Origin of the sequence: Streptomyces sp. NPDC101191, assembly GCF_044767915.1 — a bacterium.
GTDB lineage: Bacteria > Actinomycetota > Actinomycetes > Streptomycetales > Streptomycetaceae > Streptomyces.
The window spans coordinates 151,545-208,918 of sequence record NZ_JBIWOU010000010.1; the positions used below are offsets into that span (position 1 = coordinate 151,545).

Below are 57,374 nucleotides of genomic sequence, written 5' to 3' on the forward strand. Positions count from 1 at the left end.
CCGGTGGTGCCGCGCTGGCTGGAGAAGTAGAGCCGGGTGCCGTCGGGGGAGAAGGCCGGTCCGGTGATCTCGGAGCCCGACTGGCCGTTGATCCGCAGGAACGGCGTGACGACGTCGTCCGGTGTGATGATGCAGATCTCCATGTTGCCGCCGTCCTCGGCGACGAACAGGTCGCCCGAGGACGAGCCGGTGACGTTGTCGACACCGGTGAGCGGCGCGCCCCCGCCGGTCACCAGCGAGTCGTCGTAGGCCAGCTCGTAGGTGCCGGCGGCCAGGTTCACCTGCCAGACCCGGTTGTCGCCCTTGGTGGTGAACCAGACGGTGTCGTTCGCGTAGTGGCAGCCCTCGCCGCCGTTGAAGCGCTTGGCGCCGGAGACCTGGTTGCGGGTGGTGGTCGGCGAGCCGTCCGGGTCCGGCACGGTCTGCCAGGTGAAGGTGCCGGAGGTGGCGGTGCCGGCCTTGAGGACCTGCAGGGTGCCGGAGGAGAGGTTGCCCCAGGTGGTGGGCAGGAAGCGGTAGAAGCAGCCGTCCGTCTCGTCCTCGGTGAGGTAGATCGCCCGGCGCACCGGGTCGGCGGCGGCGGCCTCGTGCTTGAACCTGCCCAGGGCGTCACGGCGGACGGCCGCGTTCACGCCGTACGGGTCGGTCTCGTACACGTACCCGAGGCTGACCTCCTCGCAGGACAGCCAGGTGTTCCACGGCGTCCTGCCGCCGGCGCAGTTCTGCCGGGTGCCGGACAGGATCCGGTAGGCGCCCGTGATCGTGCCGGACGCGTCGAACCGCACCGCGCTCGCGCCGCCGCTCGGGTTGATCTCCGAGTTCGACACGTAGATCCACCCCGTGCCGTCGGCGAAGCAGGCCCCGCCGTCGGGGGCGCTGTGCCAGGTGTACGAGGTGCCCGTGACCGTCTGAGAGGACCGGGCGATCACCCGGCTGCTGAACCCGGCCGGCAGCTGGATGCCGTTCGCGTCCGCCGCGCCGAGCGCCCCGTAGGGGCCGGCGCCGGGCTGGGCGGGCGCGGCGAGTGCCGTCCCGCCCCAGAGGCTGCCGCCGAAGGCGGCGGCCGACGTACCGATGACCGCTCCACGCAGGAAACTGCGTCGCTCCACGTCTCACTCCCGTTAAAGGTGTGACTGGCCCCGCCGCACCTTCGGCGACGGGGTCGCGCGGTCCTGGAATCTAGGAGTCCGGAGTTGACCTGGCGTCAACGGACGGTGACGGGAGTGCGGCGGACGGTGGGCGGGGGCGGGTGGCCGCGCCCCCGCTGACGGGCGACGGGTTCCGGCCATGACGATGCGACGCCGGCGTGCTGGAGGCGCGCGGCCGCGTCCGCTACCCCTCGGGACCGGCCGAGGGCCCGGTCCGTCCGCTCGGCGACGGCACCTGGCTCACGTACGACCGCGCAGCCGGGCCCTGCACCGCCGGCGGTCCGCTCCCCGGGCCCTTCGGCACTGGGCGGACCGGGCTCCTGTGCGCGACCCTGGGGGCATGTCCGCTCCCCGTGCCCTCCGTGACATCGGCTCCCGCGACGACCTCGACGTCCTGCTGCGGCGCTTCTACGAGGCGGCCTTCGCCGATCGGCTCATCGGGCCCTTCTTCACCGAGGTCGCCGGCACCGACCTGGAGGTCCACCTGCCGAGGATCACCGACTTCTGGGAGCGAGCGCTGCTCCGCGGTGCGGAGTACCGGCGGGACGCCTTCGCGCCGCACGCCGCGCTGCACTCCGTGCGGCCCCTCACCGCCGCCCACTTCGGACGCTGGACGCAGCTGTGGCGGGCGGCTGTCGACGGGCTCCACCAGGGGCCGGTGGCCGAGCGGGCCAAGGAGCAGGGGGAGCGGATCGCCGTGGCCCTGCTGCGGCGCCTCGAAGGGCGCGACGCGTCCACCGACGCCCCCGAGGGGCAGGGCGGCTTCGTGCCGCTGGCGGCGCTCAGGCTGCGGTCGGCGGCCTGAGCGGAAAAGATTTCCGGGGAAAGCGCCGCGACGCCGATGAGTTCCGGCGGGCCCGCCCGTCTTACCTCTCGAAAGCGCCGACACGGCTCCTACGGAAGAGAGAGTGACACCATGGCCCCGCAGATGATCTTCGTGAACCTGCCGGTGACGGACCTGGACGCCAGCAAGGCCTTCTACGAGAAGCTCGGCTACGCGATCAACCCGCAGTTCACGGACGAGACCGCCGCGTGCGTGGTCATCAGCGACACGATCTACGCGATGCTGCTGACCGAGGAGAAGTTCAGGAGCTTCCTCGCGCCCGGCAAGGAGGTCTCCGACGCCACCAAGAGCACCGAGGTGCTCGTCACGCTGAGCGCCGAGAGCCGCGAGAAGGTCGACGAGCTCGCCGACCGGGCGCTGGCCGCCGGCGGCAGCCCGGCGAAGGAGCCGATGGACATGGGCTTCATGTACGGGCGCTCCTTCGCCGACCCGGACGGCCACCACTGGGAGGTCTTCTGGATGGACGTGGCGGCCGCCCAGGGCGCCCAGGGCTGATCGCCCGCGGCCCCTCGCAAGGACCCGCGAGGACCTCACGAGGGCCACGAGGACCACGAGGTCCGTCGGGGCCCGTCGGGTCAGGAGCCGGGGCCCGTCAGGCCGAGACGCCGCCGTCGATCACCAGATCCGTGCCGACGGCGGAGCCGGCCGCGTCCGAGGCGAGGTAGAGCACCGCGGCCGCGATCTCGGCCGCCGAGGAGATCCGCCCGAGCGGCGACTGCTCCTTCATCCGCACCGCACGCTCGGCCTCCGTCTCGCCCGGCAGCAGCGACATCGCGGACTCCGAGGCCCCGGGGCTGACCGCGTTGATCCGGATACCGTCGGCGACGTGGTCGAGCGCGGCGGCCCGGGTGATCGCCGAGACGGCGGCCTTGGAGACCTGGTAGCCGAAGACCCCGGGGACGCGCACGTGGGGGCCCAGGTTGGACGAGATGTTCACGATGGCCCCGCCGCCGTGCGCGCGCATGTGGGCGATCTCCGCCTGGAGCGCGTGCAGGACGCCGGTGACGTTGATGTCGAGCAGCGTCCGCCAGTCCTCCAGCGGGAAGTCGCCGGCGCGGTGACCGCCGCGGAACACCCCGGCGTTGTTGACGGCGACGTCGAGCCCCCCGAAGGCCTCGACCGTGTCCCGCACGAGGCGGTGCATGTCCTCGGAGACGGCGACGTCGGCGGTGAACGCGCGGGCGGTGCCGCCCGCGGCCTCGATCAGCTCCACCGTCCCGTCGAGCGGGGCGGCGCCGCGGCCCGCGACGGCCACCTTCGCGCCCTCGGCGGCGAAGGCGAGCGCGATGGCCCGGCCGAGCCCGGAGCCGGCGCCGGTGACGAGGACGGTGCGCTCGGTGAATCGGTTCATTTCTCCCCCTGTATTTGACCGTACGTTCTCGTATCAGGGCCTAAGAAAGGGGCGCCCGAAGGCGCCCCTGCGCGGAGCCCGTCAGTCGAGCAGGGCCAGGGCCTGCTCCGCCGCGTCGCGCACGCGGGAGGGGTCGCCGGACGCCTTGCCCACCACCCGCAGCCCCTGCATCAGGACGAGCAGCATCCGGGCGAGGGCCCGCGGATCACGCCCCGCCGGCAGCTCGCCCTGGGCCCTGGCCCGGCTGAGCGCGCTGTGCAGCAGCGTCTCGACCTGCTCCCAGCTGAGCTCCACCCGGCGGGCCACCGCTCCGTCGTGCGGGGCCAGTTCCGTCGCCGAGTTGGTGACCAGGCAGCCGTTCTGGCGGACCCCGTCGGTCCCGGCCTCCGCCGCGAACCGGCGCACCAGGGCCCGGACGGCCGGCAGGGCCGGGCCGGGCGCGGACAACTCCTCCGTGATCCGCGGGTCGCGGCTCTCCAGATAGCGGTCCAGGGCCTTCATGTACAGCTCGTGCTTGCTGCCGAAGGTCGCGTAGACGCTGGCCCGGCCGATGCCGAGGTGCTCGACGAGGTCCGCCATCGACGTCGCCTCGTAGCCGCGCGCCCAGAACAGCTCGAGAGCGGCCTGGAGCGCGGCGTCGGGATCGAATTCCTTGGTCCTGGCCACGGCGTGACCGTACGTCTTTCTGGACCGAACGGTCAAGTATGGGCCTCATGGGGGAAGGGGCGGGTCAGACCGTCCGTACCGGGTAGACCGCCACCGCCACCTCGTCGTCGTCCAGGCACCGTCCCGTCTCCAGGTCGAAGCGCTGCTTGAGGAGCGGCGAGGCCACGAACACCCGCCCGCCCGCCGAGCCGAGCAGGCCCCGGGAGAGCACCTGGGCCCCCGTGAACGGGTCACGGTTGTCGATCGCGTAGGTCCGGCCGGAGCGGTCCCTGAAGACCGCGGCCTGCCGGCCGTCCGGCAGCAGCGCCGCCATGCCCCGGCCCGGGGTGAGTCGCGTCTCCTCGCAGACCGTCATCCAGGCGTCTTCTGCGGGGGAGAGTTCGAGGGTCGTCATCGGGAGGCTCCTTCCAGGGTGCCGATCGTGAGGATCTGGAGGTCGGGCTTGATCTGGTCGCGCTCCGGCACGAACTTCACCGAAGGGTCCGGCGTCTCCGGCGCGTTGACGAAGGACACGAAGCGGCGCAGCCGGTCCGGGTCGTCCAGGGTCGCGGCCCACTCGTCCCGGTAGTCCGCGACGTGCGCCGCCATCAGCGCCTCCAGCTCGTCGCACAGGCCGAGCGAGTCGTTCACCACCACGTCCCGCAGGTGGTCGAGGCCGCCTTCCAGGCGCTCCAGCCACACCGAGGTGCGCTCCAGGCGGTCGGCGGTACGGATGTAGAACATCAGGAACCGGTCGATCAGGCGCACCAGTTCGGCGTCCGACAGGTCCTGGGCGAGCAGGTCGGCGTGGCGCGGGGTCGCGCCGCCGTTGCCGCCGACGTACAGGTTCCAGCCGTTGGCGGTGGCGATGACGCCGAAGTCCTTCGACTGGGCCTCCGCGCACTCACGGGCGCAGCCCGAGACCGCCGACTTCAGCTTGTGCGGGGCGCGCAGACCGCGGTAGCGGAGCTCCAGCTGGATCGCCATCTTCACGGAGTCCTGCACGCCGTAGCGGCACCAGGTCTGGCCCACGCAGGACTTCACCGTGCGCAGCGCCTTGCCGTACGCGTGCCCCGACTCGAAGCCGGCGTCGACGAGCCGCGTCCAGATCGAGGGGAGCTGGTCCACCCGCGCGCCGAAGAGGTCGATCCGCTGACCGCCGGTGATCTTCGTGTAGAGGCCGAAGTCGCGGGCCACCTCGCCGATCACGATCAGCTTCTCGGGGGTGATCTCGCCGCCCGGGATGCGCGGCACCACGGAGTAGGAGCCGTTGCGCTGGAGGTTGGCCAGGTGGTGGTCGTTGGTGTCCTGCAGCGAGGCCTGCTCGCCGTCCAGGATGTAGCCGCCCAGCCCGATCGCCGGCGCGAGGCTGGCCAGCACGGAGCCGACGGTCGGCTTGCAGACCTCGCAGCCGTCGCCGCCCTTGGCCTCCTCCCGGCCGTGCGAGTCGAGCAGGGCGGCGAAGGAGGTCACGCGGAGAGCGCGGGCGATCTCGTAGAGCTCGCTGCGGCTGTACGCGAAGCAGCCGCAGAGTCCCTTGTCGGCGGCGGCCGGCAGCAGCTTCTCGATCACCTTCACACAACTGCCGCAGCCCGTGCCGGCCTTGGTGCACTTCTTCACCTCGGGCAGCGAGGCGCACTGTGTGATCGCGTGCTTGGTGACGTTGTGGCAGGAGCAGATCACCGCGTCGTCCGGCAGCGCGGACGGGCCGAGCGCGACGGGCGCGCCGACCCCCGCCGGGAGCACCAGCTGTTCGGGGGAGACCGGCGGCCTGGAGCCGGTCAGCGGGCGAAGCAGACCGTAGGACTCGGCGTCGCCGACCAGGACGCCGCCGAGCAGCGTGCCCTCGCCGTCCACGACCAGCTTCTTGTAGACGCCGGAGCGCGAGTCGGAGTAGACGACGTCCAGGCAGCCCTCGGTGGTGCCGTGCGCGTCGCCGAAGGAGGCCACGTCCACGCCGAGCAGCTTCAGCTTGGTCGACAGGTCGGCGCCGGTGAAGCCCTTGGTGCTCTCCTCGGCGATCGTCGCCGCCGCGGTCTGCGCCATCTCGTAGCCCGGGGCCACCAGGCCGTACACCCGCCCGTCGGAGGCGAGCGCGCACTCGCCGATCGCGAACACCGCCGGGTCGGAGGTCCGGCACAGCTCGTCCACGGCGATGCCGCCGCGCTCGCCGACCTCCAGACCGCAGTCGCGGGCCAGCTGGTCGCGGGGGCGGACGCCCGCCGAGAACACCACCATCTCCGTCGCCAGTTCGGAGCCGTCCGACAGGCGCATGCCCGTGACCGCGCCGTCCTCGGTGACGACCTCCTGGGTGCCCGTCCCGGTGTGGACGGTCAGGCCCATCTGCTCGATCGTGCGCAGCAGGGCCGCGCCGCCGCCCTCGTCCACCTGCACCGGCATCAGCCGGGGCGCGAACTCCACGATGTGCGTGTCGAGTCCGAGGCCCTTGAGCGCGCCGGCCGCCTCCAGGCCGAGCAGGCCGCCGCCGACGACCGCGCCGGTCGTCCGGCCCTTCGCGTACTCCTCGATCGCGAGCAGGTCCTCGATCGTCCGGTAGACGAAGCAGCCGTGGGCGTCCTTGCCGGGCACCGGCGGCACGAAGGGGAAGGAGCCGGTGGCCAGGACGAGCATGTCGTACGCGAAGACCCGGCCGGACCGGGCGGTCACCGTGCGGGCCGCGCGGTCGACGGCGACGGCCGGGTCGTCCGTGTACAGCTCGATGCCGTGCCGCTCCATGAAGCCGTCCTCGACCAGGGACAGGTCGTCGGGGGTCTTCCCGGAGAAGTACGAGGTCAGCTGGACGCGGTCGTAGGCGGGGCGGGGCTCCTCGCAGAGCACCACGATCCGGGCCCGCGCGGCGACGCCCCGGTCCGCGAGCGCCTCCAGGAACCGCTGGCCGACCATGCCGTGGCCGACCAGGACGATGGTGGGGGTGGGAGGGGTCGTCATGTCAGGAGCCTCCGTCGTGGGTGAGCAGGTGAAGCAGGGGGGCGTCTGACAGGGCCTCGTCGCCCTCCCAGGCCCGGGCGAGCGTGCCGACCGCGGCGAGATCGCCGAGGAGCACGCCGCCGACGAGCCGGTCGCCACGGACGACGACCTTCCGGTAGGCCCGCCGCGTCGCGTCCGTGAGTCGCACGACGTCGTCGCCGGGGGCGGGGGTGGTCTCACCGAACGCCGCCAGGTCCAGCGACTCGGGGCCGCCGAGGGTGAGCCGGGTGAGCGCGCGGGTGCCGGTGTAGCGGGGGCGGACCACGGGGGCCGGTCCGTCGGCCCGCTCCGCGAGGAGCAGCTCCGCCAGCACGTCGGCCTGGTCGAGCGCGGGGCCGGCCAGGCCGTACACGCGCCCGCCGTGCTCGGCGCAGTCGCCGATCGCGTGGACGGCCGGGTCCGAGGTGCGCAGCTCGTCGTCGACCACGACGCCCGTGCGGACGTCGAGACCGGCTTCGCGGGCCAGCGCCACCCGGGGGCGGACCCCGCAGGCGAGGACGACGACCTGCGCGTCGAGGACGAACCCGTCGGCGAGCTCGACCGCGGTGACCGCGCCGTCCCGCTGCCGCAGCCCGCTCACCCGGCACTCGGTGTGCACCTCGACGCCGAGCTCCTCCATGTGCGCGCGGAGCAGGGCCGAGGACTCCTCGTCCAGCTGCCGCTCCATGAGGCGCTCGCCCTGCTGGGTGAGCATCACCTCGGCGCCGAGCGCCGTGAGCGCCCGGGCCGCCGAGACACCGAGCAGGCCGCCGCCGACGACGACCGCACGCACCCCGGGCCGGACGAGCTCGCGCAGCGCCAGGCAGTCGTCGAGCGTGCGGAACGCGTGGACCCCGGAGGGGAGCGCCGCCCCGCGCAGTCCGCGCAGCGGCGGCAGCACCGGCGCCGAACCGGTCGCGAGGACCAGCCGGTCGTACGGCACGAGGGCACCGTCCGCACACTCCACCGTGCGGGCCGCGCGGTCGATCCGCACCGCCCGCGCACCGAGCCGGGCCGGCTCGCGCGCCTCGGGCAGCGTGATCACCTCGGGGCCGTAGCGGCCGGCGAGGACGTCGGCGAGCAGCAGGCGGTTGTACGGCGTGTGCGGCTCCTCGCCGAGGAGCGTGACCGGCAGCCGCTGGGCGAGCCGGGCGCCCGCCGTTCCGCCCCCGACCACCACGATCCGTGTACTCATGACCGGAAGCCTGCGCGGTGGGTGTTACCCGACGGGATCCCGGCTGTTTCCCGTACGGAACGCCGGCCTCACCGCGGGCCCGGCGTGCTGTGAGGGCCCCGACCGGCGTATACGGCCCGCCGGGACGGCCGCAAGCTCAGACGTAGCTCAAGACTCCCGAGATCGATGGATGACGCACACATCCGGGCTCTAGGCTCACGGCATGCCTGACATATCCCTGACCACTCTCGCTCTGCTCTGCGTCGCGGCGCTGGCCGCCGGCTGGATCGACGCCGTGGTCGGGGGCGGCGGTCTGCTTCTGCTGCCCGCGCTGCTGCTCGGTCTGCCGCACCTGCCGGCCGCGCAGATCCTGGGCACCAACAAGGCCGTGGCGATCGTCGGCACCTCCGGCGCTGCCGTCACCTACGCCCGCAAGGCACCCGTGCAGGTCGGCACGGCCGTGCGCATCGGGCTCGCGGCCCTCGCCGGCTCGATGGGCGGCGCCTTTTTCGCGGCCGGGATCAGCAGCGAGGTGCTGCGGCCGGTGATCATGGTGGTCCTGCTCGCCGTCGCCGGCTTCGTGATGTTCCGCCCGTCCTTCGGCACCCGCCCCGAGGGCGCCGAGCGGCCGCCGCTCACGCGGGCCCGGATCGTCACGGCGATCGTCGTGGTCGGCGGCGGGATCGGCTTCTACGACGGCCTCTTCGGGCCCGGTACCGGCACCTTCCTGGTGCTGTCCCTGACCGCCGTGCTCCACCTGGACCTGGTCACGGCCTCCGCCACGGCCAAGATCGTCAACGTCTGCACCAACGCGGGCGCGCTCGCCATGTTCGCCTACCAGGGGCACGTGATGTGGCTGCTGGCGGGCGTCATGGCGGTCTTCAACCTGGCGGGCGGCATGATCGGCGCGCGGATGGCGCTGCGGAAGGGCTCGGAGTTCGTCCGCGGGGTGCTGCTCGTGGTCGTCTTCTCGCTGGTCGCGAAGCTCGCCTTCGACCAGTGGGCCTGAGGGGCGCGGGGGTCCGGCCTGCGTGCGGAGCGTGACCGGCGCGGGGCGTGCGGGGCCTGACCGGCGGGGGGCGTGCGGGGCCTGACCGGTGCGGGAACCCGGCCGGTGGGAAGGGCCCGGCCGGTGGGAAGGGCCCGGCCGGTGGGAGGGGGCCGGGCGGCGTGCGGAACCCGGCCGGCGTGCGGAACCCGGCCGGCGTGCGGAACCCGGCCGGTGGGAGGGGCCCGACCGTCGAGCGGGCCCGGCCGCCGCGGTGGACCTGACCGCCGGGGCGCGCGGCCGCCCGGGCCGGGAGCGAGGGGGCGACCTCCGCCGCTACTTCACGCCGATGAGGTGCCCGAAAGCGACGACGTTGCCCTGGTAGCCGCCGGACTTCCGGGAGAAGCCGCCGCCGCAGGTGATCACCCGGATCTCGGCCCGGTCGGCCTCCCCGTACACCTTGGCGTCGGGGAAGCGGTCCTTCTCGTAGACCTCGATCGCGTCGATCGTGAACACGGCGGTACGGCCGTCCTGGCGGTCCACCTCGATCCGGTGGCCCTTCTTCAGGGCGCCCAGGGCGTAGAAGACGGCCGGTCCCTGCGCGTTGTCGACGTGGCCCGCGACGATCGCGGTGCCCTTCGCGCCGGGCGTGGTGCCGTTCTCGTACCACCCGGCCAGATTGCGGTCGGCGGCCGGCGGCACCTCCAGCGAGCCGTCGGCGCCGAGCCCGAGCCCCGTCAGGGGCGCGTCCACGTCGATCTCGGGGACGCGCAGCCGCAGCGGGGCGGAGGGCGGCAGCGGGTCGGCGGCGGCGTCGGTGTGGACGCTCGGCCCGGCGGCGAAGGCCTGGGCGGCCGAGGGGACGGGTGGGGTCACCTCGCCGGAGCCGTTCTGGATCATCCAGAGGCCCACGCAGGCCGCGAGGGCTATGCCCCAGCCCTTGCTGCGGATGCTCACGGGCGTTCCTCCCTCCGGGTGTGGTCCTGCCCCCGCCGGGCCGTCAGCGGGCACGCGGCGGGGGCAGGAGCTGGCGGTACGGTCAGCCGTCCTGCGCGCCGCTCGCCCGGCGGCGCAGGAGCCAGGTACCGCCCACGGCGGCCGCGGCCAGCACCGCCACGCCCGCCGTGATCTGGGCGGTGTCGGCGCCCACACTGCCGCCGACACCGGTCTGCACATGGCCGCTGGGGCTCTTGTGCTTGACGACGACGTCGCCGCGGGCCGTCTTGCCGTTGTCGCAGGCGACGCTGATGCCGTAGGTCCCCGCCTTGGCGTGGTGCGGCACGGTGAACTGGCCGACCACGACCTCCTTGTGGGTGCTGGGGTTGAGCTGGAACTCGCCCGCGCCGAGCGAGTTCGCGTCGCCGACGCCGTGACCGTGGGAGCCGCAGGCGAGGGTGTTCACGGTGACGGTGGAGCCCGGGTCGGCCGAGGAGGGGAAGATCTCCAGGGCCTCGGAGCCGTGTCCGTCGTTGTTGCCGTGTCCGTCGTTCGCGAGCGCCGCGGGGGCGGCGAAGGCGCCCAGGGCGACGATCGTGAGCGCGGTACCGGTGAGCAGTCGGGCGGGGTTGCGGCGCATGGGGTCCTCCGGGGCGCGCGAACATGTGTGCCGGAAGCGGGACGTTCTTCCGTAGGACCGAGATAAACGGGTGGCCGGTCCCACCGCCTGCTGAGGGAGGATCAGAATTGCTCCGTCCGGGACGGCGCGGCGCCTGGATTTCCGGGATCTCCGCAGGTCAGAGCCGACTTCTCGGCGTCACCTGACGGTCCGTGCCGAACGGGTGACCGAGCGCCCGGCGGCTCCGTCGGAGAACCTCGACCGCCCCCGGAGGGGCCACGTCAGAGGACGTCGACCGCCCCGGAGGTGTCACGTCAGAGGACCTCCCAGGGCACCTCCTCCTGCGCCGCGTACACCCGCGCCATCAGCTCCTCGTCGACCCCGAACTCGACGTCGTCGATCAGGGAGACCGGCGAGATGCCGCGCGAGTTCGTCACGAAGGCCGCACGGAAGGAGGGCACGTCCGCCAGGGTCACCCGGCGGGTCACGGACGGCAGCCGCGGGGCGAGCAGCTGCATGGTGATGCCGGCGAGGTGGGGTGCAGACGGCCAGATCACCGAAGAGCCGTCCCAGAAGGCGATGTTGGTGACCGCGCCCTCGGCGATCTCGGCGTCCGGGCCGCCGGTGAGCAGGGCCTCGTCGAAGCCCGCCCGGCGGGCCGCGTCCCCGTGGAAGGCCTGCCCGAAGCCGCCCAGGTGCTTGATGTGCGCGGCCGGCCGCCAGTAGGCGACGGACTTCAGCGACCAGGGCTGCCGGTCGTCCGGGAACGGGGCCCGTACGGTCACGACGGCGTGGGCGCCCTCGTACACGTACACCCGCGCCGACGCGTCCCGCCGGTTCGCCGCCGCGAGCGCCCCGGCGAGCCGCGTCCGTACGAGGCCGACGTCCAGGGCGCGGCCGAACAGCTCCCGGGTGGAGCGGTCGAGCCGGTCCAGGTGCAGACCGAGGCCCCGCACCCGCCCGTCGCGCACCTGCATCGCGGTGAAGTGGCCGTAGCCGCTCATCAGCGTCGCGAGGAGTTCCGGGTCGGCGGCGGGCGCGCCGTCGACCTCGATGTGCAGGGCGGGGGTCTCGGCGGGTTCTTCGGCCGTCTTCTCGGGCTTCCGGTGAGGCGTGGTCATGGGGTCCACCGTATGCCCGGGAATTCCCGCTTGACCTCAACCAAACTTGAGGTACCACGATCCTCGGCATGGACATCACGAACCCGCTCCGTCTCGCCGTCATCGTCGCCAGCAACCGCGAGGGCCGCTTCGGTCCCGTCGTCGCCGACTGGTTCGCCGGACGCACCGCCGAGCGCGACGACTTCACCACCCGGGTCGTCGACCTCGCCGACGTCGACCTGCCCACCGCCCTCTCCCACAGCCCCGGCCCCGCCGTCCGGGCCGAGCTCGCCAAGGTGAGCCCCGTCCTGGCCGAGGCCGACGCCTTCGTCGTGATCACCCCCGAGTACAACCACTCCTTCCCGGCCGCCCTCAAGTCCCTGATCGACTGGCACTTCACCGAATGGCAGGCCAAGCCCGTCGGCTTCGTCTCCTACGGCGGCATCTCCGGCGGCCTGCGCGCCGTCGAGCAACTCCGCCAGGTCTTCGCCGAGATGCACGCCGTCACCGTCCGCGACACCGTCTCCTTCCACCTGGCCCACGGGCAGTTCGACGAGGACGGCGCTCCCAAGGACCCCACCGGGCCCGACACGGCGGCCAAGACCATGCTCGACCAGCTCGGCTGGTGGGCCCGCGCACTGAAGGACGCCAAGTCCACGCGCCCGTACGCCGGTTGACGGGCGGGGCCGCCATGCCGCTCGAGCTCGTCGCGAGCCGGCCCGGGCCCCCTCGGCGGTCGGCGTGGCCGCGGTGATGTGCTGGATCTCGCCGCTGCTCGCCCTGATCGTCCTCGGCACGGTGCCCGTCCCGGTCGGTGCCGCCGCACGCGCCGGGCGCCCGCCCCGGCCGCGGTCCGTCACGCGGTGGGGGCTCGACCGCCGACTCCACGAGGAACTCCTCACCGCCGGAGGGGCGTACGCCCGGCTGCACGCGGCCCCGTCCGCCCGTACGGTGGAGGCGTGATCGTCACCGTCCGCACCACCATCGACGCGCGCGCCAAGGCCGAGGCCCTGGGGCGCGGCGCCGTCGAGGCCCGGCTGGCCGCCTGCGCGCAGGTCTCGGGGCCGCTCACCTCCGTCTACCACTGGCGGGGCGCGATCGAGACCGCCGAGGAGTGGCAGGTCGAGTTCAAGACCACGGAGGCACGCTTCCCGGCCCTGGAGGCGTACCTCCTCGCCTCCCACGACTACGAGACGCCCGAGGTCCTCGCCACCCGGGTGACCCGGGCCGGCGCGGACTACGCCCGCTGGGTCGAGCAGGAGACCGCGGCGGTCCCGGCGATCGAGGGCCCGGTGGACGACGAGCGCCCGTTCTTCGTCTACGGGACGCTGCGCCCGGGCGCGTACAACCACGACCGGTTCCTCGCGGGCCGGATCGGCACCGAGGCGGACGCCGTGCTGTCGGGCGCGGTGCTGCACGACGGGCCCGGCTATCCGTACGTCGTCCCGGCGGAGGGGGGCCGGGTGGTGGGCACCCTGCTGACGCCCGCACCCGGCGCGTACGGCGAGCTGTTCGCCCTGCTGGACCGGCTGGAGCTGCCCGCCGGGTACGAGCGGGTGGCGATGGACGTCGTCCGCGACCGGGACGGGGCGCGGGTGTCCGCCTGGGTGTTCCTGGCGGCGCCGGACGCGCCCCTCGGCCCGGTCATCGAGAGCGGCGACTGGTTCAGCCGGCCTTAGCCCGCGTCTTTCCGGTCGGGCCTGATCCGGAAGTCGCGTCTTTCCGCATCCGGCCTGATCCGGGAGCCGCGTCTTTTCGCGTGCGGCCTGATCCGGGAGCGGACACCGGGGCCCCGGCCTGACCCGGGATCGGACACCGAGGCCCGGCCTGCCCCGGAGGCGCACACCGCGGGCCCGGCCTGACCTGGAGGCGGACACCGGGGCCCGGCCTGACCCGGCAGCCGAGTCTTTTCGCGTGCGGCCTGATCCGGGAGCGGACACCGGGGCCCGGCCTGCCCCGGAGGCGCACACCGCGGGCCCGGCCTGACCCGGGATCGGACACCGCGGACCCGGCCTGGTCCCGACCCCGCCACCTGGGGCCCGGCCCGGTGGATCAGAGCCGGCCGGACCCTGCCGCCGCGTTCCCGGCGCGCTCCAGGCGCACCGCGCACACCTTGAACTCCGGCATCCGCGAGACCGGGTCGAGCGCCGCGTTCGTCAGGGTGTTGGCCCGGCCCTCGCCCGGCCAGTGGAAGGGCATGAAGACCGTGTCGGGGCGGATCGCGGACGTCACCCGGGCCGGCGCCACCGCCCGGCCGCGCCGCGACACCACCGCGACGGGCTCGCCGTCCGCGACCCCGATCCGCTCGGCGAGCCGGGGGTGCAGCTCCACGAAGGGGCCCGGCGCGGCCGCGTTCAGCTCGGCCACCCGCCGGGTCTGCGCGCCCGACTGGTACTGCGAGACGACCCGCCCGGTCGTCAGGACCACCGGGTACTCGGTGTCGGTCTCCTCCGCCGCCGCCCGGTGCACGACCGGCACGAACCTGGCCCGCCCGTCGGGTGTCGCGAACCGGTCGAGGAAGAGCCGCGGCGTACCGGCGTCGGCCTCGTCGGCGCAGGGCCAGAACACGCCCTGCTCCTCCTCGATCCGGCGGTAGCTGATCCCCGCGTAGTCGGCCGGGCCGCCCGCCGAGGCGCGCCGCAGCTCCTCGAAGACCTCCTCGGGGTCGGTCGGGAAGCCCTTCTCCCGGCCGAGCAGGGCCGCGAGCCCGTGCAGCACCTCCAGGTCGCTGCGGACGCCGGGCGGCGGGGTGAGGGCCCTGCGGCGCAGCAGCACCCTGCCCTCCAGGTTGGTGGTGGTGCCGGTCTCCTCGGCCCACTGGGTCACCGGCAGGACCACGTCGGCGAGTTCGGCGGTCTCGGAGAGGACGACGTCGGCGACGGCCAGGAAGTCCAGGGAGCGGATCCGCTCCTCGACGTGCGCGGCGCGCGGGGCCGACACGACCGGGTTGGAGCCCATGAGGAGCAGGGCCCGCACCTCGCCGCCCAGGGCGTCGAGGAGCTCGTACGCGCTGCGCCCCGGGCCGGGCAGGGTGTCGGGGTCGACGCCCCACACGCCGGCGACGTGCGCGCGGGCGGCGGGGTCGTCGAGCTTGCGGTAGCCGGGCAGCTGGTCGGCCTTCTGGCCGTGCTCGCGGCCGCCCTGCCCGTTGCCCTGGCCGGTGAGGCAGCCGTAGCCGCTGAGCGGCCGGCCGGCCTTGCCGGTGGCGAGGCACAGGTTGATCCAGGCGCCGACGGTGTCGGTGCCCTTGGACTGCTGCTCGGGGCCGCGGGCCGTGAGCACCATGCCGGTCGCGGCCTCGCCGAACATCCGCACCGCCTCGCGCAGCTGCGGCACGGCGACGCCGGTGATCCGCTCGACGTGCTCGGGCCAGTGGGCCATCGCCGCGGCCCGGGCGCCCTCCCAGCCCGAGGTCCGCTCGCGGACGAAGTCCTCGTCGACCCGGCCTTCGGCGACGACGAGGTGGAGCATGCCGAGGGCGAGCGCCAGGTCGGTGCCGGGGCGCGGGGCGAGGTGGAGGTCGGCCTGCTCGGCGGTGCGGGTGCGGCGCGGGTCGACGACGATCAGCCTGCCGCCGTTCTCCTTCAGCTCGGTCAGGTAGCGCAGGGCGGGCGGCATGGTCTCGGCGAGGTTGGAGCCGACCAGGATCACGCACCCGGTCCTCGGGATGTCCTCCAGGGGGAAGGGGAGCCCCCGGTCGAGCCCGAAGGCCCGCTGGTGGGCGGCCGCGGCGGAGGACATGCAGAAGCGCCCGTTGTAGTCGATCTGCGAGGTGCCGAGCACGAGCCGGGCGAACTTGCCCAGCGCGTACGCCTTCTCGTTGGTGAGGCCGCCGCCGCCGAAGACCCCCACGGCATCGGATCCGTGGTCGGCGCGGGTCCGGCGCAGCCCGTCGGCGACGGCGGCGAGTGCCTCCTCCCAGGCGGCGGGCCGCAGCGCCCCGGTGTCAGGGCAACGGACCAGGGGCTGGGTGAGCCTGACCCGGGAGGAGAGTACGGCCGGGGCGGTGCGGCCCTTGCCGCACAGCGCGCCCCGGTTGACGGGGAAGTCGGGCCGGTCGACCACCTCGACGGGGAGTTCCCCGGTCTCCCCGGCGCGCAGGTTCATGCCGCACTGGAGGGCGCAGTAGGGACAGTGCGTGGGAACGGTGGTGACCTCTGACATGACCCGAGGATGCGACGGGCGTGTTACGGGCGGGGTCGCGCCGGATTACGGGCGCGGTGCCATGCGCTCAGGTCACCGGGCCGCGACGGGTGAGGCCAGGGCCTTCGTGACGCCGTCCTCACGGGAGCCGAGGAAGTGCGGGTCGGGGCGCAGGGCGGCGTCGAGCGCCGCCTTCCCGGCGGCCGCGAGCTCGCGGGTGGTGCCGTAGTACCAGGTGGCGTCGTGGGGTTCGCCGACCCCCACGCCGTACGACTCCACGCCCGCCGCCCCGCACAGGGCGACGGCGCGCTTGATGTGGAAGTCCTGGGTGACGAGGACGGCCCGGTCCACGCCGAAGATCTTCTTGGCGCGGACGCAGGAGTCCCAGGTGTCGAAGCCCGCGTAGTCGCTGACGACCCTTCCGTCGGGCACCCCGCGCTGGGCGAGGTACTTCCGCATGGCGCTGGGCTCGTCGTACTCGGTGCGGCTGTTGTCGCCGGTGACGAGCAGGACCTTCACCTTGCCGGTGCGGTAGAGCTCGGCGGCGGCGTCGAGGCGGTGCGCCAGGTACGGGGTGGGGCGGCCCTTCCAGAGGCCGGCCCCGAACACGACGGCGACGTCCTGGGCGGGCACGTCGGCCGTGGTGCGGAGCCGGTCCGCGGTGCCCAGGTGCATCCAGGTGGCGGGCGTGAGGGCGAGCACGCCGCCCAGCACGAGGGCCTGGACGGCGCGGCGGCGGCCCCGGGTGGTGCGGGGGAGGCGGGGCAGGCGGACGCCGCGCATCGGGTGGACCTCCGTTGGTCGGGAAGGAGTGGTCACTCCGTCCGACGCTATTCGGCGGGCTTCGGTTCGCCCGGGGCCTGATCCGCTCCGTACAGCAGTGCGGAGAGGCCCATGCCGAGCAGCATGCCGAGGAGCTGCGCGGCGGCGAAGGCGGGCACCGAGCCCGGGGCGATTCCGGTGAACGAGTCCGAGAAGGCGCGGCCGAGGGTGGCCGCCGGATTGGCGAAGGAGCCGGAGGAGGTGAACCAGATGGCCGCGCCGATGTACCCGGCGACGGCGACCGGGGCGAGCGTGGGACGCCCGATGCGGCGCAGGCCCTGGACGACGAGGACGAGTCCGGCGGTGGCGACGGCCTCGCCCAGTAGCAGGTGCAGCTCGGCCCGCCGCTCGGTGGCGAGGGCGGCGCCGGGCGCGCGCCCGAACATCGCCTCGGCCAGCAGCGCGCCCGCGACGGCGCCGCCGAGCTGGGCGCCGATGTAGGCGACGGCGTCGCGTCCGCTCTCCCGGGAGCGGCGGGACCACCACTCGGAGAGGGTGACGACGGGGTTGAAGTGGGCGCCGGACAGCGGGCCGATGAGGGCGATGAGCAGGCCGAGCCCGATGGCGGAGGCGGCGGCGTTGGCGAGCAGCCGGACTCCGATGTCCTGACTGAGGGAGTCGGCGCGGATTCCGGAACCGACGATGACGGCGACGAGGGCGGCGGTGCCGGTGAACTCGGCGAGGACGCGCCGGGGGAGCGGCGCGGGGGACATTCTCATAGTGGAAAAGATATTCCGTGATTCGGAACGAAAAAAGAGGGGAGGGAACGGGTGGGACATCCGTACGATCCCTCGGTGATCACCGACGCCTCCCCCCTCGCGGCCGCCGTCCGCAACAACGCCGACTGGTGCGACACCATGTGCCGCGCTCACGGCCTCCCCGGCTCCTTCGGCCCCCGCGCCTGGACCAACGCGCGGCGCACCCCGCTCTACTACCCGGACGCCGTCAGCCTCACCGAGGACGCCGGGACGCGGGACGTCCTCGCCGGCGTCGACCGGTCGGCCCCCGGCGCCTCCGTCAAGGACAGCCACGCCCGCCTCGACCTGGCCGCCGAGGGCTTCCGGCTGCTCTTCGAGGCCCGCTGGATCCATCGCCCGGCCGGCCTCCCCACCCCTCCGGTCACCGCAGGCCACCGCGTGGTCCGCACGCCCGCAGAACTCGCCGCCTGGGCCCTCGCCTGGAGTGGCGGCGACGCCGACGAGGCGGAGCTCTTCCGTCCCGGACTCCTCGCCGACCCGTCGACCACGATCGTCGCCGGGCACGCGGTCGACGGCCGGATCCTCGGCGGTGCCGTCCTCACCGAGTCCGCCGGCGTCACCGGCGTCTCCAACCTGTTCACGGCCGACGGCGTCCCCGCCGCCTACGCCTGGGCCGGCGCCCTCGCCGCGGCCGATCCCGGCCTCCCCGTCGTCGGCTACGAGTCGGGCGACGACCTCGACGCGGCCCTGGCCGAGGGCTTCGAGGCGATCGGGGCGCTGCGGGTCTGGCTGGACGCCTGACACCCGCCGCTCCGACCGCCGTGAGGCCACGGCAAACACCCGTGACCCGTGCGAAACGGGGCGGCAACCTGGCCCCGGCAGGATCGGCGCATGACGACGCAGGAGCCGGACCTCACGTGTGACAGCAGCGCCGCGGACCTGCTCGGCCGCATCGGGAGCCGGGCAGGCCTGCGGCTGAGCCGGCTGCATCCGCCGACCTGCCACGAGGCGAAGCACGGCGAAGGAACCGACGAAACCGGCACCGCCTTCGCGCCGCCCCCGGAGCCCTCTGCGATGAACCGCCCCCGCACCACGCCGACGCTCGTGGCCGTCGGCCACGGCAGCCGCGACCCGCGCGCCGCCGCCGCCCTCCGGCGGCTGCTCGACCGGGTGCGCGAACTGCGCCCCGGACTCGACGTGCGCCTCGCCCACATCGAACTGAACGGCCCGCTCCTCACCGACACCCTCGCCGAACTCGCCGCCGCGGCCGACCTCGCGGACGGGGGCGGCGGCGCCGTTCTCGTGCCCCTCCTCTTCGCCCCCGGCCACCACGTCAAGCACGACCTGCCCGCGGCCGTCGCCGCCGCCCCGGCCGCGCGGGCCCGGATCGCCGCACCCCTCGGCCCGCACCCGCTCCTCGTCGAGGCCCTCGCCGACCGGCTCGCCGAGGCCGGCTGGACCCCCGAGGACGGACGCTCGCCCGCCACCGGCGTGGTCCTCGCCTCCGCCGGCTCCCGCGACCCCGAGTCCGCCGCCGGCATCCGCCGGGTCGCCGCCCAGCTCGGCGAACGCCTCGGGGGAGTGCCCGTCGTCCCCGCGTACACCTCGGCCGCCGCACCCACCGTCCCCGAGGCCGTCCGCGCCCTCGCCGCCCGCGGCCGGCACCGCGTCGCCGTCGCCTCCTGCTTCACCGCCCCCGGCCTCTTCGCCGCCCGGGCCGCGGCCCACGCCCCCTGGCTGGCCGCCGCCCCCCTCGGCGCCCACCCGGCCCTGGCCCGCCTGGTCCTGCACCGTTACGACGAGGCGCTGACCCGCACCGCCACGCCGAGGGAACTCGCCGCCGTCTGCTGACACTTCCGGTGACGCGGGCCACGCCTGGCCGAAACACCCTTCCCGCCGCCCGGCCCCTGGTTATCGTCGGGCCGTCGGTGCGGCCGGGACGGGGGGTGACTCATGCGCGGTGCCGTAAGGGGCGCGTCGCTCGCCGGGCTCGCGGCCGCCGTGGCCGTCCTGGCCTCGCTCGCGGCCAACGCCGCGACGTCCGACAGCCGTTGGCCCGGAGTCCTCGACCGGATCCGGCAGCAGCCCTGGTGGTGGGTGGCCGGGCTGGCGGCGGCCGGCGTCCTCGTCGCCGTCGTCATGGCCTGGCGGCAGGAGCGGGGCGGCACGGCCGTGGACGACCCGGCCCCGCCACCTCCCGAGACCGTCCCCGACTGGGTGGTCGACCGTGCCGAACGGGCCCGTACGGTCAAGGCCGTGTGCCGCACCCGGGGCCGCGGCCGGGCGGTGGCCATCACCACGTCGCTGGAGGGGGCGGGAGGCTTCGGCAAGACGGTCCTCGCCCGGGCCGTGGCGGCGAGTCCCCGGGTACGCCGCCACTTCCGCGGCCGGATCTACGTCGTCACGATCGGCCGGGACGTCCGCGGCCGGGCCGCGGTCGCCGCGAAGGTCGCCGCGGCCACCGCCTTCGTCACCGGCGACACGACCGCCTTCGACGACCCCGGCCTCGCCGGGGACCACCTCGGCCGGCTGCTGGAGCGCAGGCCCCGCACCCTGCTCGTCCTCGACGACGTCTGGGACGCCGAACAGCTCGACCCGTTCCTGCGCGGCGGCGACCGGTGCGTCCGGCTCGTCACCACCCGCGTTCCCGGCGCGCTGCCGCGCGGCACCGAGCGGGTCCGCGTCGACCAGATGTCCCCCGCCCAGGCCCGCGCCGTCCTCACCCGGGAACTGCCCGCGCTCCCCGAGGCGCTGGTCCGTGACCTCCTGGAGGCCACCGGCCGCTGGGCGCTCCTGCTGCGCCTCACCAACCGGCTCATCATCCGCCGGATCGCCACCGGCGCCGATCCGGCGGACACGGCGGCCGAGGCGCTCCGCGCGCTCGCCGCGCACGGACCCGCCGCCGTCGACGCGGACCCGGCCGCACTCGATTTGGACGATCCCGCACGACGCGCCCAGGCCGTCCGGGCGACCGTGGAGGCGGCCAGGTCCCTGCTGCCGCGGGACGGCGCCCAACGGCTCGCCGAACTCGCCGTCTTCGCCGAGGACGAGTCGATCCCCGTACCGCTGATCGCCCGTCTCTGGGCGACGACCGGCGGCCTCACCGAGGACGGGACGCGCGCCCTGTGCGGCGAGCTCGACCGGCTGTCCCTGGTCTCGCTCACCCCCGACCACGGCGGCCGGATCACGATCCACGACGTGCTGCGCGACTACCTCTACGCGGAGTTGGGCGAGCAGGCCGCGACGACGCTGCACGGCAGCCTTGCCGACTCCATGGGCTCCCGGCCCTGGGACGTCCACGAGGACTTGCGGGGCTACGTCCTCGACCACGCCGTCGAGCACCTGCTCGCCGCCGGGCGGACCGCCGAGGCCGAGCGCGTGGCGGGCGACCTGCGCTGGATCGAGGCGCGACTGCACCAGCGCGGACCGCTGGCACCGTGGGCCGACCTGTCCGGCGTCCCCACCGGCACGGCGGCACGCCTGGCCGACGACCTCACCCGCACCGCCCACCTCCTCACGCCCACCGACCCGCCCGAGCTCCTGACGCACGTGTTGCACGGGCGGCTGGAGTCCCTGCCGCAGTGGCGTGACCGGGTCGCCGAACGCCGCGCGGTGGCCGCGGCGACGGTCGGCCCGCATCTGCGGAACCGCAACACCCCGCCCGACCTGCCGGAACCGGCGCTGCTGCGTACCTTCCACGGTCACACCGCCCCCGTCTCGTCCGTGGCGGTCGCGGCTGACGGTTCCCTCGTCACCATCGGCGCGGACGGGATGGCGCGGGGCCTGGACCCGGACAGCGGCGGGCGGCTCACCGTCGACGTGCGCGGACCCGGCCGCTTCAGGGCCCTCGCGACGACCCCGGACGGCAGGCTGATCGCCACCGGTGCGGGCCGCACCGTCCACTTCTGGACGCCGGACCGGGCCACGCCGCCGACGAGGAGGCTCGGGCCGGTCGGCGACGAGGGGGCCTCGCTGTGCGCCCTCGCGCTCTCCCCGGACGGTACCCGGCTGGTGACGGTCGCCGACGACGGCGTCGTGGAAACGTGGGACGCCGCGACGGGGGAGTGGCTGGACGAGCTCCGTCGTGGTTTCGATCCCGTCCGGTACACCTCCGTCGCGTTCTCCCCGGACGGCGCGTGGCTCGTGATCGGCGGGCCGTACGGCGCCGAGCGGCTCCTCATGGACCACGCTTCCGGGGCGCTGACCGTCGCCCGGGGGCCCGGGGCTCATGCGAACGCCGTCGTCGTCGCACCGGACGGCAGACGCCTGGCGTACGTCGACTCGACCGGGCATCTGGAGATCTGGGACCCGGACGAGGCGGACAGCTTCGGGAGCCGTCACTGGGTCAGGGCTCATGGCAGCCCGGGCACCGCCGTCGCGATGTCCCCCGACGGAAGGTGGCTGGCCAGCGGGTGCGAGCAGGGGACGATCGCGGTCTGGGACGCCGGGACCCTCGACTGCCGGGCGCGCTTCACCGGGCACCCCGGCCGGGTCCACGCCCTCGCGTTCATGCCCGACGGCGACCGGCTGATCAGCGCGGGACAGGACGGCACGGTCCGGGTCTGGGACACGCGGGGTTCCGGACGGCCCGAGGAGGACGACGGCGGGATCATGCGGACCGTCACGGTCGTCGAAGGCGGCCGGCGGCTCGCCGTCGGGCACGGTGACGGGCGTACCCGGCTCTGCGACCCGGCCGGTGACACCTGGAGCTCCCCGCTGGGGTCCCCTCACGGCGACCACCGCGGGCCGGTCGCCTTCGCTCCGGACGGCCGGTGGTACGCCGTCTGCGACGGCTTCGACTCGGTGCGGATCACGCTCCGGGAGACGCCCCAGGACCTCCCCTTCACCGAACTCCGCCCGGAGCGTCCGGCTCTGGCGCGGGCTCTCGCGATCGCACCGGACGGCACCTGGCTCGCCGTCGCCGACTCCGCCAACAGGATCGAGCTGTGGGACTGGTGGGACAGCCGGCGGATCACCTCCCTGCCGGGTCCGGGAGAGGACGCCGGCCGGGCCGGTGCCCTCGTGATCGCGCCCGACGGCACCTGGCTCGCCGTCCTGTGCCACCGCGCGCTGCCCGAGGGGGACGGCGAGGAGTCCCGGGTGTGGGCGACCGGTCTCGGGCCCGGTCGACGCGTCACCTCCCGCCCGGTCGACATCCGCACCGGCGACAAGCTCACCGCCCTCACCGTCACCCCCGACGGCACCGGCCTCCTCACCGCCTCCACCACCGGAACCGTCACCCTCTGGGACCCCCGCACCGGCGCCGAGCTCTCCTCCTTCACCGATCCCGACGGCCCCGTCCACGGCTTGTCCGTCTCCCCGGACGGCACGTGGATCGCCACCGCCGGCGCCATGCTCCGGGTCTGGGACGCCGCCACCGCACGGACCGTCGCCGGTGTGCGGGCCGAGGCACCGCTAACCGACTGCGCCTGGCTGCCCGACGGCCGGGGCCTCGTCGCGGTGGGCGAACGCGGCCTGTACGCACACGAGTTCCGGCCCTGAGGCGGCGGGTCCGGGGCGTGCCGGACCGCGTCCTCGCCTCACTTGTCCGTCCCGCCCGTTACCTTCGGTGCATGGAAGGCATCAGCGAACCCACGGACAACGGCACCCCCGGCTACGACACGACCGCCACCGAGCGCTGGGCCGCCGAGCCCGACAAACGCCCCGGACGCACCGCCTTCCAGCGCGACCGGGCCCGCGTCCTGCACTCCGCCGCGCTGCGCAGACTCGCCGGCAAGACCCAGGTCGTCACGCCCGGCACCCGCAGCCACGCCTGGGACGCCAGCCCCCGCACCCGGCTCACCCACTCCCTCGAATGCGCCCAGGTCGGCCGGGAGCTCGGCGCCGCCCTCGGCTGCGACCCCGACCTGGTCGAGGCCGCGTGCCTCGCCCACGACATGGGACACCCGCCCTTCGGGCACAACGGCGAGCAGGCGCTCAACGACTTCGCCAAGGACTGCGGCGGCTTCGAGGGCAACGCCCAGTCGCTGCGCCTGCTCACCCGGATCGAGCCCAAGCGCTTCACCGCCGACCCCGCCACCGGCGAACCGGTCAGCGTCGGCCTCAACCTCACCCGCGCCACCCTCGACGCCGCCACCAAGTACCCCTGGACCCGTGGCGGCCACCCCACCGACCCCGGCTCGCCCAAGTTCGGCGTGTACGAGGACGACCTGCCCGTCTTCGCGTGGATCCGGCAGGGCGCCCCCGCCCACCGCAAGTGCTTCGAGGCCCAGGTCATGGACTGGTCCGACGACGTGGCCTACTCGGTGCACGACTTCGAGGACGGCCTGCACGCCGGGCACATCGACCCCAACATGCTGCTCGCCGAGCCCGAGCGCGCCGACATCTGGGCCGTCGCCCTCGGCCGCTACGTACCGGAGGACACCGACCCGCAGGAGCTCGCCGACGCCCTCGACCGGCTGCTCGGGGCGGAGTGGTGGCCGCACGGCTACGACGGCTCCGCCGGCGCCCAGGCCCGCCTCAAGGACGCCACCAGCCAGCTCATCGGACGCTTCTGCCTCGCCGCCGAGGGCGCCACCCGCCAGGCCTTCGGCTCCGGCCGGCTCACCCGCTACGACGCCGAGCTGGTCGTCCCCCGCGAGACCCGCAACGAGTGCGCCGTCCTCAAGGCCGTCGCCGACCGATACGTGATGCAGCGCGCCGAGCAGGAGGCGCTCCGCGCCGACCAGCGCATCGTCCTCGCCGAGCTCGCCGAGGCGCTGACCGCCCGCGCCCCCGAGGGCCTCGAACCCCAGTTCCGCGCCCAGTTCGCCGGTGCGCCCGACGACCGTTCCCGCAAGCGGGTGATCGTCGACCAGATCGCCTCGTTCACCGACGCCTCCGCCCGCGCCCTGCACGCCCGGCTCCGCACCCCGCGCGTCTAGGCTCTCTTCCGGATCTTGCCGGGCTCGCGGGGCGGGGTCCCCGCGGGCGTTCCGGACCCGTCCCGGGACGTTCGCCCCCTTTCGCCGGCCCGGCCGGTGCGGGACCCTCGCATGCACGCCCCGAGGCGGTACGGCCCGGGCGGGGCCAGGGGGCGTAGCGTAGGGAACCGGTCGCAACGAGGAGGAATCAACGTGGTCGACGCAGATCAGACCTTTGTCATCGTCGGCGGGGGCCTGGCCGGCGCCAAGGCGGCGGAGACGCTCCGCTCCGAGGGGTTCAACGGGCGGGTGATCCTCATCTGCGACGAGCGCGAACACCCCTACGAGCGGCCGCCCTTGTCGAAGGGCTATCTGCTCGGGAAGGAGGACCGGGACTCCGTCTTCGTCCACGAGGCCTCCTGGTACGCGCAGAACGACGTCGAGCTGCACCTCGGCCAGCCCGTCACCGCCGTCGACCGCGAGGCCCGCACCGTCCGCCTCGGCGACGGCACCGTCATCCGCTACGACAAGCTGCTCCTCGCCACCGGCGCCGAGCCCCGCCGCCTCGACATCCCCGGCATCGACCTCGCCGGCATCCACCACCTGCGCCGGCTCGCCCACTCGGAGCGGCTGCGCGACGAGCTCAAGACCCTCGGCCGCGACAACGGGCACCTGGTGATCGCCGGAGCCGGCTGGATCGGCCTGGAGGTCGCCGCGGCCGCCCGCTCGTACGGCGCCGAGGTCACCGTCGTCGAGGCCGACCCCACCCCCCTGTACCGGGTCCTCGGCCCCGAACTCGGGCAGCTCTTCTCCGACCTGCACAGCGAGCACGGCGTCCGCTTCCACTTCGGCGCCCGGCTCACCGAGATCACCGGCCAGGACGGCATGGTCCTCGCCGCCCGCACCGACGACGGCGAGGAGCACCCCGCGCACGCCGTCCTCGTCGCCATCGGCGCCGCCCCGCGCACCGCCCTGGCCGAGAACTCCGGCCTCGCCCTCGTCGACCGCGCCGACGGCGGCGGCATCGCCGTCGACGAGGCGCTGCGCACCTCCGACCCGGACATCTTCGCCGCGGGCGACGTCGCGGCCCCCCACCACCCCTCCCTGCGCCGGCGCATCCGCGTCGAGCACTGGGCCAACGCGCTCAACGGCGGCCCGGCGGCCGCCCGCGCCATGCTCGGCAAGCACGTGTCCTACGACCGGATCCCGTACTTCTTCTCCGACCAGTACGACCTGGGCATGGAGTACTCGGGCTGGGCGCCGGCCGGCTCGTACGACCAGGTCATCTGCCGCGGTGACGTCGGCAAGCGCGAGTTCATCGCCTTCTGGCTGCAGGAGGGCCGGGTCGTCGCCGGCATGAACGTGAATGTGTGGGACGTCACAGATCCCATCCAGAAGCTGATCCGCTCCCGGGCCCAGGTGGACCCCGAGGCCCTGGCGGACCCGTCCGTCGCCCTGGAGAGCCTGATTCCCTAGCCTGGACCGCTTCCCGACCCCCGTAGAATTCATGCGTGGCAGGCAGGATCAACGACGATGACGTGAAGGCGGTACGGGACGCGGTCCCGATCGACGCCGTCGTGTCCGAGTACCTCCAGCTCCGCAACGCGGGCGGCGGCAACCTGAAGGGCCTCTGTCCCTTCCACGACGAGAAGTCGCCCTCCTTCCAGGTCAGCCCGAGCAAGGGACTCTTCCACTGCTTCGGCTGCCAGGAGGGCGGTGACACCATCGCCTTCGTGATGAAGATCGACCACCTCTCCTTCTCGGAGACGGTCGAGCGCCTCGCCGCCAAGGCGGGCATCACCCTGCGCTACGAGGAAGGCGGCTACAACCCCGGCCACCAGCGCGGCGAACGCACCCGCCTGGTCGAGGCGCACAAGATCGCCGCCCAGTTCTACGCCGACCAACTCGGCTCCGCCGAGGCCGAGATCGGCCGCACCTTCCTCGCCGAGCGAGGCTTCGACCAGGCGGCCGCCGAGCACTTCGGCGTCGGCTACTCCCCGGTCGGCTGGGACCACCTCACCCGCTTCCTGCGCGGCAAGGGCTTCTCCGACCGCGAACTGATCCTCTCCGGCCTCTCCCAGGACGGGCGCCGCGGCCCCATCGACCGCTTCCGCGGCCGGCTCATGTGGCCGATCAAGGACGTCGGCGGCGACGTCGTCGGCTTCGGCGCGCGCAGGCTCCGCGAGGACGACAACGGACCCAAGTACCTCAACACGCCCGAGACGCCGATCTACAAGAAGTCCCAGGTGCTCTACGGCATCGACCTGGCCAAGAAGGACATCGCCAAGGTCAGCCGCGCCGTCGTCGTCGAGGGCTACACCGACGTCATGGCCTGCCACCTGGCCGGTGTCACCACCGCCATCGCCACGTGCGGCACCGCCTTCGGCGGCGACCACATCAAGATCCTGCGCCGCCTCCTCATGGACAACGGCTCGGCCCGGGTGATCTTCACCTTCGACGGCGACGCCGCCGGCCAGAAGGCCGCCCTGCGTGCCTTCGAGGACGACCAGAAGTTCGCCGCCGAGACCTACATCGCCATCGCCCCCGACGGCATGGACCCCTGCGAGCTGCGCCTCGCCAAGGGCGACGAGGCCGTCGCCGACCTGGTCGAGCCCCGCACCCCGCTCTTCGAGTTCGCGCTGCGCCAGATCGTCGCCCGCTACGACCTGGAGACCCCGGCCGGCCGCGCCGCCGCCCTCGACGAGGCCGCCCCGATCGTCGCGAAGATCAAGAACCTGGCCTCGCAGCACGAGGTCGCCGTCCAGCTCGCGGGCATGGTCGGCATCCTCGACGAGCGCTTCGTCGTCCAGCGCGTCGGCCAGATCGCCCGCTGGCAGCGCGACCGCGGCGGCCGCGGCCAGGCCTCCGGCGGCCCCGAGCGGCGCCGCCACGACGTCGGCCAGATCCAGGCGCCCACCGTCCCCGCCGGGCCCGCGCTCAATCTGCGCAGCCCCGCCCACCGCACCGAGCGCGAGCTCCTCAAACTCGCCCTCCAGCGCCCCGAACTGGTCTCCCCGGCCTTCGACGCCTACGGGGTCGACGAGTTCACCGCCCCGCCCTACGCGGCCGTCCGCCAGTGCGTCCAGGACGCCGGCGGCGCAACCGGTGCCCCCGCCGACTACCTCGACGCGGTCCGCGAGGCCGCGCCCGACGACACCGTGCGCGCCCTTGTCACCGAACTCGCCGTCGAGACGATCTTCGCCAAGAACGTCGACGAGGCCTACGCGGGCGACCAGCTCGTCACCGTCCGCCTCCGTGCCGTCGACCGCCGTATCCGCGACGTCCAGGGCACCCTGGCCCGCCTCGGCGCCCACGGCGACCCGGCCCAGCTCTCGGCCGTCCAGAACGAGCTGTGGGTGCTCACCCAGTACGGCCAGTCGCTGCGCAACCACGGGGCCGCGGCCCTCTGACGTCGGGCCGGCATACGTTCGGTCACGCGGCGGACTCAAAAAGTCACCGCACGCCCCTCGTAGCGGTGATGTGTCGTACCCCACACTGGGTCACGGTGCCGTCCCGCTGCCCGTACGCCCCCGAACCGGCAGCGATCACCCACCCTGGAGGTCGCCCCCCGTGCAGACCCAGACCCAGACCCTCGCCCTGTCCGAGCCCTCGCCGGTGGAGCTGGTGGTAGTGGAGGAACAAGCGGAGCCGGAGCACGAGCCGGAGCCCGGAGCACCGCAGGTACCCGACCGGCGCCGGCGCGCCGACCTCGGCGGCAACGGGCCCTCGTCCGATCTGTTCCGCCAGTACCTGCGCGAGATAGGCCGGGTCCCGCTGCTCACCGCGGAGGAGGAGGTCGACCTCGCCCGGCGGGTCGAGGCAGGTCTCTTCGCCGAGGAGAAACTCGCCAACACCCCCGGCCTGGACACCCGGCTGGCGCTCGACCTGGACCGGATCGTGGTGCTCGGCCGGATCGCCAAGCGCAAGCTGATCGAGGCGAACCTGAGGCTCGTCGTCTCCGTCGCCAAACGCTACGTGGGCCGCGGCCTGACCATGCTCGACCTCGTCCAGGAGGGCAACCTCGGCCTCATCAGGGCCGTGGAGAAGTTCGACTACGCGCGCGGCTACAAGTTCTCCACCTACGCGACCTGGTGGATCCGCCAGGCCATGTCCCGGGCCCTCGCCGACCAGGCCCGGACCATCCGCGTCCCCGTGCACGTCGTCGAACTCATCAACCGCGTCATCCGCGTCCAGCGCCGGATGCTCCAGGAACGCGGCTGCGAACCCACCGCCGACGAGGTCGCCGCCCAGCTCGACCTCCCGCCCGAGCGGGTCGGCGAGGTGCTGCGGCTCGCCCAGGAGCCGGTCTCGCTGCACGCCCCCGTCGGCGAGGAGGAGGACGTCGCCCTCGGCGACCTCATCGAGGACGGCGACGCCGCGTCACCCGTCGAGTCCGCCGCCTTCCTGCTGCTCCGCGAACACCTGGAGGCCGTGCTCTCCACCCTCGGCGAACGCGAACGCAAGGTCGTCCAGCTGCGCTACGGCCTCGACGACGGCCGGCCCCGCACCCTGGAGGAGATCGGACAGCTCTTCGGCGTGACACGCGAACGCATCCGCCAGATCGAGTCCAAGACCCTCAACAAGCTGCGGGACCACGCCTACGCGGACCAGCTGCGCGGCTACCTCGACTAGCCGGGCTTCTCGGCGTACTCCGGCAGGCCCCCCGTGACCCCCGCTCAGCGGAAGACCCATGCCGCACATCCTGCGGCATGGGTCCGTCGGTGTCCGATCGGCGACGAGGCCGCCTGTCAGTCCACTTCGGCCACGGCCTGCGCGAACTGCGCCGCGTACAGCCGGGCGTAGGCGCCGCCGGAGGCCAACAGCTCCTCGTGCGTGCCCTGTTCGACGATCGAGCCGTTCTCCATCACCAGGATCACGTCCGCGTCCCGGATGGTGGACAGCCGGTGCGCGATCACGAACGAGGTTCGCCCGTGGGCGAGCCGTGCCATCGCCTTCTGGATCAGCACCTCGGTGCGGGTGTCGACCGAGCTGGTCGCCTCGTCGAGGACCAGGATCACCGGGTCGGACAGGAACGCCCGCGCGATGGTGATCAGCTGCTTCTCGCCGGCGCTGACGCCCGCGCCCTCGTCGTCGATGACCGTGTCGTAGCCCTCGGGAAGGGTGCGGATGAAGCGGTCCGCGTGCGCGGCCTTCGCCGCGTCCTCGACCTCCGCCCGGCTCACCTCGCGCGTCGCGCCGTAGGCGATGTTGTCGGCGATGGTGCCGCCGAACAGCCAGGTGTCCTGCAGCACCATGCCGATACGGGAGCGCAGCTCCTCGCGGGGCATCCTGGCGATGTCGACCCCGTCGAGGGTGATCCGCCCGCCGGTCACCTCGTAGAAGCGCATGAGCAGGTTCACCAAGGTGGTCTTGCCGGCGCCCGTCGGGCCCACGATCGCGACCGTGTGCCCCGGCTCCACGGCGAGCGACAGGTTCTCGATGAGCGGCTTGTCCTCCTCGTAGCGGAAGGCCACCCCCTCCAGCGCGACCCGGCCCTTCGGCTCGCTCGTCGCCCAGGCCTCGGCCGGGGACACCCCCAGCTCGCCGGCCGGTGCGTCCGGCTCCTGCTCCTCCGCGTCGAGCAGCTCGAAGATCCGCTCGGCGGAGGCGACACCCGACTGCACCAGGTTCGCCATCGAGGCGACCTGGGTCAGCGGCATCGAGAACTGGCGGGAGTACTGGATGAACGCCTGCACGTCACCGATCGACAGGCTGCCGGTCGCCACCCGCAGACCGCCGACCACGGCCACGAGGACGTAGTTCAGGTTCGAGACGAAGAACATCACCGGCTGCATCACGCCGCTGTTGAACTGGGCCTTGAACCCGGCCTCGTACAGCGCCTCGTTCTGCTCGTGGAAGTCCTTCGCGGACTCCTCCTGCCGGCCGAAGACCTTCACCAGCGTGTGCCCGGAGTACATCTCCTCGACGTGGGCGTTGAGCCGGCCCGTCGACTTCCACTGCTGCACGAAGTGCGGCTGCGAACGCTTGCCGATCCTCGTCGCCACGACCACCGACAGCGGCACCGTGACCAGCGCCACCAGGGCGAGCAGCGGGGAGATCCAGAACATCATCGCGAGCACGCCGACGATCGTGAGCAGCGAGTTGATCAGCTGCCCCATCGACTGCTGGAGGGTCTGCGAGATGTTGTCGATGTCGTTGGTCGCCCGCGACAGCACCTCGCCGCGCTTGGCCTTGTCGAAGTACGACAGGGGCAGGCGCGCCAGCTTCGCCTGGACGTCCTCGCGCATCCGGTAGACGGTCCGGTTGATCACCTTGATGGACATGCGCGTCGAGACCAGCATGAGCAGGCCCGCGAGCACGTACACGATCAGCACCAGGCCGAGGACCTCGCCGACCGCCGTGAAGTCGATGCCCCGGCCCGGGATGAAGTCCACCCCGGCCAGCATGTCCGCCATCCCGCCGTCGCCCTTGGCCCGCAGCGCGTCCAGGGCCTGCTGCTTCGTGGCGCCCTCGGGCATCTGGCGCCCCACCACACCGGCGAAGACCAGGTCGGTCGCCCGGCCGAGGATCTTCGGCCCGACCACCGAGGCCGCCACCGACAGCACACCGGCGACCAGCATCAGCCAGAGCGAGCTCCGCTCCGGTGCCAGCTGCTTCAGCAGCCGCTTGCCGGAGCCCTTGAAGTCCATCGACTTCGAGTCCGGGCCGCCTCCGGCCATCGGCATACGTGGACCGGCCATCAGGCTGCCTCCGCCTCGGTCAGCTGGGAGAGCACGATCTCCCGGTACGTCTCGTTCTCCGCCATCAGCTCGTGATGGCGCCCGGTGCCGACGACCCGGCCCTCGTCGAGGACCACGATCCGGTCGGCGTCGCGGATGGTCGACACCCGCTGGGCGACGATCACCACCGTCGAGTCGGCCGTCTCGTCGGAGAGGGCGGCCCGTAGCAGGGCATCCGTCTCGTAGTCGAGCGCGGAGAAGGAGTCGTCGAAGAGGTAGATCTCCGGCTGCTGCACCAGCGTGCGGGCGATCGCGAGCCGCTGCCGCTGACCGCCGGACACGTTCGTGCCGCCCTGGGCGATGGGGGCGTTCAGCCCGCCCTCCAGCTTCGCGACGAAGTCCTTGGCCTGCGCCACCTCCAGGGCGTGCCACAGCTCCTCGTCGGTCGCGTCCGGGTTCCCGTACCGCAGGTTGGTCGCGACCGTCCCCGAGAACAGGTACGGCTTCTGCGGGACGAGCCCGACCGTCCGCGCCATCAGGGCGGGCTCCAGGCTGCGCACGTCCACCCCGTCGACGAGCACCTGGCCGTCGGTCACGTCGAACAGCCGCGGCACCAGGCCGAGCAGCGTCGACTTGCCGCTGCCGGTCGAGCCGATGATCGCGGTGGTCTCGCCCGGCCGGGCGACCAGCTCGATGTCCCGCAGGACCGACTCCTCCGCGCCCGGGTACCGGAAGTCCGCGCTCCTGACCTCCAGATGCCCGCGCCGGCCCAGCTCGCGCACCGGCTCGGCCGGCGGCACCACGCTGGACTCCGTCGCCAGGACCTCCTCGATGCGCTCGGCGCACACCTCGGCCCGCGGCACCATCATGAACATGAAGGTGGCCATCATCACGGCCATCACGATCTGCATCAGGTACGCCAGGAAGGCCGTCAGCGCGCCGATCTCCATGGCACCGCTGTCGATGCGGTGCGCGCCGAACCAGACGACGGCGACCGACGACACGTTCACGACCGTCATGACGGTCGGGAACATCAGCGCCATCAGCCGGCCCGTCGCCATCGAGACGTCGGTCAGCTCGGTGTTGGACCCCTTGAAGCGCTCGCGCTCGTAGTCGTCCCGGACGAAGGCGCGGATGACCCGGTTGCCGGTGATCTGCTCGCGCAGCACCCGGTTCACCGTGTCGAGCCGCGTCTGCATGGTCCGGAACAGCGGCCGCATCCGCCGCACGATCAGCGAGACCGCGATGCCGAGCACCGGCACCACCGCGATCAGCACCGCCGACAGCGGCACGTCCAGGCTGAGCGCCATGACGATGCCGCCGACGCACATGATCGGCGCCGAGACCATCAGCGTGAACGCCATCAGGACCAGCATCTGGACCTGCTGCACGTCGTTGGTCGTCCGGGTGATCAGCGACGGAGCGCCGAAGTGCCCGACCTCCCGGGCCGAGAAGGACTGCACCCGCTCGAAGACCGCGGCCCGGACGTCCCGCCCGAGCGCGGAGGCGGTCCGCGCCCCGAAGTACACGGCCCCGATGTTGCAGACGACCTGGATCACGGACACGCCGATCATCAGCGCGCCGAACCGCAGGATGTAGCCGGTGTCCCCGTTCACGACACCGTTGTCGATGATGTCCGCGTTCAGGGTCGGCAGATAGAGGGTGGCGCTGGTCTGCAGCAGCTGCAGCAGCACCAGCAGTCCGATGGGTTTCCTGTAGGGCCTGAGGTGGGTCCGGAGAAGTCTTATGAGCACGGGTCCTACTATCGCCCGCGTTCCCGAGACGTTACGACTCGTTTTGTGGGCGGGCCGCCGGCCCTGGGGAAGTCTTTACGAACCCCGGCCCGGACGCCGCGGGCCGGGGCCGGACCGGGCCTCAGGAAGTGAACGCTCCGGGATGGATCTGGTCCCGGGTGGCCGCGTACTGCTGCCGTACGGCCTGGCCGACGGCCAGCTCCTCGCCCGGCTCGAACACCTGGGCGGCGGCCCCCTGCCAGGCCGGGGGGGCGGACGGGGAGAGCGTGCCCTGCGAGACCCCGAGCGCCCAGGCGGCCTGGCGGGCGGCGCCGAGCGCCGCGTAGTCGGCCGGCTGCGGGACGACGACCTGCGCGCCGAAGACGGTGGGTGCGATGGCCTGGACCGCCGGCAGCCCGGCGGCGGCTCCGAGCAGGAAGACCCGCCGCACCTCGACGCCCCGCCGGCGCAGCACCTCCATGGCGTCGGCGAGGGAGCAGAGCATGCCCTCGAAGGAGGCCCGGGCGAGGTGCTCGGGCCTCATCGACTCGCGGCGCAGGCCGGAGAGGGTGCCGGCGGTGTGCGGCAGGTGCGGGGTGCGCTCGCCTTCGAGGTACGGCAGCAGGACGAGCCCGGAGGAGCCGGGCGTCGACTTGAGGGCGAGTGCGGAGAGTTCCTCCAGGGACTCGACGCCGAGCATCTCGGCGGTCCCGCGCAGGGCCCGGACGGCGTTCGCGGTGTGGACGACCGGGAGGTGCATCCCGGCGGCGTCGGCGAAGGCGGTGATCATGCCGGCGGGGTCGGCGAGCGCCTCGTGGTGGACGGCCATGACCGAGCCGGAGGCGCCCAGGGAGACCACGGCGTCGCCGACGCCGAGGCCGAGTCCGAGGGCGGCCGCCATCGTCTCTCCCGTACCGGCGGAGATCAGCAGTCCCTCGGGGGTGGTGCCGGCCGCCTCGGCGGGCCCGAGCACCTCGGGGAGCACGGCCTGGTGGCCCAGGGCGAGGTCGACGAGATCGGGCCGGTAGGAGCCGTTGCGCGCGGACCAGTAGCCGGTGCCGGAGGCGGCGCCGCGGTCGGTGGTGCGGCGCGCGGGACGGCCGAGCAGTTGCCAGACCAGCCAGTCGTGCGGCTGGAGGATCATCGCGACGCGCTGGGCGTGCTCGGGTTCGGTCCGGGCGAGCCAGCGGAGCTTCGCGACGGGCAGACCGGCGGCCGGCACGGTCCCGACCGCCTCGGCCCACGCCTGCCGCCCGCCGAGGGCCTCGACGAGGTCGGCCGCGGCGACCTGGGCGCGCTTGTCGTTGCCGACGAGCGCGGGCCGGACGAGACCGCCCTGGGCGTCGAGCGGCACGAGCGCGTGTCCCTGCGCCGACACGCCGATGGCCTGCACGCCTTCGAGCAGCCCGCCGGTCGCGGCCTCCCCGAGGGAGAGCAGCCAGGCCTGCGGGTCGACGTCCGTGGACTTGGGCTCGATCGGGTGCGGGGCATGGCCCTGCCGCAGTACGGCACCCGTGTCGGCATCACAGACGACGATGCGAGTGGAGTCCGAAGAGCTGTCCAGACCGGCGACTATCCCCATGGCACATGATTCTGCCGTACTTCGGGCCGTGGCGGGTCAGGTGTTGCTGGTGCCCCAGTCCTCCTCGTACCGGCCGGCGGGGCCGTACTGCCCGTTGTGGTCGCGCCGGGCCTTGATCCGGGTCGCCTGTTCCCCGACGGCGTGCATCGCCTTGCCGGCCGCCTGCCGTCCGGACTGGGCGGCGGACTCGGCCGCGTTGCGCACGGCGGGGTTCTCGGCGACCCGCTGGGCCCCCTTCTTCATCCGCTCGTACCACTCTCGACCGGCCCGCGTCCCGATGACGAAACCGAGGGCAAGGCCGCCGATGAAGATCAGCTTGCGCACGCTTCGATCCTTCCGTGGAGCGCTCTGGGGATACCGATTGGCGGAGCACCCCCCTGCTTGCGCTAATCTATGTCTCGCAGCGAGCGATCGCCCCCCGGCAAGGCCGGAGGGAGGACCGTTCGTCGCAACGCAGCAATCCCCTGTAGCTCAATTGGCAGAGCAGCCGGCTGTTAACCGGCAGGTTACTGGTTCGAGTCCAGTCGGGGGAGCGCGATCCCCTGTAGCTCAATTGGCAGAGCATTCGGCTGTTAACCGGAGGGTTACTGGTTCGAGTCCAGTCGGGGGAGCCATACGGAAGAGGACCCTTCGGGGTCCTTTTTCGTTTCCGGTGGAACCGGCCGCGCGCTCCCGGAGTCTTCTTGATCGAGCGTGGCCGACCATCCGGAGCAGGAGATCGTATGAGCGGCTATGCTGCGGCAGACGGCGCGCACACTTGTACGCGCCGTGGTGTTCGGGGCGGTAGCTCAGCCGGTTAGAGCAGCGGACTCATAATCCGTCGGCCGTGGGTTCGAGTCCCACCCGCCCCACCACAGCACTGGTGTAGCAGAATCGATCTGACCAGGGGCTTTTCCTGGTCGGACGATTCGCGCCGCGAGCGCGAAGGACCCTGGCGATCCGTCCCCGACAGGAAATCACACCTGTTCGGACAAAGGCCGGACGCGGGTCACGCGGCGCGTTCGATTCCCCCGTCCGGCCCATCGGCGGCCGTGGCCCGCGCGTCACATGCCGCGCTCCAGCCGCGCCCCCAGCCCCCTGGCGACCGGTCCGGGCCGGCTCGCGCCGGGCGGAGACGCGGAACGAGGATCCGGCGAAGCGGGGCGGGGAAGCAACACCTTCCCCGCCCCGCCATGCCGCCTGTGAGGGTCAGCCTCGTGGAATGGCGTCCAGAACGCGCTGGGGAACGACCCACACGGCCCCGGCCGGATCGGTGATCTCGGCCTTCCTGCCGTCGAGCATCCGCCAAACCGTCGACGAGCCAGGCGCCTTGAGCAGGGTGCCGTCCGCGAACCGGGCCGGAAGCGCGTCTCAGGCCCGGTCGGGGACGGTCCACATCGGCTTGTCCCCGAACCCGGACGCGATCAGTTCGTCCGTCGACGCGAACGGCACCTTCGCGCCCCCCGATGATCCCGGCCTGCGACGTGGCACCGGCCTTCTTCACCCGCGTGCCGTCCCCGATCCGGTCGGGGATCAGGCTGAACGCCCGGGCCGGGAGCGCGCGGACCTTCGAGGCCCAGTCCGGCTCCCACGGCCGCGGCCGGCCGCCAACCTGGCCGTCCGTCCCCGGGCCCCGGTCCTCTTGACCTGGGGTTGTGGGCGGAACGTGGGTGTGAAGCCAGACCGCACCCAAAACCGAGCCCGTTCATCGGCCGAGCGGGCTCAGGAAGGTGAGCACGGACTCCCTCTCCTCGATCAGCGGCTGGAGCGCCGCGTTGAACGGCAGGCCGTAGGGTGCCGCCAAGTGGGCCTGGAAGGCCTCCTCGTCGGCGTACACCTCGAAGATCCGGTACGCCAGGGCGCTGGATTCCTTGGTGTACGCCTCGAACACCAGGTTCCCGGGCTCTTCGCGGACGCGGGCGGAGTACTCCCTGACCAGCTCGGCGACGCGTTCCTCGCTTCCGGGGCGCGCGGTGAACTCGGCCAGCAGCGTCTTCCTCATGTCCTGTCTCCTGTATGTCACCGGCGATGCCGGCATGGCGGAACGGTGCGGAGGCGGGCCTCCGGGGAGCGGTACCCCCGCCTCCGCACCGTCGGCGGACCGACGCAGGTCAGTCGCGGTACGACCGCACCTGCCAGACCTTGGCGTCGTCCAGGCGGGCGGTGCCGCCTTCGGCGAAGAGCCGGACGCCGTCGCTGTCCGGGCTGGGGAAGATCTGGTCCGTGATCACGGCCTCGCCCTCGCCGCCGAACACCTCGACCGAGGACCAGTCGACCAGGATCCTGAGCTCGACCTTGCCGTCCCTGGCCGTCAGCGGTGCGCGCTGGACGCCGGGGAAGTCGCTGTGGAAGTCCACCGCCCCCGAACGCGTTCGGTCGACGTACAGCTCCCGGGTCCGGGTGTCGTAGCCGACGACGGTCTCCTGGCCTTCGCCCGTGCGCACCTTGAAGCCGAAGCGCCTGGCATCACCGAGGGTGAACGTGGCCCGGATGTCGAGCGCCTTGCCGTCGGCCCGGCCCGCTGCCAGCGGTACGGAGCCGTCCGCGACGCTGATGCCGCGCACGCTGACCGAGGGGCCGCGGAGCGACTCCACGCCGGCGACGGGCTGCTGAGTGAGCCGGAGCCGGCCGTTCACGGTGCGCAGCGCCATCTCGCGCGGAATGCTCTGCGCGCTGCGCCAGGGGGAGGTGGGGACGGAGTTGCCGTACTGCCAGTTGTTCATCCAGCCGATCATGCGGCGCCTGCCGTCGGGGGCGTTCTCCCAGGAGACGGCCGCGTAGTAGTCCTTGCCGTGGTCGACCCAGGAAGCCCGTCGTACGCTCGGGACGGCCGGCTGGTCGGCGACGACGAAGTGGTCGGCCATGACGTGGCCCCACCCGGCCCTGTTCATGTCGACGATCTGGATGGTGGCCTGCCTGCCCTGGTAGGCGCGGAGGTCGAAGGAGGCCCAGTCCAGGCTGCCGCTGTCCGTGCCGGTCTCGCTCTGCACGACCTCGCCGTCGACGAGGAGGTTGACGGCTGTCTCGGTCGACCGGGGGCGCGCCGGGGTGTCGGACAGCATGACCTGGTCGAGCAGGATGTGTCCCCAGCCGCCGGTGTTCTGGTCGACGACCTCGATGTGCGCGGTCCGGCCGGCGAGGTCGCCGAGGTCCCATGAGACCCAGTTGAGCTCCTCCGAGTCGGTGCCGGTGGCGCTGCGTACGGTCCTGCCGTCGACGACGAGCCGGACGGCGGTGGGCGCCTCGGATCCGGAGGGGTGGTTGCCGCCGCCGATGAGGAGGTTGAGGTGCTTCGCGCTGAGGGTGAACTCGGGGGAGGCGAGGGTGCCCGTGGTCGCGTCGCCGCCGAGGAAGCTGTTCACCAGGCCGTCGCCGTCCTGGCCGGTCACAGGGTTCTGTCCGGGCAGGGTGCCGGGTGCGGGGCCGTCGCCGAAGGCGGTGCCCGTGGTGGTCCAGGAGCCGTACGTGTCCTGCTCGAAGGCGGCGAGAACCTCTCCCTCGGGTGTGGGGGAGTCGCCCGTCACCGAGCCGGGGACGTGCGGGTGACGGCCGCCGGCCACCTTGAAGTTGAGGTACGGGCCGGCGACGGTGAAGGGCGGTGAGGTGAGGGTGCCGGTCTCGGCGTCTCCGCCGTGGAAGCTGTCGACGAGTCCCCCGCCCTCGACCCCGCTCGTGCCCGACGTCCCGGGCTCGGGGGCGGGGACCGGTCCGTCACCGAAGGCGGTGCCGGTCGTCCGCCAGGTGCCGTAGTCGGCCCCTTCGAAGTCCTGCACCGTCACTCCCGGCGGAGGCGTGTAGGAGCCGTCGTCGTCGGGCGTGAACCGCTTGCCGTCGAAGTCGCCCACGAAGTACTGGGCGGCCGAACCACCGGCGATGCCACCGGGGTTGATGTTGACGACGAGCACCCACTTGACGCGCTGGGGATCGCCGTCGACGGGCAGAGGGAACAGGTCCGGGCACTCCCAGACCCCGCCCACCGCGTTCTGCGGGCCGAAGTCGCTCAGATGCGTCCAGTTCTTGAGGTCCTTGGAGGAGTAGAACCGGACCTTGTGCTCGGTGGACAGCGACACCGTCATCAGCCAGCTTCCGGTGGGCGCGTACCACTGGACCTTGGGGTCGCGGAACTCCTTCGAGCCGATGTCGAGCACGGGGTTTCCGGCGTACTTCGTCCAGGTGCGGCCGCGGTCGGTGCTGTATGCCAGGGACTGGGCCTGCTTGCCGCCGTCCTTGTAGTGGCTGGTGTAGACGGCCACCATGGCGGGGTTCTCCCTGGTGCCGAACCCCGTGGTGTTGTCGTGGTCGACGACGGCGCTGCCGGAGAAGACCATCTCGTCGTCGTCGTGCGGGATGGCGAGGGGGAGTTCCCGCCAGTGCACGAGATCCTTGCTGACGGCGTGACCCCAGGACATGTTGCCCCAGGTGTTTCCACTCGGGTTGTACTGGTAGAAGAGGTGGTACTCACCCTTGAACCAGACCAGTCCGTTGGGGTCGTTCATCCAGTTCTTCGCGGGGCTGAAGTGGAACTGGGGGCGGTACGTCTCCGTGTACGGCCGGCCGGCCTCCGCCGTCGCCTGAGGGGCGACGGAGGTGACGGTGAGCGCGCAGGTCGCGGCCGCGGCGGCGACGAGGCGCAGCGGGACACGACGGCGGGCGGGGGATCGGCTCATGGTTTCTCCTGCACTGGGGGAGGCGGCGTCGGGTCCGCGTCCGCTGCGGCGGTACGACGCCGGGGGATTCGCAGTGCCGGGCGGTGGGGTCGACCCGGAAGCGGTATGTCATCGCTGACATGTGACAGCGATGACACCCGCTGGGGAGTGATGATGTGCGGGCTCCGGGCGGCGCGTCAATGGCTGGGCCGGGTTCGTTCGGGCCGTCGGTTCAGCCGGCGGCGTGCCCGAGCGCGGGTGCCTGCAGCCGCAACTGGCGGGCCCACGGCGGGTTCGGCCCGGTGACGCCGCAGGTCAGCGCCGCCACCTGGGAGGCGAACACGCAGGCGTCGAAGACGTCGTCGACCCGAAGGTCCGTCAGTCGCCCGCCCAGGAGCCCCTTGGCTCCGAGATGGTGCAGGAGTCCCGCGGTGAAGGAGTCGCCCGCGCCGACGGTGTCGACGACCTCGGTCGGGGGTGCCGGCACGGCGGCCCGCTCGCCGTTCAGCGAGGCGACCGCGCCGCGTTCCCCGCGGGTGATCACGACGAGCGGGACGCCCGCGGCGTGCCAGGCGTCGCAGGCGCGCTCGATCGTGTGGTCGGGGAGCAGCAGACCCAGGTCGTCCTCGCTCAGCCGGAGGAGGTCCGCGAGGGCGCACCAGCGCGGCAGGCGTTCACGGTAGACCTCCGGCGCCACGAGCAGCGGGCGGACGTTCGGGTCGACGGAGATCGTGGCCGTGGCGGAGGCGCGAGCGAGGAAGTCCTCCACGGCCGTGCCGCCGGGCTCGCGCACCAGGGTCAGGGAGCCCGAGTGCAGGCAGGTCGTGGAACCGAGGTCCGCCGCGGCGAGTTCGGCCGCCGTCCACTGCCAGTCGGCGGTGCCCTGGGCGTGGAAGGAGTACGCGGCCTGGCCACGTCCGTCGAGCTCGGCGACGGCCAGTGTGCTGGGCTCCGGTGCGCGTACGGCTGCGGTGAGATCGACACCCGAGGCTTCCAGATGGTCGCGGAACAGGCGGCCGAACACGTCGTCGGACAGTCGCGCCAGGAAGCGGGCGGGAGTGCCCAGGCGGGCGAGCGCTACGGCCGTGTTCGCCGGGCCGCCGCCCGGCAGGACCCGCAGGGCGAGCTCGCCCGGCGTGGGTGCGGGGACGGTGAAGGCGTCCGCGACGCATTCACCGAGGACGGTGACCAGAGGCAGGCGCATGACTCGTTCTCTCCAGACGGGGTGTGAGGCGGTGCGGGCGGTGTTGCGGATTTGTGACGGCGCCAGGGCATTGACGTTTCCGGGTGACGGAGTTCATCATCCTCCGCAAGCGGTGTCAACGATGACATCTGTCAACGCTGACACCCCCTCCCCCGCCCTCGTCCAGCAGGAGATCAGCATGCTTCGCAGAAACCGCACCCTCCGCGCCTCCGTCGGATTCACCGTTCTCGCCACCGTCTCGGCGCTGACCCTGACGGCCTGCGGCTCCGGTGCGCAGGGCGGGTCCGGCGGCGGGGGAACCAAGGTCGGGCTGATCACCAAGACGGACACGAACCCGTTCTTCGTGAAGATGAAGGAGGGCGCCGAGCAGGCCGCGAAGGACAACGGCGTCGAACTCGTCAGCGCGGCCGGCAAGTTCGACGGCGACAACGCGGGTCAGGTCACCGCGATCGAGAACATGGTCAACTCCGGGGTGAAGGGCATCCTCATCACGCCCAACGACTCCAAGGCGATCGTCCCCGCCCTCGAGAAGGCGCGCGCCAAGGGCGTCCTGGTCATCGCGCTCGACAGCCCGACCGAGCCGCAGGACGCCACCGACGCCCTGTTCGCCACCGACAACGTCAAGGCGGGCGAGCTCATCGGCCGGTACGCCAAGGCGGCCATGGCCGGCAAGGAGGCGAAGATCGCCACCCTGGACCTCGCACCCGGTGTCGCGGTGGGCGTGCAGCGCCACCAGGGCTTCCTCAAGGGCTTCGGCATCGCGGAGGGAGACCCGTCGGTCGTCTGCATGCAGGACACCGGCGGCGACCAGGCCAAGGGCCAGACGGCGATGGAGAACTGCCTCCAGAAGTCCCCGGACGTCAACGTCGTCTACACGATCAACGAACCGGCCGCGCTGGGCGCCTACACCGCGCTCAAGGCCAAGGGCCTGGAGAAGAAGGTGCTGGTCGTCTCCGTCGACGGCGGCTGCACCGGCACGCACGCCGTCAAGGACGGCAAGATCGCGGCGACCTCGCAGCAGTACCCGCTGGAGATGGCGTCCCAGGGCGTCAAGGCGGTCGCCGCATTCGCCAAGGGCGGCAAGAAGGCCTCCGGCTACACCGACACCGGCGTCACGCTCATCACCGACGCGGCCAAGCCCGGGGTCGAGGCCAAGGACACCGAATACGGCCTGGGGAAGTGCTGGGGGTGAGCCCCGGTGCGCTCCGGGCGCCGCGAAACCCGGACGCCTCCCTCGCGGCAGCCGGGCCGTGCACACGGCCCGGCACCGGCTCGTACCCCTGACGAACCCGCTCCGCCGACCACCGACCACCGGCAAGGACCACCATGACTGCCACCACCCTGCCCTACGACCAGCTGAAAGGACCGAGCACGGTCCGCCGGCTGCTCGCCACACCGACCACCGGCCCACTCGTGGCCCTGCTGCTGGCCTGCGTCTTCTTCTCCCTGACGACCGAGCAGTTCCTCTCCGGCGGCAACTTCTCGCTGATCGTCCAGCAGGTCATGGTCGTCGGCACGCTGGCCATCGGTCAGACCCTGATCATCCTCACCGCCGGCATCGACCTCTCGTGCGGTGCCGTCATGGCGTTCGGCAGCATCGTCATCGCCAAGACGGCTGCCGAGGGCGGCCTGCCACCACTCGTCGCGATCACTCTCGGCCTGCTCGTCAGTGCGGCCTTCGGCCTGGTCAACGGCCTGCTGGTGCAGCTGATCCCGCTCCCGCCGTTCATCGTCACCCTCGGCATGCTGAACGTGGCCTTCGCCCTGACCCACGTCTACTCGGCCGAGCAGACGATCACCGACCTCCCGGCGCCGTTGACCGCCCTCGGTGAGACCTTCCCGCTCGGCAACACCGACATCACCTACGGCTCGCTCGTGACGATCGCCCTGTTCCTGCTCTTCGCCTACGCGCTGAGCGGCACGTCCTGGGGCCGGCACGTGTACGCGCTCGGCAACAGCCCCGAGGCCGCCCGCCTCAACGGCATCCGCACCTCCCGGCTGACGATCGGCCTCTACGCCCTGGCCGGAGCCGTGTACGGCATCGCCGCGCTGCTCCTGATCTCCCGCACCGGCGTCGGCGACCCGCAGGCGGGCCAGACCGACAACCTGGACAGCATCACCGCCGTCGTCCTCGGCGGCACCAGTCTCTTCGGCGGGCGCGGCTCCGTCCTCGGCACCTTCATCGGCGTCCTCATCGTCGGTGTGTTCCGCAACGGCCTCCAGCTCATGGGCGTCGCCTCCATCTACCAGACCCTGATCACCGGCGTGCTGGTGATCCTGGCCGTGACCGTCGACCAGATCTCCCGGAGGAAGGCACGATGACCACTGCCGACGTCACACCCGTGCTCCAGGCCCGCGGCCTGGTCAAGCGGTACGGCCATGTCACCGCCATCGACGGCGCCGACTTCGACCTGCTGCCCGGCGAGGTCCTCGCCGTCATCGGCGACAACGGCGCCGGCAAGACCAGCCTGATCAAAGCCCTCACCGGCGCGCTCACCCCCGACGAGGGCGAGATCCGGCTGAACGGCGAACCCATCCGCTTCACCGGGCCGCAGAGCGCCCGGCAGCACGGCATCGAGACCGTCTATCAGGACCTGGCCGTAGCCGCCTCCATGGACATCGCCTCCAACATGTTCCTCGGGCGCGAGCTGCGCCGGCCGGGCTTCCTCGGCAACGCGCTGCGCATGCTCGACAAGAAGCGCATGCGGCAGGAGGCGGCGGCCCACATGGCCGACCTCAAGATCGGACTCCGGTCGCTGACGCAGCCGGTGGAGACACTCTCCGGCGGTCAGCGCCAGGCGGTGGCGGTCGCGCGGTCCGTCGCCTGGGCCAAGAGCGTCGTCGTGATGGACGAGCCCACCGCCGCCCTCGGCGTCAAGGAGTCGGGGCAGGTCCTCGACCTGATCCGCCGGGTCCGCGACAAGGGCATGCCCGTCGTCCTGATCAGCCACAACATGCCCCATGTCTTCGAGATCGCCGACCGGATCCACATCCACCGGCTCGGCCGCCGGGAGGCGCTGATCAAGCCGTCCGACCATTCCATGGCGGAGGTCGTCGCCATCATGACGGGGGCGCTCAGGGTGAGCGACGATGGAGGTACGGTCGTGTCCGACGCGGCTGCCGCCGAGGCGGCAGGCGTGTCCGCCCACTGAGTCGCCGCGGGCCACGCCGCGGACCACAGGGTTGCCGCACGCTCAGACAGCGGGCCCGGCCCCGCGCGGGGGCCGGGCCCGGCGAACGCACAGGAACGGTGGTACATGGCCGCGAACCGCCGCCCCACGCTGGCCGATGTCGCCAGGGAAGTGGGCGTCAGTGCCAAGACGGTCTCCCGGGTACTCAACGAGGACGGGCCCAGTTCCCCGGAGACCCGCGAGCGCGTGCTCGCCGCGGTCGCGAAGCTCGGCTTCCAGCCGAACCTGATGGCCCGCAACATCCGCGTCGGCGGCCCCGACACCACCGTCGGCCTGGTCGTGCCCGACCTCGGCAACCCCTTCTTCGGCACCGTCGCCGGCGGCGTGGAGGACCTCGTACGCAGCCGGGGGCTCACCTTGCTCATGGGCTCGTCGGCCGAAGACCCGGACCGGGAAAGGGCGTTGATCCAGACCTTCCTCGCCCGGCGCGTCAGCATGCTCATGGTCGTCCCCGCGTTCGGAGCCGATCACAGCCATCTGAAGGCGGCGCGCGCGGCCGGCCTGCCGGTGGTGTTCCTCGACCGGCCGGGAGTCGGGCTGTCCGCCGACTGCGTCGTCAGCTCCAACCAGGCCGGCGTCCACGAGGGCGTCACCCATCTCATCGCCCGTGGCCACCGCCGTATCGGCTTCATCGGAGACCTCCCCGCCAGGCTTTACACCCGGCGCGAGCGACTCGCCGGTTACCGCTCGGCGCTCGCCGAGGCCGACCTGCCCTACGACCGGGCTCTGGTCACCGGAGCCCACAGCGCGGACGGGGCCGCCGCCGAGACCACCGCACTGCTCGGCCTGCCGAACCCGCCCACCGCCCTGTTCGCGGCGAACAACATGATGGCCCTCGGAGTCATCGCCCAGCTCACCCGCGCGGGGCGCAAGGACGTCGCCCTGGTCACCTTCGACGACCTCCCGCTCGCCGACGTCCTCGAACCGGCCCTGACCGTCGTGGCCCAGGACCCGGCGGCCATCGGCGAGGCGGCGGCCAGGACCGCCCTCGCCCGCCTGGACGGCGACCGCACCCGCGCCCGGACCGTCATGGTCCCCACCCGTCTGGTGGTCCGCGGCTCCAGCGCACCGCTTTCGCCCCCCGCCGACCAGGCACCCGCCGGGAGCTGACCACCAGGTGCCCGGCGCCGCCGTCAGGGCATTCACCGTCGGTGAGGAGAAGCGGGCGTCCGCCTCGACAGCGCTCCCCTCCGGATATCGGCCCCGGAACCCAGATACGTCCGGGGCGCCGATGAGGCCCGCTGTTGACGCTTGTCGATCGTATTGGGAAGCGACGGGAAGGAGCCGCTGATGAGCGTCGAGGCGATCATGCGCACCGAGTTCCCCGAGGGATACACCGTCTTCTTCGGTGCCGACGGGAAGGTGATCATGACCCCGCGGAGCCTGGAGCACTCCAGCACGATCCGCTCCTTGCAGATCGACACGCTCGCTCTGGGACGTCACGCGAAGGTGACCTCCGACGTGTACCTCGACTTCCCGGCAGACGAGAACTCCGCCCCCGATCTCGCGATCCTGCGCGAAGAGGCGCAGAAGCAGGGCAAGCGCTACAGCTTCGAGGACGTCCTGCTGATCGCGGAGGTGGTATCCGTCTCCTCCGCTCGCAAGGACTACGACGACTGCACCGCCAAGTACGGCCGCTACGGCATCCCCGTCTACCTGGTGGTGGACCCGTACGCGGCAGAGGTCGTCGTCCACACCCAGCCCACCGGGACCGGCTACATCGCGGCGCACACGCACCGGTACGGCACCGGCAAGCTCCCCGTCGACCTGGCCGACGGGCGTACCTTCACCCTCGACCTGGACGAGCTGCCCCGGCCCGAACCGGAGACCGGCGCGCGGTGACGAGCCGGCTGACCGCGAGCGTCGGGTGAACAGGGGCCAGGGGCGGAGAGTGCATGGTGCCCTCCGCAGTGGTCCGCGCCCTTGGCGGTCCCTTCGGTGACGCGGTCAGGGCGTGTCGAGGAGGGCGGCGAAGAGCACCGTCGTGAGGACCACCGTCAGGGGCGCGGCCAGGGCGAAGCCGGCGCGGCGGGCCTGGTTGCGGGTGCGGCGGGGGAGGGCCCAGCTGGTGATCAGGAGGGTCAGGGCGACGAGCAGGCCCACTCCGAGGAGCGGGAAGGCCACGGCGAAGCTCGCGTCGAAGCGGTCGGCTTCGGCCTCGTCGCAGGAGTCGCAGGCCATCGGGGACAGCCCGGCGAAGAAGAGGGCCAGGAGGCCCATGGGGACGGTGACCAGGGTCGAGACGAGCGGGGCGATCCAGCCCCCGGTCACCGGCGCGTCGGGATCGTTCATCGGCATGGCGCCAGCCAATCCCACGGCGGGCGGGAGCACATGAGTGCGCGTACTCATCCGCTCCGGGGGCTCAGGGCCGGGTCACGGTGAGGTGGTACGTGGTGTCGACCCGGAGGCCGCTCGTCGCCGGCCTTGATCTCCAGGACGTACCGGCCCGGTGCCGCCGGGGCGATGCCGGCCCGGACGCCCCCGTCCCCCTGCCGGTCGGGTGACCCAACGGGGCCCCGGCGCGGGTGGGCGGAGAGTGGGGCCGGGGGTGGGGGGGGGGGGGGGGCGCCCCCCCCCCCCCCCCCCCGGGGGGGGGGGGGGGGGGGGGGGGGGGGGGGGGGGGGGGGGGGGGGCCGGCCCCCCCCCCCCACCCCCGGCCGAGCCGGCTCAATACGTCAGGATCGCCGGGTCCGTCACGCCCGCCGCGCCCGTCTCCACGTGGCCCGCCAGGCGGCGGAGGTAGTCCGCGTTCGACGAGGACGTGACGCTCACGTCGTACCAGCGGGACGAGGTCGTCAGGGACACCGTGTGGGTGGTCGTGGCGCCCTTGGCCAAGGTCAGCGTCTGCGGGGTGCCGCCGTACGCGTTGGTGATCGTGAGGGTCGCCGACGAGGCGGTGTTGTTCGTCAGCGTCAGGTCCAGGTCGCCCGTCGTCGCGTTGTGACGGGCCTGGATCTCCGGGACGGCCGTCTTGCCGGGGGAGCGGAAGCGGCGCAGGAAGCCGTTGGGGCCGTGGACCGTGAGGTCCGTGAGGGTCTTGCTGTACTTCGTGTTCCAGGTGTCCGAGATCGTCTTGCCGGCCTCGGTGGTGTACGTCCACGGGGCGTCCGTGCGGTTCGCCGACGTGATGTAGAACTGGGCGCCCGCCGACGGGCCGCCGCTGAAGGTGAGGCGGAAGGTGCCCGCGGTCGTGTCGGCCGCGCCGTCCACGTACGGGGCGTACTTCAGCGGGCGGGTGGGCTTCGCGCCCGGCTCCTGGCGGGGCATCGAGCCCACGGCCGGGGCCGTCGCCAGGAAGTCGGGGTGGCGGTCCCGGTCCGGCGGGTAGTAGCCGGCGGTGGACGGAAGGGCGGCCGGCTGGGTCTGGGTACGGCCGAAGTCGAACGCCGAGGTCAGGTCGCCGCAGATGGCCCGGCGCCAGGGGGAGATCTGCGGCTCGCGGACGCCGAAGCGGGTCTCCATGAAGCGGATGATCGACGTGTGGTCGAAGGTCTCCGAGCAGGTGTAGCCGCCGGTCGACCAGGGGGAGACCACGAGCATGGGGACGCGCGGGCCGAGGCCGTACGGGCCCGCCGTGTAGCCCGTCTTGCCGGGGAAGTAGTCCAGCGTCGTCGCGACCGTGGACAGGCCCTGGGCGGCCGATCCGGGCACGTACGGCGGGACCACGTGGTCGAAGAAGCCGTCGTTCTCGTCGTACGTGATGAACAGGGCCGTCTTCGCCCACACGTCCGGGTTCGAGGTCAGCGCGTCCAGGACCTGCGCGATGTACCAGGCGCCGTAGTTCGACGGCCAGTTCGCGTGCTCCGAGAAGGCCTCGGGTGCGGCGATCCAGGAGACCTGGGGCAGCCGGCCGGCCTGCACGTCGGCGCGCAGGACGTCGAAGTAGCCCTCGCCCGCCTTGGCGTTCGTGCCCGTACGGGCCTTGTCGTAGAGCGGGTTGCCGGGCTGGGCGTTGCGGTAGCTGTTGAAGTACAGCAGGGAGTTGTCGCCGTAGTTTCCGCGGAAGGCGTCGTTGATCCAGCCCCACGAGCCGGCGGCGTTCAGGCCGTCGCCGATGTCCTGGTAGATCTTCCAGGAGACGCCCGCCGACTGCAGGCGCTCGGGGTAGGTGGTCCAGCCGTAGCCCGCCTCGGCGTTGTTGAGCACCGGGCCGCCGCCGGTGCCGTCGTTGCCGGTGTGGCCGGTCCACATGTAGTAGCGGTTCGGGTCGGTCGAGCCGATGAACGAGCAGTGGTACGCGTCGCAGATCGTGAACGCGTCGGCCAGGGCGTAGTGGAACGGGATGTCCTCACGCGTGAGGTGGGCCATGGTGGCCTTGGTCTTCGCGGGCACCCAGTTGTCGTACCGGCCCTTGTTGAAGGCGCTCTGGCCGCCCGCCCAGTCGTGGTTGAGGCCCTGGAGGTACTCCATGCCGAGCTTGTCGCTGGTCGGCCGGAAGGGCAGGGTCACCTTGGAGCCGTCCGACTGGTTCCAGACGGACTTGCCGCTGGGCAGCGTCACGGGGCGCGGGTCGCCGAAGCCCCGTACGCCCTTCATCGCACCGAAATAGTGGTCGAAGGAACGATTCTCCTGCATCAGCACCACGATGTGCTCGATGTCCTGGATCGTGCCGGTCGCGCCCTGCGCGGGTATGGAGGCGGCGCGGGCGATGCTCTCGGACAGCATCGTGAACGCGGCGGTGCCGCCTGCCAGTTGCAGGAACCGGCGGCGATTGAGGTCGGCCATGGGGGAGTGGTCCTCCGGGGTGGGGAGCGGACGGTGAGTGCGGGTGCGGTGCCGACGGGACCGGTCGCCGGCGCCCCAAGGAGAGCGCCCGCGAACCACCGCCCGGCGGCCGCCCCATGACTGCCCGTCGTACGCCAGGCGAATCCCCTGTGCCGAACACAATCGCGCAAAATCCGACGGGTCCCCTCGGTGGTGCCTCCGTCACCCCGACAGGACGCCACAGCGGGACCCGTTCTCTGACCGCTCCTCAGGAACTCCCCGCCAGCCACCGCGCCACCCGCACCGGGTCCGGCGCCGGGCCCGTGGTGCGGAGTTCGCGGTGGAGCGCGCGGAGGATCTCGGGGCGGCGGAGCAGCGGGCGGGTGGTGGGGTCCGTGGTCGTGAGGGCGAGGACGAGGCCGGTCCATGCCTCGGGGGCCTCGGGGGCGGCGGCCAGAAGACGGGCGTACGCCTCCGGTGCGGCCGGGTCGCCGGTGACGAGCGCGCGGTCGGCGTCGGAGGGGCCGGGGCGGGCGGCCGCGGGGCCGGCGTCGTCGGAGAGGCCCGGCCGGTCGTCCGCGCCGAGCAGGTGCCGGATCAGGTGCGTGCGGGCGTGGGACCAGCGGGCGAGGTCCGGGGCCACGGCGGAGGCGGCGACCCGGAGGCCGGCCGGGGCACCGGCCGTGAAGGCCCGGGCCAGGGCGCGGACGTCGTCCGGCGCCGGGGCCAGGTGCCGGACGCGCCACTCGGTGCGGTGGTCGGTGGCGGCGAACTCGGCCAGGGCGTCGATGCCGGGCCGGACCCGGCTGTCGGACGTCCAGGAGGAGAGCCGCGCGGCCATGCCCGCGAGGAAGCGGTGTCCGTGGGCGGTCATGGCCGGGTCGGCGGCCAGGGTGTCGACGGCCTCCTGCGTCTGCCGCCGCCGGAGGGCCAGTTCGAACTCCGCCGAGGCCCGTTCCGCGTGCGGCGCCCGGTCCAGGTAGCGGGACCAGAAGTCGGTGATCCCGAGGAACGCGTACGCGCCCTGGAGCAGTCCGCTCAGGGGGCGGGGGTCGTCCCGCCAGGGAGCGTGGTGCCGTTCGGCACCGCCGTCCTGTTCGAGCGTCAGCAGATGGAGCAGGGCGCCCAGTTTGGTGTGCTGGAACTCGTGCACCAGCGTGACCGCCATCGTGACCGCGTCCGGCGGCAGCGAGGACAGCATGCCGCCGAAGGCATCGCCGGAGGAGGCGCTGAGCACCGCCCCGCCCGACGACGGCGGCACGGCCGTCATGCTGCGTAACCCCTCCGCCAGGGCCGCGGCCATCTCCGGGTCGGTGTCCTCCAGGAGGTACAGCGCCCGGTCGAACCGGTCCTGCCAGCGGGCGATCTCGCCCGGGCCGAGGCGGTTCGGCGGCAGCGGCTCGCTGAGGTCCCGGTAGGGGTCCACGTCGTCCAGCCAGACGTCCAGGGGACGCCCTGCGGCGTACGCGTGCAGCCGGTGCAGTCCCTGCCAGCCGGGTGCGGTCACGCCGGGCGGCGCGTGCGGACCGGCCGGGCCCACGCACGCGCCGTACGGGTCGACCCGCAGCCGGCCCGCCGCCACCGTCACCTCCGTCGTGCCCCAGCGCGGCCGCCCCGGCAGCCGGGCGAGCCCCAGGGTGGGGAACATCGCGGTGCCGTCCCGCAGCGGCACGGTGGTGCGCAGCGGCAGCCCGGCGCGCAGCGCGGCGACGGCGCACAGCGCGAACACGTGGCCGAGGTCGGTCCAGAGCGGGCCGTCACCCCAGCCCGTGTGCCGTAAGCGTCGCAGGCCGTGTCCCAGCCAGACACCGGTCTGCGGATGCAGCAGCAACTCCCGGAACGCCTCCGGGGCTCGCTCCTGGGCCGTGGTCAGCGTGTCCCAGGCACTGTCCACGGACGGCAGCGGTCCCAGCGCTGCGGGCGTCTCCGCGATCTCGTCGAGCAGCGCCCGCAGCAGCAGGAGCCGCCTGCTGTACTCGGTCGTCCGCAGGAAGCGGACCGTGTCCCGGCCGCCCCGGCCCGCGGCCAGGGCGTCGAAGTGCGCCGAGGGGATGAGATGGTGCGCGGCGGTACGGGCGGGCTCGTGGCGTCCGTCGGTCTGCACGGATCTCCTCCCAGGGAACCGTCAGTCGGCCCGCCCGGGTGACCCGTCGGTGGCGAAGTTCACCCGGGGACGCTCGACCTGGCGGAGCGCCCGCTCCAGCGAGCGGGCGTGCAGACGCGGGCTCTGCGACCGGATGACGGACAGCGGGACCTCGCTGAGATCGATCAGCTCGGACCCCATGAACTCGTCGGACGTGTGCATCGACATCCCCCTGCCATGCCCTGAACTACCCCGTTGGCTTTCATGATGGCGCAGGCGCAGGGGTTCCGGAAGGGCGTGATCAGGCGGTTGCGCCCCCCGGATCCGTACCCAGCCAGCGCGCGGCCCACTTCTCCAGCTCCTGTTGCTCCAGGGCGCCAGGTTCGAGCAGGGCGACCGCCTCGACGAGGGCGGCCAGGCCGCCCGGGTGGCGACGGCAGGTGCGCACGATGCTGATGATGTCGGGCCGCGCCGCCCCCAGCCGGGGGATGGCGCCCGCCAGATCGGCGGGCAGCATGCCGAGGACGAGCTGCCGGTGGTCCCGGTCCGTCATGGTGGGCCAGCCGGCCAGCAGGACGACGAGTTCGGTCAGCCCCTTGTCCGGCACGGGTTCCTCCAGGCGCCGGGCGGCGGCCGGGAAGTCGAGGCGGCGCTCGTCGCCCGCCCAGGACCGGCTGTAGAGGGAGGTGGGGCGCTGTCCTCCTCGGGTGAATCCGCCGACCACGGTGTCCGCGATCCCGCTCATGTCCGGCGGCCAGACCCCGCCGTCCGCAGCGGCCAGTGCCTCCAGGACGGCCAGGGAGAACGCGCCGGTCTGGCGTACGGGGTCGTTCGCCGCCCGCTGCCCCGGGCCCGAGGCCAGGAGTACGAACTGCTCCCGGCCCGGCAGCCGGTCCCCGCCCGGTGGCACCTCGGCGGGCAGGGTGCGGGCGAAGCCGAGGTCCTCGACGAAGGTCTGGCAGGAGTCCACCAGCCAGATCTGGCGCTGGAAGCCGGGCACGAGGTCGGTCGTGAAGGCCGTCAGCCAGGCGTTCAGGTCCAGGTTCCGCCGGTCGTCCGGGCCCGCGTCGGCGTAGAAGAGCCTGCGGTGCCCCTGCGGGTCGGTGACGCCGTGGCCGCCCCAGAACACCCAGAGGAGATCGCCCTCCAGGGCCGGCAGCCGGCGGGTCAGGACGTCCTGCACGGCCTCCCGCCCGGCCGGGCCCGCGGGAACGTCGACCTCGGGGCCGCCCGCGCCGGGAAGCGGGGCGAGGAGCAGGGAGATGTGCGCGGCGGGCACCCCGCGCCCGCGCAGCCAGGCGGTGAAGCGGCGGGCGTCCGCGGCCGGGCCGGGCAGGTCCCAGGCGGCGCCCGCCGCATAGCGCTCGGTGCCGACGACGAGGGCGTGCGTCCGCTCCGGTCGGGCCGCCGTCACGGCAGCTCCGCCGCGAGGAGGCGGTAGAGCTCCGGGTTGCTCCAGTAGGCGCTGTGGGAGAGCGGGAAGGGCTGCCGGCTGTCCAGCGCCACGTCGTCGACCCGGCCGGGGAACACCCCGGCGCCGACGTAGCTGAGCAGGTCCCGCCGGTCGTACACGTTGAGCCAGCGCGGTACGTGCGCGGGCAGCGGGCGGCCGTGCTCCAGGCTCGGCAGCGCGCCCAGCTCGTAGAGGAACGGTGCCTGCGAGCCGACCGTGACCAGCAGTTCGACCTCCGGAAGCTGCCGCAGCACGAGGAGGTCGAGCGAGGCGATGCCGCCGAGGCTGTGCGCGAGCAGCACGACGGGCGGCTCGGCGACCCGTACGGCCTCCGCGACGATCTCGCGGATCGCGGCGCCCCGGGACAGGTAGAGCAGGACGTCCCCGGCTGCCGGGTGCGCCGCGTCGGTGAGTGCCGAACGCCGTTTCACCACCTGGGCGGAGGCCAGCCCGAGCGCGAGCCGCCCGGTCAGGCGCTTGACCCGCCGGGTCACCGGCCCGCGGTGGGTGCCCGCCTCGTCGGACGGATCGCCGGGGAGCAGGGTGACGATGCGCGCCACCGCCTCGTCGCGGGCGGTGCCGTCGAAGGCCGCCGAGCCGTTCCGCTCGGTCCGGCGGCGGACCGCCTCGGCGACGAACGCCCGCGCCAGGACAGCGGCCCCGGCACCGGCGTCGGGGGCGCGCAGGAACTGCCGCCCGTCGGGGCTGGTGAGGACGGCGGCCACGGCGGAGGCGAACTCGTCGCCGATTCCCGCGGCGTCGAGGAGCCCGCGCAGCGGGGGGTCCCCGGCGAGCGACAGCGCCGCCGAGGAGAGCGCCTCGCCCGGCGGCCGCGCGCCCGGGGCCAGCTCCTGGCGGGCGGTGGACTCCGAGGCGACGAGGCGGAGTTCGAGCAGGGGGTCGAGGTAGAGCAGGCCCCAGAGCTCGACGTCCTCGTCCGGCTCGCCGTCCTCGGCGGCGGTACCCGCGGCGCCCGTACCCCCGTCGCCGGCGCCCGGCGCCCCGCGACCGGTGCCGTATCCCGGCACCGAGATCCCGTTCGCGTGCAGCGTCGATCCGGCGCTTCCGCCCCAGTAGCAGGGAGTGACGGCGACGTCGGGCCGTAAGGGCCGCAGCCCCTCTCTCACGCGTTCCACCGAAGCGGTGAATCCCGGCTCGCGCACCCCCGTGCCATGTACGAACAGCACCGTTGTCACAGCTGACCCCCGTCCGTGGCGGCGTACGCCAAACGGCTTCCAAGATAGGTCAGTTAGCGCCACGGCAGCTACACTTCGCAGGGGCTGTGCCTCCGTCAGCGGCACTTGCCGGAAGGGGAATGCCGGTGAGCACGGACTCCGTCATCACGCATGTCGTCGCGGCCCTCGCCGTCGTGATCGCGGCCTCCCACGCCCTGGGTGCCGCGGCCCGCAAACTGGGGCAACCCGCCGTCATCGGACAGCTGTTCGCGGGCATCGCGCTCGGGCCCAGCCTGCTCGGTCTGCTGCCCGGGGGCGTGTACGAGAGCCTCTTCCCGAAGCAGATCCAGCCCGTTCTGACGGCACTGGCGCAAGTGGCTCTGGTGTTCTTCCTCTTCGCCGTCGGATACGAGCTGGACCTGCGGCTCCTGCGGCAGCAGAGTGCCGTGACCGCCGTGTCCGTGAGCGGTTTCGCGCTCCCCATGCTGATGGGCGCCGGCATCGTCCTGCTCTTTCCCGGAGGGTTCGCCTCCGTCAACGGCGGACGCCCGACCGACACCACCTTCGTGCTCTACATGGCCGTCGCCCTGTCCATCACCGCCGTTCCGGTCCTCGCCAGCATCATCAAGGACCAGGGACTGCTGGGCAGCAGACCGGGCACGATCGCGATGGCGTCCGCCGGTGTCATCGACGCGCTGAGCTGGCCCGTGCTCGCCGTGGTCCTGGTGGGCGGCGAGGACGGCTCGGTGCGGACCTGGGCGGTCAAGGTGGCCCTGCTCGTGCTGTACGTCCTGGCGATGCTCTTCGCGGTACGGCCCCTGCTGGCCTGGTGGATGCGCCGGCCGGGGCTCTCGGCGGCCCATCAGGTGCCCGTCGCCGTCACCGTCGCGCTGGCCTCCGCCTGGGTCACCAACGCGCTCGGACTGCACGTCATCTTCGGCGCGCTCCTCGCCGGCGTCGTCATGCCCCGGCTGCCCGACGGCTCCCCGGACGGGCGCCTGCTGCGCCCGCTCCAGGACGTCGGCGGGCTGCTGCTCCCCGTGTTCTTCGCGATCTCCGGTATGGCCGTCGTGCTCGGCGGTCTGTACGCATCCGACCTGCTGATCCTTGCGGTGATATGTGTCGCGGCGGTGGTGAGCAAGGTGGCCGCCGGCTCGCTCTCGGCCCGTGGCACCCGCCAGCCCTGGCGCGACTCGCTGCTGATCGGCGTCCTGCTCAACACCCGCGGCCTGACCGAGCTCATCGTGCTCAACGTCGGACTGCAGGCCGGGATCATCGGCCCCCGGCTCTACGCGCTGCTGGTCGTGATGGCGCTGCTGACCACGGCCGCCACCGGGCCGCTGATCCGCCTGCTGCGCCGGCCGGCCGACCTGCCGCCGGACCTGCACACCGACGCCAGGGCCACCGACGCCCGGCCGGAGGGCGGCGCGCTGGTGCCGGACGTCCGTCCCGGGACGGACACCGCACCGCTGCCCTCCACCGGTGCCGGGACGGCCCCGAGCCCGTAACGCGCCCGTCCTCGTACGGCTGCGGCGAGCTCGGGAGCGCCGCGCCCGGTCCCGGTCCAGCCGGTCGGCCGGGCCGGCGGCGGTGAAGGCGGCCACCAGGTCCTCGCGACGACCCCGCCGCCCGACCCGGCCACGCCGTACGCCGCCGCCCGGTGCCGTGCGAGGCCACCGTCCCGTGCCGTACGAGGCCACCGTCCCGTGCCGTACGAGGCCACCGTCCCGTGCCGTACGAGGCCACCGTCCCGTGCCGTACGACGCGACAAGACGAAGCCGGCCGGGTCCCCGCGGACCCGGCCGGCTCTCGTACGTGTTCCGCCGTGCGTGCTCCCCGTCCTAGAAGGGCACGGGCGCGATGTCGACGTCGGCCCGCCGCCCGTTCGCGCAGGCCACCGTCGCCGGGTGGCTCTCGCCGAGGCGGCCGCGGAAGCGGGCCAGCGTCTCGATGTGCAGCGCCGTGGCCTCGGCGTCGCGGCCCAGGGCGCGCAGGTCGAGGACCTTGTTGGTGGCGCATGCCAGCGTCGTCGGGTGGTCCTCGCCGTGGTCCCGGGTCAGGATCTCCAGGGTCTGCTCGTCCAGCTCCAGGGCCTCCGCGTGCCGTCCTTCCGCGGCGTACTGGCTGGCCGTGCCGATGGCCGCGGTCAGGGTGAGGATGTGCGCCTCGCCCAGCTTCTCGCGCAGCCCGGGCAGCGCCGCCGCCAGGTGCTGCCCGGAGGCGTCGAGGTCGTCCAGGTGGCGCAGCGTGATGCCCAGGTTGAGGCGGGCCGACAGCGTGTACGGGTGGTCGTCGCCGAGCTTGGCCGCGTACCGCGCGACGGTCGCCTCGCCGAGCTCCCGCGAACGCCGCAGCTGTCCGTCCTGCCGCAGGTCCACGACCAGGTTGGCGGCGCAGGCGACCGCGTCCGGGTGGTCGGGGCCGTAGCGGTTGACGAACTTCGTCCACACCGACTCGCCGAGCGCCAGCGCCCCGGCGTGGTCGCCGGCGCGGCGGCGGCACACCGCGAGGACGCGGGCGCAGCCGAGGCTGGCGGGGGTGTCCTCGCCGAAGTGGAGGCAGTAGCGGGCGTAGACGTCCTCCTGGTGGGCGGCGCCCTCCAGGTAGTCGCCGCTCTCGCGGATGTCGATGGACAGGCCGCTGAGGGTGTTCAGGGTGTCGAAGTGGTTCTCGCCCAGGTTGAGGGCGCGCAGCCGCGCCGTCTCCGTGTCGTACGTACGGGCCTCCTTGTAGAGGCCCATCAGGCGCAGGCCGACGCCCAGGCTGTGGGCGGCGCGGAGGGCGGCCGGGTCGTCCTCGCCGAAGGCGCGTAGGGAGCGCTCGTACACCGACCGGTTGATCTCCAGGCCGCGGGCCATCTCGGCCCGCAGCCGCAGACCGCTGCACAACTGGATGAGGGCGTCGAGGGTGCCCTCGTCGTCCTCGCCCATGGTCCTGATGTAGGTGTCCGCGGTGCGCTGCATCATGGCGGCGGCTTCCTGGTACTCGCCGAGCGTGCGCAGGATGAAGGCCAGCCATTTCGCCATTTCCAGGGTCTGCTGGTCCTCCTCGCCGAACTTCTCGGTCCAGATCTCCAGTGCCTCCCGGGCCATCGCCGCCGATCCCGCGTGGTCGCCCCAGACGTACAGGAACTCGACCATGCCGCGGATCAGGCCGCGCACCCAGGGGGACTCGCACTCGACGGCCCGTGACACCACGACGTGCGGCAGCAGCGCCTGGTAGCGCGGCCAGAGCTCGCGCGAGCCGGGGCTGTTGGGGTTGGCGTCGGCGAGCAGCAGGTGCGCGCCGTGCCGCATGTCGGCCTGCTGCTGCGGGGACATGCGGTTGACGAGCACGGCCTGGACCAGTCGGTGCAGCTGGATGGTGTCGTGCCGGTGCTCGATCCGGGCCAGCGCGTAGACGTTGATCTCGCGGATGGCCCGGCCCAGTTTGATCGGCGTCCGCAGGGCGTCGTCCAGCTCCGGGGCGATGGTGGTGCTCCGCGAGTTGTTGAACAGGGAGCGCGAGATCGGCTCGGGGGCGAAGAAGGAGCAGACCTGGAGGAGTTGGAGAGCGGCCGGGTTGCGCTGTTCGAGCTGGCGCAGCGAGACGTCCCAGGCGGCGGCCACCGACATGGGGTAGTCGGGCGACGGGACCAGTTCGAGCATCAGCTCGGCGATCTTCTCGTTGATGAGCCGCAGGTAGTCGGGCACCGCCATGCCGGTGACCGCCTGCCAGGCGGCCGCCTGCTCGATGGCGAGCGGCAGGTCGCCCAGGGCCTCGGCCAGCTTGTCGGCGTCCTCGTCGCTCAGGTCGCGGGCCCGCCGGCGGAGCAGCGCCTTGCTCTCCTCGCGCGTGAAGACGTCCACGGAGAGCGTCCTGGCCACCCGGTCCCACTCCTGGTTCCGGGAGGTGATGAGGATCTTCCCCGTCCCGCCGGTCGGGAAGTAGGGGCGTACGGCTTCCACGTTCTCGGCGTTGTCGAACACCAGGAGCCACCTGCCGTAGGGCTCTCCCCGGCGCAGCGCCTCACGGACGGCGGGCACCGCCCGGTTGGCCTCGCTGCTCACGTTCAGGCCCATGCGCTGGGAGAGCTCGGTGAGCGCGGTCAGGATCATCGTCGGCTGTTCCGAGGGGATCCACCAGACGACGTCGTAGTCGGACGCGTAGCGGTACACGTACTCGATCGCGATCTGGGACTTCCCGACGCCGCCCATGCCGTGGAGGGCGTGCGGCAGCACCGCCGAGGTGTCGCCGGTGAGCAGCTGCTCGCGCACCTGCGCCAGGAGGTCCTCCCGGCCGACGAAGTTGGGGTTGTTCGGGGGGACGTTGCCCCAGACGACGGGAACGGCGGAGCGCCCCGGCTGCGGTGCGACCGGGACCGGGACCGGCGTGCCGGACGGCGGGGTCGGGTCGCTGGTGCCCGGCCGCCCGTCGCTGCTCGGGGACGGGATCGACTGGACCCGGGTCCCGTTCAAGACCCCTCCCTCTTCGCGCTGGTGCTGACTGGCAGTGCTGTCGGTCATGGCAAGGCCGCCCGTGTCGGAATTTTCAGGTGTATTGCGGATATCGTGGACCAAAGCAGGGGCATTCGGTGCGACCGACCCCGGTGAACTCCCCTCCAGCGCCGCGCTGATCCGGTGCGCCCGGAGCAGGTAGGGCCCGGA

45 protein-coding genes and 3 tRNA genes (2 of these 48 cut by a window edge) are annotated in these 57,374 nt (G+C 73.0%); 22 read left to right on the plus strand and 26 right to left on the minus strand.

Going from position 1 to position 57,374, the window contains the following annotated elements:
- Positions 1–1,109: the 5' portion of an alkaline phosphatase PhoX gene (locus tag ACIRQF_RS32400; protein WP_376630227.1), read on the minus strand. It extends 52 nt beyond the left edge of the window; 1,109 of the gene's 1,161 nt are visible here — the first part of the coding sequence; its start codon is at positions 1,107–1,109; the stop codon falls past the left edge of the window.
- Positions 1,110–1,488: 379 nt separating this feature from the next.
- Here ACIRQF_RS32400 and ACIRQF_RS32405 point away from each other — a divergent pair, with 379 nt between their 5' ends.
- Positions 1,489–1,953: a group III truncated hemoglobin gene (locus ACIRQF_RS32405; protein ID WP_404097770.1), complete on the plus strand. Its 465-nt coding sequence runs from the start codon at positions 1,489–1,491 to the stop codon at positions 1,951–1,953.
- Positions 1,954–2,064: 111 nt separating this feature from the next.
- Positions 2,065–2,487: a VOC family protein gene (locus tag ACIRQF_RS32410; RefSeq protein WP_404097772.1), complete on the plus strand. Its 423-nt coding sequence runs from the start codon at positions 2,065–2,067 to the stop codon at positions 2,485–2,487.
- Positions 2,488–2,584: 97 nt separating this feature from the next.
- On the opposite strand, the gene ACIRQF_RS32415 is transcribed toward ACIRQF_RS32410, so the two are convergent.
- The 5 genes from ACIRQF_RS32415 to ACIRQF_RS32435 form a co-directional block, all read right to left on the minus strand.
- On the minus strand, positions 2,585–3,343 hold the full coding sequence (locus ACIRQF_RS32415) for an SDR family NAD(P)-dependent oxidoreductase (protein WP_376630221.1): 759 nt from the start codon (positions 3,341–3,343) through the stop codon (positions 2,585–2,587).
- An 81-nt stretch (positions 3,344–3,424) separates the two neighbouring features.
- Positions 3,425–4,009, minus strand: coding sequence for a TetR/AcrR family transcriptional regulator (locus ACIRQF_RS32420; RefSeq protein WP_404097774.1), 585 nt, complete (start codon positions 4,007–4,009; stop codon positions 3,425–3,427).
- A gap of 64 nt (positions 4,010–4,073) precedes the next feature.
- A complete protein-coding gene (gene nirD, locus ACIRQF_RS32425; protein WP_376630217.1) occupies positions 4,074–4,403 on the minus strand; it encodes a nitrite reductase small subunit NirD in 330 nt (109 codons plus the stop codon).
- On the minus strand, positions 4,400–6,937 hold the full coding sequence (gene nirB, locus ACIRQF_RS32430) for a nitrite reductase large subunit NirB (RefSeq protein WP_404097777.1): 2,538 nt from the start codon (positions 6,935–6,937) through the stop codon (positions 4,400–4,402). Before nirB ends, nirD begins: the two co-directional genes overlap by 4 nt.
- Position 6,938: 1 nt before the next feature.
- A complete protein-coding gene (locus ACIRQF_RS32435; RefSeq protein ID WP_376630213.1) occupies positions 6,939–8,150 on the minus strand; it encodes an NAD(P)/FAD-dependent oxidoreductase in 1,212 nt (403 codons plus the stop codon).
- Positions 8,151–8,352: 202 nt separating this feature from the next.
- On the opposite strand from ACIRQF_RS32435, the gene ACIRQF_RS32440 reads away from it, so the two are divergent.
- Entirely contained in the window at positions 8,353–9,138 is a 786-nt protein-coding gene (locus ACIRQF_RS32440; RefSeq protein WP_404097781.1) for a sulfite exporter TauE/SafE family protein, read from the plus strand.
- A gap of 315 nt (positions 9,139–9,453) precedes the next feature.
- Here ACIRQF_RS32440 and ACIRQF_RS32445 read toward each other — a convergent pair whose 3' ends face one another.
- The 3 genes from ACIRQF_RS32445 to ACIRQF_RS32455 all read right to left on the minus strand — a co-directional run bounded on the left by ACIRQF_RS32445 (position 9,454) and on the right by ACIRQF_RS32455 (position 11,793).
- The gene (locus tag ACIRQF_RS32445) at positions 9,454–10,074 is read right to left on the minus strand and encodes a class F sortase (protein WP_389750077.1); all 621 of its coding nucleotides are present in this window, start codon (positions 10,072–10,074) and stop codon (positions 9,454–9,456) included.
- A gap of 82 nt (positions 10,075–10,156) precedes the next feature.
- Entirely contained in the window at positions 10,157–10,693 is a 537-nt protein-coding gene (locus ACIRQF_RS32450; protein WP_376630207.1) for a hypothetical protein, read from the minus strand.
- A 293-nt stretch (positions 10,694–10,986) separates the two neighbouring features.
- Positions 10,987–11,793 carry an aminotransferase class IV gene (locus ACIRQF_RS32455; RefSeq protein WP_404097785.1) on the minus strand — a complete coding sequence of 269 codons (807 nt, stop codon included), beginning with the start codon at positions 11,791–11,793 and terminating at the stop codon, positions 10,987–10,989.
- Between the two features lie 68 nt (positions 11,794–11,861).
- On the opposite strand from ACIRQF_RS32455, the gene ACIRQF_RS32460 reads away from it, so the two are divergent.
- From ACIRQF_RS32460 to cutA, 3 genes are all read left to right on the plus strand, one after another.
- Entirely contained in the window at positions 11,862–12,449 is a 588-nt protein-coding gene (locus ACIRQF_RS32460) for an NADPH-dependent FMN reductase (RefSeq protein WP_376630203.1), read from the plus strand.
- Positions 12,450–12,513: 64 nt separating this feature from the next.
- A complete protein-coding gene (locus ACIRQF_RS32465; protein ID WP_404097788.1) occupies positions 12,514–12,735 on the plus strand; it encodes a hypothetical protein in 222 nt (73 codons plus the stop codon).
- The gene (gene cutA / locus ACIRQF_RS32470; RefSeq protein WP_376630199.1) at positions 12,732–13,451 is read left to right on the plus strand and encodes a divalent cation tolerance protein CutA; all 720 of its coding nucleotides are present in this window, start codon (positions 12,732–12,734) and stop codon (positions 13,449–13,451) included. The genes ACIRQF_RS32465 and cutA overlap by 4 nt, the downstream gene beginning before the upstream one ends.
- A 373-nt stretch (positions 13,452–13,824) precedes the next feature.
- On the opposite strand, the gene ACIRQF_RS32475 is transcribed toward cutA, so the two are convergent.
- The 3 genes from ACIRQF_RS32475 to ACIRQF_RS32485 form a co-directional block, all read right to left on the minus strand.
- Positions 13,825–15,936: a molybdopterin oxidoreductase family protein gene (locus tag ACIRQF_RS32475; RefSeq protein ID WP_404097791.1), complete on the minus strand. Its 2,112-nt coding sequence runs from the start codon at positions 15,934–15,936 to the stop codon at positions 13,825–13,827.
- 72 nt (positions 15,937–16,008) lie between these two features.
- The gene (locus ACIRQF_RS32480; RefSeq protein WP_404097913.1) at positions 16,009–16,698 is read right to left on the minus strand and encodes a vancomycin high temperature exclusion protein; all 690 of its coding nucleotides are present in this window, start codon (positions 16,696–16,698) and stop codon (positions 16,009–16,011) included.
- 47 nt (positions 16,699–16,745) lie between these two features.
- A complete protein-coding gene (locus ACIRQF_RS32485) occupies positions 16,746–17,456 on the minus strand; it encodes an aquaporin (RefSeq protein WP_382479891.1) in 711 nt (236 codons plus the stop codon).
- 75 nt (positions 17,457–17,531) lie between these two features.
- On the opposite strand from ACIRQF_RS32485, the gene ACIRQF_RS32490 reads away from it, so the two are divergent.
- The 7 genes from ACIRQF_RS32490 to ACIRQF_RS32520 all read left to right on the plus strand — a co-directional run bounded on the left by ACIRQF_RS32490 (position 17,532) and on the right by ACIRQF_RS32520 (position 28,930).
- Positions 17,532–18,236: a hypothetical protein gene (locus ACIRQF_RS32490; RefSeq protein ID WP_404097793.1), complete on the plus strand. Its 705-nt coding sequence runs from the start codon at positions 17,532–17,534 to the stop codon at positions 18,234–18,236.
- A 90-nt stretch (positions 18,237–18,326) separates the two neighbouring features.
- Positions 18,327–19,286, plus strand: coding sequence for a sirohydrochlorin chelatase (locus ACIRQF_RS32495; RefSeq protein WP_404097796.1), 960 nt, complete (start codon positions 18,327–18,329; stop codon positions 19,284–19,286).
- A 102-nt stretch (positions 19,287–19,388) separates the two neighbouring features.
- Entirely contained in the window at positions 19,389–22,937 is a 3,549-nt protein-coding gene (locus tag ACIRQF_RS32500; protein ID WP_404097799.1) for an NB-ARC domain-containing protein, read from the plus strand.
- A 71-nt stretch (positions 22,938–23,008) separates the two neighbouring features.
- Positions 23,009–24,319, plus strand: coding sequence for a deoxyguanosinetriphosphate triphosphohydrolase (locus ACIRQF_RS32505; protein WP_404097802.1), 1,311 nt, complete (start codon positions 23,009–23,011; stop codon positions 24,317–24,319).
- A 192-nt stretch (positions 24,320–24,511) separates the two neighbouring features.
- Positions 24,512–25,774, plus strand: coding sequence for an NAD(P)/FAD-dependent oxidoreductase (locus ACIRQF_RS32510; protein WP_403526715.1), 1,263 nt, complete (start codon positions 24,512–24,514; stop codon positions 25,772–25,774).
- A 35-nt stretch (positions 25,775–25,809) separates the two neighbouring features.
- Entirely contained in the window at positions 25,810–27,708 is a 1,899-nt protein-coding gene (gene dnaG, locus ACIRQF_RS32515) for a DNA primase (RefSeq protein ID WP_376630183.1), read from the plus strand.
- A gap of 106 nt (positions 27,709–27,814) precedes the next feature.
- Positions 27,815–28,930, plus strand: coding sequence for an RNA polymerase sigma factor (locus ACIRQF_RS32520; RefSeq protein ID WP_376630673.1), 1,116 nt, complete (start codon positions 27,815–27,817; stop codon positions 28,928–28,930).
- A 116-nt stretch (positions 28,931–29,046) separates the two neighbouring features.
- Here ACIRQF_RS32520 and ACIRQF_RS32525 read toward each other — a convergent pair whose 3' ends face one another.
- From ACIRQF_RS32525 to ACIRQF_RS32540, 4 genes are all read right to left on the minus strand, one after another.
- Positions 29,047–30,999 carry an ABC transporter ATP-binding protein gene (locus ACIRQF_RS32525; RefSeq protein ID WP_382479903.1) on the minus strand — a complete coding sequence of 651 codons (1,953 nt, stop codon included), beginning with the start codon at positions 30,997–30,999 and terminating at the stop codon, positions 29,047–29,049.
- Positions 30,999–32,732, minus strand: coding sequence for an ABC transporter ATP-binding protein (locus ACIRQF_RS32530; protein ID WP_376630179.1), 1,734 nt, complete (start codon positions 32,730–32,732; stop codon positions 30,999–31,001). The genes ACIRQF_RS32525 and ACIRQF_RS32530 overlap by 1 nt, the downstream gene beginning before the upstream one ends.
- Positions 32,733–32,853: 121 nt before the next feature.
- Entirely contained in the window at positions 32,854–34,293 is a 1,440-nt protein-coding gene (locus tag ACIRQF_RS32535; RefSeq protein ID WP_404097807.1) for an FGGY family carbohydrate kinase, read from the minus strand.
- A gap of 36 nt (positions 34,294–34,329) precedes the next feature.
- Positions 34,330–34,617, minus strand: a complete 288-nt coding sequence (locus ACIRQF_RS32540) for a YtxH domain-containing protein (RefSeq protein WP_376630175.1) — start codon at positions 34,615–34,617, stop codon at positions 34,330–34,332.
- Between the two features lie 136 nt (positions 34,618–34,753).
- On the opposite strand from ACIRQF_RS32540, the gene ACIRQF_RS32545 reads away from it, so the two are divergent.
- The 3 genes from ACIRQF_RS32545 (at position 34,754) to ACIRQF_RS32555 (ending at position 35,147) form a co-directional block, all read left to right on the plus strand.
- Positions 34,754–34,826: transfer RNA gene (locus ACIRQF_RS32545), tRNA-Asn, on the plus strand.
- 5 nt (positions 34,827–34,831) lie between these two features.
- Positions 34,832–34,907: transfer RNA gene (locus ACIRQF_RS32550), tRNA-Asn, on the plus strand.
- A 163-nt stretch (positions 34,908–35,070) separates the two neighbouring features.
- Positions 35,071–35,147 (plus strand) — tRNA-Ile (locus ACIRQF_RS32555).
- An 830-nt stretch (positions 35,148–35,977) separates the two neighbouring features.
- On the opposite strand, the gene ACIRQF_RS32560 is transcribed toward ACIRQF_RS32555, so the two are convergent.
- From ACIRQF_RS32560 to ACIRQF_RS32570, 3 genes are all read right to left on the minus strand, one after another.
- Positions 35,978–36,274: a putative quinol monooxygenase gene (locus tag ACIRQF_RS32560; protein ID WP_404097810.1), complete on the minus strand. Its 297-nt coding sequence runs from the start codon at positions 36,272–36,274 to the stop codon at positions 35,978–35,980.
- A 109-nt stretch (positions 36,275–36,383) separates the two neighbouring features.
- The gene (locus ACIRQF_RS32565; RefSeq protein ID WP_404097812.1) at positions 36,384–38,939 is read right to left on the minus strand and encodes a GH32 C-terminal domain-containing protein; all 2,556 of its coding nucleotides are present in this window, start codon (positions 38,937–38,939) and stop codon (positions 36,384–36,386) included.
- A 211-nt stretch (positions 38,940–39,150) separates the two neighbouring features.
- Complete coding sequence (locus tag ACIRQF_RS32570) at positions 39,151–40,122, minus strand: carbohydrate kinase (RefSeq protein ID WP_404097815.1); 972 nt, start codon at positions 40,120–40,122, stop codon at positions 39,151–39,153.
- A 178-nt stretch (positions 40,123–40,300) separates the two neighbouring features.
- Here ACIRQF_RS32570 and ACIRQF_RS32575 point away from each other — a divergent pair, with 178 nt between their 5' ends.
- The 5 genes from ACIRQF_RS32575 (at position 40,301) to ACIRQF_RS32595 (ending at position 45,155) form a co-directional block, all read left to right on the plus strand.
- A complete protein-coding gene (locus ACIRQF_RS32575) occupies positions 40,301–41,314 on the plus strand; it encodes a sugar ABC transporter substrate-binding protein (protein WP_376630672.1) in 1,014 nt (337 codons plus the stop codon).
- Between the two features lie 134 nt (positions 41,315–41,448).
- Positions 41,449–42,444 (plus strand): ABC transporter permease, encoded by a 996-nt coding sequence (locus tag ACIRQF_RS32580; RefSeq protein WP_382479964.1) that lies wholly within the window; start codon positions 41,449–41,451, stop codon positions 42,442–42,444.
- Positions 42,441–43,274, plus strand: coding sequence for an ATP-binding cassette domain-containing protein (locus tag ACIRQF_RS32585; protein ID WP_376630162.1), 834 nt, complete (start codon positions 42,441–42,443; stop codon positions 43,272–43,274). Before ACIRQF_RS32580 ends, ACIRQF_RS32585 begins: the two co-directional genes overlap by 4 nt.
- Positions 43,275–43,379: 105 nt before the next feature.
- Positions 43,380–44,423, plus strand: a complete 1,044-nt coding sequence (locus tag ACIRQF_RS32590; RefSeq protein WP_389749964.1) for a LacI family DNA-binding transcriptional regulator — start codon at positions 43,380–43,382, stop codon at positions 44,421–44,423.
- 180 nt (positions 44,424–44,603) lie between these two features.
- Positions 44,604–45,155 (plus strand): Uma2 family endonuclease, encoded by a 552-nt coding sequence (locus ACIRQF_RS32595; protein ID WP_404097820.1) that lies wholly within the window; start codon positions 44,604–44,606, stop codon positions 45,153–45,155.
- Positions 45,156–45,260: 105 nt separating this feature from the next.
- Here ACIRQF_RS32595 and ACIRQF_RS32600 read toward each other — a convergent pair whose 3' ends face one another.
- The 6 genes from ACIRQF_RS32600 to ACIRQF_RS32625 form a co-directional block, all read right to left on the minus strand.
- Positions 45,261–45,611 carry a hypothetical protein gene (locus ACIRQF_RS32600; protein ID WP_404097823.1) on the minus strand — a complete coding sequence of 117 codons (351 nt, stop codon included), beginning with the start codon at positions 45,609–45,611 and terminating at the stop codon, positions 45,261–45,263.
- A gap of 369 nt (positions 45,612–45,980) precedes the next feature.
- Positions 45,981–48,038 carry a phosphocholine-specific phospholipase C gene (locus tag ACIRQF_RS32605; RefSeq protein ID WP_404097825.1) on the minus strand — a complete coding sequence of 686 codons (2,058 nt, stop codon included), beginning with the start codon at positions 48,036–48,038 and terminating at the stop codon, positions 45,981–45,983.
- Between the two features lie 247 nt (positions 48,039–48,285).
- Positions 48,286–50,121 (minus strand): HEXXH motif domain-containing protein, encoded by a 1,836-nt coding sequence (locus ACIRQF_RS32610; RefSeq protein WP_404097828.1) that lies wholly within the window; start codon positions 50,119–50,121, stop codon positions 48,286–48,288.
- A gap of 21 nt (positions 50,122–50,142) precedes the next feature.
- Positions 50,143–50,322, minus strand: coding sequence for a hypothetical protein (locus tag ACIRQF_RS32615; RefSeq protein WP_376630152.1), 180 nt, complete (start codon positions 50,320–50,322; stop codon positions 50,143–50,145).
- A 79-nt stretch (positions 50,323–50,401) separates the two neighbouring features.
- The gene (locus ACIRQF_RS32620) at positions 50,402–51,514 is read right to left on the minus strand and encodes an effector-associated domain 2-containing protein (RefSeq protein WP_382479976.1); all 1,113 of its coding nucleotides are present in this window, start codon (positions 51,512–51,514) and stop codon (positions 50,402–50,404) included.
- The gene (locus tag ACIRQF_RS32625; RefSeq protein WP_404097831.1) at positions 51,511–52,689 is read right to left on the minus strand and encodes a hypothetical protein; all 1,179 of its coding nucleotides are present in this window, start codon (positions 52,687–52,689) and stop codon (positions 51,511–51,513) included. The genes ACIRQF_RS32620 and ACIRQF_RS32625 overlap by 4 nt, the downstream gene beginning before the upstream one ends.
- Positions 52,690–52,874: 185 nt before the next feature.
- Between ACIRQF_RS32625 and ACIRQF_RS32630 the strand changes: the two genes are divergently transcribed.
- Entirely contained in the window at positions 52,875–54,236 is a 1,362-nt protein-coding gene (locus tag ACIRQF_RS32630) for a cation:proton antiporter (protein ID WP_404097834.1), read from the plus strand.
- Between the two features lie 333 nt (positions 54,237–54,569).
- Here ACIRQF_RS32630 and fxsT read toward each other — a convergent pair whose 3' ends face one another.
- Positions 54,570–57,374, minus strand: the 3' portion of a protein-coding gene (fxsT, locus tag ACIRQF_RS32635) for an FxSxx-COOH system tetratricopeptide repeat protein (RefSeq protein WP_404097836.1). Its footprint extends 1,620 nt past the window's final position; 2,805 of the gene's 4,425 nt are visible here — the last part of the coding sequence; its start codon lies beyond the right edge, outside the window; it ends in the stop codon at positions 54,570–54,572.

What these genes read in the sequence shown, in the direction of transcription:
- ACIRQF_RS32405 (WP_404097770.1), top strand. Translation starts at nt 1,489, where the DNA reads ATGTCCGCTCCCCGTGCCCTCCGTGACATCGGCTCCCGCGACGACCTC.
- ACIRQF_RS32410 (WP_404097772.1), top strand. Translation starts at nt 2,065, where the DNA reads ATGGCCCCGCAGATGATCTTCGTGAACCTGCCGGTGACGGACCTGGAC.
- ACIRQF_RS32415 (WP_376630221.1), bottom strand. Translation starts at nt 3,343, where the DNA reads ATGAACCGATTCACCGAGCGCACCGTCCTCGTCACCGGCGCCGGCTCC.
- nirD (WP_376630217.1), bottom strand. Translation starts at nt 4,403, where the DNA reads ATGACGACCCTCGAACTCTCCCCCGCAGAAGACGCCTGGATGACGGTC.
- nirB (WP_404097777.1), bottom strand. Translation starts at nt 6,937, where the DNA reads ATGACGACCCCTCCCACCCCCACCATCGTCCTGGTCGGCCACGGCATG.
- ACIRQF_RS32435 (WP_376630213.1), bottom strand. Translation starts at nt 8,150, where the DNA reads ATGAGTACACGGATCGTGGTGGTCGGGGGCGGAACGGCGGGCGCCCGG.
- ACIRQF_RS32440 (WP_404097781.1), top strand. Translation starts at nt 8,353, where the DNA reads ATGCCTGACATATCCCTGACCACTCTCGCTCTGCTCTGCGTCGCGGCG.
- ACIRQF_RS32450 (WP_376630207.1), bottom strand. Translation starts at nt 10,693, where the DNA reads ATGCGCCGCAACCCCGCCCGACTGCTCACCGGTACCGCGCTCACGATC.
- ACIRQF_RS32455 (WP_404097785.1), bottom strand. Translation starts at nt 11,793, where the DNA reads ATGACCACGCCTCACCGGAAGCCCGAGAAGACGGCCGAAGAACCCGCC.
- ACIRQF_RS32460 (WP_376630203.1), top strand. Translation starts at nt 11,862, where the DNA reads ATGGACATCACGAACCCGCTCCGTCTCGCCGTCATCGTCGCCAGCAAC.
- ACIRQF_RS32475 (WP_404097791.1), bottom strand. Translation starts at nt 15,936, where the DNA reads ATGTCAGAGGTCACCACCGTTCCCACGCACTGTCCCTACTGCGCCCTC.
- ACIRQF_RS32480 (WP_404097913.1), bottom strand. Translation starts at nt 16,698, where the DNA reads ATGCGCGGCGTCCGCCTGCCCCGCCTCCCCCGCACCACCCGGGGCCGC.
- ACIRQF_RS32485 (WP_382479891.1), bottom strand. Translation starts at nt 17,456, where the DNA reads ATGAGAATGTCCCCCGCGCCGCTCCCCCGGCGCGTCCTCGCCGAGTTC.
- ACIRQF_RS32495 (WP_404097796.1), top strand. Translation starts at nt 18,327, where the DNA reads ATGACGACGCAGGAGCCGGACCTCACGTGTGACAGCAGCGCCGCGGAC.
- ACIRQF_RS32500 (WP_404097799.1), top strand. Translation starts at nt 19,389, where the DNA reads ATGCGCGGTGCCGTAAGGGGCGCGTCGCTCGCCGGGCTCGCGGCCGCC.
- ACIRQF_RS32505 (WP_404097802.1), top strand. Translation starts at nt 23,009, where the DNA reads ATGGAAGGCATCAGCGAACCCACGGACAACGGCACCCCCGGCTACGAC.
- ACIRQF_RS32525 (WP_382479903.1), bottom strand. Translation starts at nt 30,999, where the DNA reads ATGGCCGGTCCACGTATGCCGATGGCCGGAGGCGGCCCGGACTCGAAG.
- ACIRQF_RS32535 (WP_404097807.1), bottom strand. Translation starts at nt 34,293, where the DNA reads ATGGGGATAGTCGCCGGTCTGGACAGCTCTTCGGACTCCACTCGCATC.
- ACIRQF_RS32560 (WP_404097810.1), bottom strand. Translation starts at nt 36,274, where the DNA reads ATGAGGAAGACGCTGCTGGCCGAGTTCACCGCGCGCCCCGGAAGCGAG.
- ACIRQF_RS32565 (WP_404097812.1), bottom strand. Translation starts at nt 38,939, where the DNA reads ATGAGCCGATCCCCCGCCCGCCGTCGTGTCCCGCTGCGCCTCGTCGCC.
- ACIRQF_RS32570 (WP_404097815.1), bottom strand. Translation starts at nt 40,122, where the DNA reads ATGCGCCTGCCTCTGGTCACCGTCCTCGGTGAATGCGTCGCGGACGCC.
- ACIRQF_RS32575 (WP_376630672.1), top strand. Translation starts at nt 40,301, where the DNA reads ATGCTTCGCAGAAACCGCACCCTCCGCGCCTCCGTCGGATTCACCGTT.
- ACIRQF_RS32580 (WP_382479964.1), top strand. Translation starts at nt 41,449, where the DNA reads ATGACTGCCACCACCCTGCCCTACGACCAGCTGAAAGGACCGAGCACG.
- ACIRQF_RS32585 (WP_376630162.1), top strand. Translation starts at nt 42,441, where the DNA reads ATGACCACTGCCGACGTCACACCCGTGCTCCAGGCCCGCGGCCTGGTC.
- ACIRQF_RS32590 (WP_389749964.1), top strand. Translation starts at nt 43,380, where the DNA reads ATGGCCGCGAACCGCCGCCCCACGCTGGCCGATGTCGCCAGGGAAGTG.
- ACIRQF_RS32595 (WP_404097820.1), top strand. Translation starts at nt 44,604, where the DNA reads ATGAGCGTCGAGGCGATCATGCGCACCGAGTTCCCCGAGGGATACACC.
- ACIRQF_RS32600 (WP_404097823.1), bottom strand. Translation starts at nt 45,611, where the DNA reads ATGCCGATGAACGATCCCGACGCGCCGGTGACCGGGGGCTGGATCGCC.
- ACIRQF_RS32605 (WP_404097825.1), bottom strand. Translation starts at nt 48,038, where the DNA reads ATGGCCGACCTCAATCGCCGCCGGTTCCTGCAACTGGCAGGCGGCACC.
- ACIRQF_RS32615 (WP_376630152.1), bottom strand. Translation starts at nt 50,322, where the DNA reads ATGCACACGTCCGACGAGTTCATGGGGTCCGAGCTGATCGATCTCAGC.